The organism is Actinomadura fibrosa, from assembly GCF_900659615.1.
In the GTDB taxonomy this organism is placed as follows: Bacteria; Actinomycetota; Actinomycetes; order Streptosporangiales; family Streptosporangiaceae; genus Spirillospora; species Spirillospora fibrosa.
In genome coordinates this window covers 1-42299 of sequence record NZ_CAACUY010000065.1, presented here as the reverse complement: position 1 = coordinate 42299, position 42299 = coordinate 1, and the positions used below count along the sequence as shown (strand labels likewise).

The 42299-nt window shown below is 74.6% G+C and carries 38 protein-coding genes and 1 pseudogene; 21 read left to right on the top strand and 18 right to left on the bottom strand.

Annotated elements, in window-relative coordinates:
- From E1300_RS22440 to E1300_RS22400, 9 genes are all read right to left on the bottom strand, one after another.
- Window positions 1-1521 (bottom strand): class I adenylate-forming enzyme family protein (locus E1300_RS22440; protein WP_131759005.1); only part of this gene is annotated, 1521 nt, incomplete at its 3' end.
- Between the two features lie 3 nt (window positions 1522-1524).
- Complete coding sequence (locus E1300_RS22435; RefSeq protein WP_165502936.1) at window positions 1525-1776, bottom strand: acyl carrier protein; 252 nt, start codon at window positions 1774-1776, stop codon at window positions 1525-1527.
- Window positions 1777-1795: 19 nt separating this feature from the next.
- Window positions 1796-2455: an isochorismatase family protein gene (locus E1300_RS22430; protein ID WP_131759003.1), complete on the bottom strand. Its 660-nt coding sequence runs from the start codon at window positions 2453-2455 to the stop codon at window positions 1796-1798.
- Window positions 2456-2500: 45 nt separating this feature from the next.
- Window positions 2501-3277, bottom strand: coding sequence for a 2,3-dihydro-2,3-dihydroxybenzoate dehydrogenase (locus E1300_RS22425; protein WP_207399897.1), 777 nt, complete (start codon window positions 3275-3277; stop codon window positions 2501-2503).
- 2 nt (window positions 3278-3279) lie between these two features.
- A complete protein-coding gene (locus E1300_RS22420; protein ID WP_131759001.1) occupies window positions 3280-4563 on the bottom strand; it encodes a 3-deoxy-7-phosphoheptulonate synthase in 1284 nt (427 codons plus the stop codon).
- Entirely contained in the window at window positions 4533-6647 is a 2115-nt protein-coding gene (locus tag E1300_RS22415; RefSeq protein ID WP_131759000.1) for an anthranilate synthase family protein, read from the bottom strand. The genes E1300_RS22420 and E1300_RS22415 overlap by 31 nt, the downstream gene beginning before the upstream one ends.
- Before the next feature lie 183 nt (window positions 6648-6830).
- Window positions 6831-9770 (bottom strand): AfsR/SARP family transcriptional regulator, encoded by a 2940-nt coding sequence (locus E1300_RS22410; RefSeq protein WP_131758999.1) that lies wholly within the window; start codon window positions 9768-9770, stop codon window positions 6831-6833.
- A gap of 191 nt (window positions 9771-9961) precedes the next feature.
- Window positions 9962-10954, bottom strand: coding sequence for an NAD-dependent epimerase/dehydratase family protein (locus E1300_RS22405; protein WP_131758998.1), 993 nt, complete (start codon window positions 10952-10954; stop codon window positions 9962-9964).
- Window positions 10939-12303, bottom strand: a complete 1365-nt coding sequence (locus E1300_RS22400; RefSeq protein ID WP_131758997.1) for a nucleotide sugar dehydrogenase — start codon at window positions 12301-12303, stop codon at window positions 10939-10941. Before E1300_RS22400 ends, E1300_RS22405 begins: the two co-directional genes overlap by 16 nt.
- Window positions 12304-12700: 397 nt before the next feature.
- On the opposite strand from E1300_RS22400, the gene E1300_RS22395 reads away from it, so the two are divergent.
- From E1300_RS22395 to E1300_RS22330, 14 genes are all read left to right on the top strand, one after another.
- The gene (locus tag E1300_RS22395) at window positions 12701-13366 is read left to right on the top strand and encodes an MOSC domain-containing protein (protein ID WP_131758996.1); all 666 of its coding nucleotides are present in this window, start codon (window positions 12701-12703) and stop codon (window positions 13364-13366) included.
- Window positions 13363-14025, top strand: a complete 663-nt coding sequence (locus tag E1300_RS22390; protein ID WP_242619322.1) for a TetR family transcriptional regulator C-terminal domain-containing protein — start codon at window positions 13363-13365, stop codon at window positions 14023-14025. The genes E1300_RS22395 and E1300_RS22390 overlap by 4 nt, the downstream gene beginning before the upstream one ends.
- 22 nt (window positions 14026-14047) lie before the next feature.
- Complete coding sequence (locus E1300_RS22385) at window positions 14048-14740, top strand: SGNH/GDSL hydrolase family protein (protein ID WP_131758995.1); 693 nt, start codon at window positions 14048-14050, stop codon at window positions 14738-14740.
- A 180-nt stretch (window positions 14741-14920) separates the two neighbouring features.
- Window positions 14921-16375 (top strand): MFS transporter, encoded by a 1455-nt coding sequence (locus E1300_RS22380; RefSeq protein WP_165502935.1) that lies wholly within the window; start codon window positions 14921-14923, stop codon window positions 16373-16375.
- 43 nt (window positions 16376-16418) lie between these two features.
- Window positions 16419-17654, top strand: coding sequence for a cytochrome P450 (locus tag E1300_RS22375; protein ID WP_131758993.1), 1236 nt, complete (start codon window positions 16419-16421; stop codon window positions 17652-17654).
- Between the two features lie 283 nt (window positions 17655-17937).
- On the top strand, window positions 17938-20142 hold the full coding sequence (locus tag E1300_RS22370; protein WP_131758992.1) for an AMP-binding protein: 2205 nt from the start codon (window positions 17938-17940) through the stop codon (window positions 20140-20142).
- Window positions 20139-21131 carry a ribonucleotide-diphosphate reductase subunit beta gene (locus E1300_RS22365; RefSeq protein ID WP_131758991.1) on the top strand — a complete coding sequence of 331 codons (993 nt, stop codon included), beginning with the start codon at window positions 20139-20141 and terminating at the stop codon, window positions 21129-21131. The genes E1300_RS22370 and E1300_RS22365 overlap by 4 nt, the downstream gene beginning before the upstream one ends.
- Window positions 21132-21157: 26 nt before the next feature.
- The gene (locus E1300_RS22360; protein WP_165502934.1) at window positions 21158-21421 is read left to right on the top strand and encodes an acyl carrier protein; all 264 of its coding nucleotides are present in this window, start codon (window positions 21158-21160) and stop codon (window positions 21419-21421) included.
- On the top strand, window positions 21418-22401 hold the full coding sequence (locus E1300_RS22355) for a hypothetical protein (protein WP_131758989.1): 984 nt from the start codon (window positions 21418-21420) through the stop codon (window positions 22399-22401). The genes E1300_RS22360 and E1300_RS22355 overlap by 4 nt, the downstream gene beginning before the upstream one ends.
- The gene (locus tag E1300_RS22350) at window positions 22398-23306 is read left to right on the top strand and encodes a diiron oxygenase (RefSeq protein ID WP_131758988.1); all 909 of its coding nucleotides are present in this window, start codon (window positions 22398-22400) and stop codon (window positions 23304-23306) included. The genes E1300_RS22355 and E1300_RS22350 overlap by 4 nt, the downstream gene beginning before the upstream one ends.
- A gap of 7 nt (window positions 23307-23313) precedes the next feature.
- Window positions 23314-23589 carry an acyl carrier protein gene (locus E1300_RS22345; RefSeq protein WP_207399894.1) on the top strand — a complete coding sequence of 92 codons (276 nt, stop codon included), beginning with the start codon at window positions 23314-23316 and terminating at the stop codon, window positions 23587-23589.
- A complete protein-coding gene (locus tag E1300_RS22340) occupies window positions 23586-24497 on the top strand; it encodes an aminoacyl--tRNA ligase-related protein (protein ID WP_242619321.1) in 912 nt (303 codons plus the stop codon). Before E1300_RS22345 ends, E1300_RS22340 begins: the two co-directional genes overlap by 4 nt.
- Window positions 24498-24561: 64 nt before the next feature.
- Window positions 24562-26097: an SAM-dependent methyltransferase gene (locus E1300_RS51665; protein ID WP_207399893.1), complete on the top strand. Its 1536-nt coding sequence runs from the start codon at window positions 24562-24564 to the stop codon at window positions 26095-26097.
- Window positions 26094-27305 carry an aspartate aminotransferase family protein gene (locus tag E1300_RS22330; protein ID WP_131758987.1) on the top strand — a complete coding sequence of 404 codons (1212 nt, stop codon included), beginning with the start codon at window positions 26094-26096 and terminating at the stop codon, window positions 27303-27305. The genes E1300_RS51665 and E1300_RS22330 overlap by 4 nt, the downstream gene beginning before the upstream one ends.
- Before the next feature lie 21 nt (window positions 27306-27326).
- On the opposite strand, the gene E1300_RS22325 is transcribed toward E1300_RS22330, so the two are convergent.
- Window positions 27327-28766, bottom strand: coding sequence for a DUF1996 domain-containing protein (locus tag E1300_RS22325; RefSeq protein WP_131758986.1), 1440 nt, complete (start codon window positions 28764-28766; stop codon window positions 27327-27329).
- Window positions 28767-29211: 445 nt separating this feature from the next.
- Window positions 29212-30042, bottom strand: coding sequence for a dienelactone hydrolase family protein (locus tag E1300_RS22320; RefSeq protein ID WP_131758985.1), 831 nt, complete (start codon window positions 30040-30042; stop codon window positions 29212-29214).
- A 76-nt stretch (window positions 30043-30118) separates the two neighbouring features.
- Between E1300_RS22320 and E1300_RS22315 the strand changes: the two genes are divergently transcribed.
- Window positions 30119-31198: a GlxA family transcriptional regulator gene (locus E1300_RS22315; protein ID WP_242619320.1), complete on the top strand. Its 1080-nt coding sequence runs from the start codon at window positions 30119-30121 to the stop codon at window positions 31196-31198.
- Window positions 31195-31719, top strand: a complete 525-nt coding sequence (locus tag E1300_RS22310; RefSeq protein ID WP_131758984.1) for a cupin domain-containing protein — start codon at window positions 31195-31197, stop codon at window positions 31717-31719. Before E1300_RS22315 ends, E1300_RS22310 begins: the two co-directional genes overlap by 4 nt.
- 3 nt (window positions 31720-31722) lie before the next feature.
- Here the strand turns inward: E1300_RS22310 and E1300_RS22305 are convergent, their stop codons facing one another.
- Complete coding sequence (locus E1300_RS22305; RefSeq protein ID WP_131758983.1) at window positions 31723-32190, bottom strand: cupin domain-containing protein; 468 nt, start codon at window positions 32188-32190, stop codon at window positions 31723-31725.
- A gap of 19 nt (window positions 32191-32209) precedes the next feature.
- Window positions 32210-33232, bottom strand: a complete 1023-nt coding sequence (locus tag E1300_RS22300; protein WP_278045375.1) for a type III polyketide synthase — start codon at window positions 33230-33232, stop codon at window positions 32210-32212.
- Between the two features lie 516 nt (window positions 33233-33748).
- On the opposite strand from E1300_RS22300, the gene E1300_RS22295 reads away from it, so the two are divergent.
- On the top strand, window positions 33749-34960 hold the full coding sequence (locus E1300_RS22295) for an SGNH/GDSL hydrolase family protein (RefSeq protein WP_242619319.1): 1212 nt from the start codon (window positions 33749-33751) through the stop codon (window positions 34958-34960).
- Between the two features lie 90 nt (window positions 34961-35050).
- Here E1300_RS22295 and E1300_RS50210 read toward each other — a convergent pair whose 3' ends face one another.
- Window positions 35051-35218, bottom strand: a complete 168-nt coding sequence (locus tag E1300_RS50210) for a hypothetical protein (RefSeq protein WP_165502933.1) — start codon at window positions 35216-35218, stop codon at window positions 35051-35053.
- 189 nt (window positions 35219-35407) lie between these two features.
- Here E1300_RS50210 and fxsT point away from each other — a divergent pair, with 189 nt between their 5' ends.
- The gene (gene fxsT, locus E1300_RS22290) at window positions 35408-38506 is read left to right on the top strand and encodes an FxSxx-COOH system tetratricopeptide repeat protein (RefSeq protein ID WP_165502932.1); all 3099 of its coding nucleotides are present in this window, start codon (window positions 35408-35410) and stop codon (window positions 38504-38506) included.
- A gap of 31 nt (window positions 38507-38537) precedes the next feature.
- On the opposite strand, the gene E1300_RS22285 is transcribed toward fxsT, so the two are convergent.
- Window positions 38538-38900: an ester cyclase gene (locus tag E1300_RS22285; protein WP_131758979.1), complete on the bottom strand. Its 363-nt coding sequence runs from the start codon at window positions 38898-38900 to the stop codon at window positions 38538-38540.
- A gap of 118 nt (window positions 38901-39018) precedes the next feature.
- On the opposite strand from E1300_RS22285, the gene E1300_RS22280 reads away from it, so the two are divergent.
- Window positions 39019-39639: a TetR/AcrR family transcriptional regulator gene (locus E1300_RS22280; RefSeq protein WP_131758978.1), complete on the top strand. Its 621-nt coding sequence runs from the start codon at window positions 39019-39021 to the stop codon at window positions 39637-39639.
- Here E1300_RS22280 and E1300_RS22275 read toward each other — a convergent pair.
- Window positions 39608-39859, bottom strand: a complete 252-nt coding sequence (locus E1300_RS22275) for a hypothetical protein (RefSeq protein WP_131758977.1) — start codon at window positions 39857-39859, stop codon at window positions 39608-39610. The genes E1300_RS22280 and E1300_RS22275 overlap by 32 nt on opposite strands.
- Before the next feature lie 51 nt (window positions 39860-39910).
- On the bottom strand, window positions 39911-40126 hold the full coding sequence (locus E1300_RS50205) for a TetR family transcriptional regulator (protein WP_165502931.1): 216 nt from the start codon (window positions 40124-40126) through the stop codon (window positions 39911-39913).
- On the opposite strand from E1300_RS50205, the pseudogene E1300_RS54005 reads away from it, so the two are divergent.
- Window positions 40026-40388: pseudogene (locus tag E1300_RS54005) on the top strand (oxygenase MpaB family protein); the annotation flags it as partial. The gene E1300_RS50205 and the pseudogene E1300_RS54005 overlap by 101 nt on opposite strands.
- Window positions 40291-40530: an oxygenase MpaB family protein gene (locus E1300_RS50200; RefSeq protein WP_165502930.1), complete on the top strand. Its 240-nt coding sequence runs from the start codon at window positions 40291-40293 to the stop codon at window positions 40528-40530. The pseudogene E1300_RS54005 and the gene E1300_RS50200, both read left to right, overlap by 98 nt.
- Before the next feature lie 132 nt (window positions 40531-40662).
- Here the strand turns inward: E1300_RS50200 and E1300_RS22260 are convergent.
- The coding region (locus E1300_RS22260; protein WP_131758974.1) for a hydroxysqualene dehydroxylase at window positions 40663-42299 on the bottom strand (1637 nt) is incomplete at its 5' end.

The window sequence follows — 42299 nt, the reverse complement described above, 5'->3', positions numbered from 1 at the left end:
GCGCTGGTCTACCCGGTCACGACGGAGCGCACCGGCGACTACCGGGGCGCGCTGGAGGAGTTCTACGAGCGGTCGGCGGCGCGGCTCGCCGAGCACCTGCGCGGGCCGCTTGTAGGCGGCCAGCCGCTCGCGGATCGCGGCGCGGACGGCGCGCCCGAGCTCGTCCTCCGCGCCCCCGGGGCCGGGCACGACGTAGGCGACGGCGCGGGCGAGCCCGGCCTCGTCGGCGTCGGCGACGACCGCGCAGCGCGCCACGCCCGGCACGCCGCCCACGACCGCCTCGATCTCCGCCGGGGCCACCTTGAACCCGCCGAGGTTCAGCAGGTCGTCGGCCCGGCACAGGTACAGCAGCCGGCCCTCGGGGGTGCGGCTGACGATGTCGCCGGTGTAGACGCCGCCGTCGGCGAAGACCTCGCGCTCCTGGTCGGGCCGGTCCAGGTAGCCGAGCGCGACGCTCGGCCCCTTGACGTGCAGCCGCCCGGGCTCGCCCGCCGGGACGATCCGTCCGGCCTCGTCGCGCACCGTCGCGGTGACGCCCGGGACGGCGACGGCGCCCCGGCCCGGCCCCTCGTCGGCGACCAGCACGATGTGCCCGGCCTCGGTCGCGCCGAGCGCGTCCACGAGCCGCGTGCCGAACCGGGTGGTGAAGCGCGTGCTCAGCTCGTCGGGGAGGTGCTCGCCCGCCGAGAGGCCGAGCCGCAGCGTCGCGAGGTCCGACCGGTCCCGGGCGTGCTCGGCCAGCAGGGCGTACATCCGGGGGACGGTGCACAGCACCGTGGGCCGGTGCCGGCGCAGCGCGGCGATCAGCGTGTGGACGTCGACCGGGCCGGACAGCAGCACGGCGTGCGCGCCGGCGGCCAGCGGGCACAGCAGGGAGCTGCCGAACCCGTACCCGAAGGACAGCTTCGCCGTGGACAGGACCCGGTCGCCGCTCCGAAGCGGGACGCCGCGGCCGAAGCCGTCGATCACCGCGAGCAACCCGCGCAGGCTCTGCCGGACGCCCTTGGGCCGGCCGGTGCTGCCGGAGGTGTACTGGAGCAGCACCTCCTGCTCCCCGGACTCCTCCTCGCCGTACGCGGCGACCTCGCCGTCCCGGGCGGAGGAGGCGTCGAACGCCTCGTTCGCCTGCTCGGCGGTGAAGACGGTCGGGCCGTCGCCGATCAGCGCGCGCAGCGCCCGCCGCCGGCTCTCCGGCACCCCGAAGTGGACGAGGGTGGCCGCCGAGTCGCGGGCGATGAACGCGATTTCCTCGTCGGTGAGCATCGGGCTCACCGGCACCGCGACGCAGCCGTTCGCCCACAGCGCCAGGCACGCCAGCACCGCGCCCGCCGAGTCGTCGGACACGACCAGGCCGCGCGTGCCGAGCACGCAGCCGCCCCGGCGCAGCCGCGTCGCGTACCTGCGCGTGGCGTCGTGCAGGCCGCGGTAGGTGACCGCGCCCACCGTCTCGTCGGTGAGCGCGACGTGGTCGCCCTGCTCCGCGGCGACGCGGTCGCCGACCAGCCTCGCCACCAGTCCCATGCCTCAGCCTTCCCCGCCGGACAGCCGGAGCAGGTCGGCGACGCTGCGCGCGTCGGCGGCCTCCTCGGGCGCCAGCGTCACGCCGAACCGCTGCTCCATCGCCACGACCACGGCGGTCTTCTGCAGCGAGTCCATGCCGAGGTCGCCGAAGAAGGACGCGTCGGGCGCCACCTCCGCGGCGTCGATCTCCAGGATCTCCGCGACCATCGCGCGGAGGTCCCCGGCCGTGGGCCGCTGCCGTGTGTGCTCCTGCATCGCCATCCCTGTCGTCCGGTCAGGACACCGGCTCCGCGCCGACCGGCGCGAGCGCGGCGAGCAGCCGCCCGGTGCTCGTGGCGACCGCGCACCGCTCGGCCGCGTACCGGACGGCGAGCCGGTGGTACTCCTCGGTGAAGTCCGCGACCGCGTCGGACACGAAGAACGTCTCGATGTCGCGGGAGAACGCGTCGCAGGCGGTCATCAGGCAGCCGACGTGCGCGTAGACGCCGCACACGATCAGCTGGTCGCGGTCCAGGGCGTCCAGCCGCCGCTCCAGGTCGGAGCCGACGAACGCGCTGTAGCGCCACTTGGTCAGCACGGTGTCGCCCGGTTCGGGCTCCAGCCCGTCCACGATGGCGGTGTCGGCGGGGTCCCCGCTCATCCCCGGGCCCCAGAAGTCGTGCAGCAGCCCGCGCTCGCGCGGCGTCATCGCGCCCGGCTGCGCCGTGTACAGGACGGGCATGCCGAGGGCGCGCGCCCGTCCGGCCAGCCGGCCGATGTTGGCGACGAGCTCGGCGGCCGGCGACCGGAGCGGCTGGTAGGGCGCGAGGAAGTAGCGCTGCATGTCGTGGACGAGCAGCGCCGCCCGCGCGGGCTCCGGGCGCCAGCCCACCAGCGGTTCGGGCAGCTCCGACTCCGGCGGCACCGGGTAGGGCGGTATCGGGGTGATGGCCATCGGCGGGTGTGCTCCGTCCTGTCGAAGTCCTGTCGGACGCCGGGGTCAGACCCCGAGCGTGGCTCCGCCGTCGACGAAGAGCTCCTGCATGGTGAGGTGGCGGGCGCCGTCCGACGCCATGAACGCGACGACCTCGGCGATGTCCTCCGGTTCGGCCACCCGGCCCAGCGGGATCCCGTTGCGGAAGATCTCCGGTGATCCGGCGATGGCGGCCGCGGCGGCGTCGCCGTCCAGCAGCGCGCCGAGCATCGGGGTGTCGGTGGAGCCCGGGGAGACGACGTTGCAGCGGATCCCGTACGGCGCCAGTTCGAGGCCGAGGCACTTGGTGAACGCGGCCGCCCCGGCCTTGGAGACGCTGTAGGCGCTCAGCCCGGACCGGGCCACCGCCCCGGCGTTCGAGGCGACGGTGACGATGGCGCCCGTCCGGCGTGCCGCCATGCTCCGGGCTACGGCGCGCGAGCAGTGCAGCACGCCGTCCAGGTTCACGCGCAGGACCTGGGCCCAGGTGGCGTCGTCGAGCTCGGTGACCGGGCCGCTGCGGAGCACCCCGGCCACGTTGGCCAGCACGTCGATCGGGCCGAGGTCGCGCTCGATCCGGCCGATCGCCTCGTCCACCGCGGCGCTGTCGGACACGTCCGCGGTGTACGGGCGGGCCGCGGGCCCCTCGGGCGGCAGTCCCTTCACGACCGCGGCGAGCCCCTCCGCGTCGACGTCCAGCGCCGCCACCGCGGCGCCGCCCGCGGCCAGCCGCGCGACGACCGCCGCTCCGATTCCGCCGGCCGCGCCGGTGACCAGCGCGACTTTCCCGCCGAATTCGTTCACTTTCACACCCGCATCCTAGGTAGCCCGCTGATCTTCTTTCCAGACATGGGGAGCGCACCGCACCAGGCGTCGATCAGCGCCAGTGCCTGTGCGTCATTCAGCCGCGGATCGCAAGAACTCCGATAGCAATTCGGGACGTCATTCTCCGTCGCCACGGAACCGCCCACGCATTCGGTGACCGGGTCGGCGGACACTTCCAGGTGCAGCCCGCCGGGGTGCAGCCCGCTCCGCTCCACGGCGGCCCGGAACGCCCGCGCCTCGGCCGCCATCTCGTCCAGGTGCCGGGTCTTGAACCCCGCCGCGGTGAGCCGGGTGTTGCCGTGCATCGGGTCGCACAGCCAGACCACCGGGTGCCCGGCGCGGCGCACCGCGTCCAGCAGCGGCGGCAGCGCCTCGGCGACCGGTCCCGCGCCCATCCGGGCGATGAGCGTGAGCCGGCCGGGGCGCCGGTCGGGGTCCAGCGCCGCGCAGACCCGCACGACGTCCTCGGGCCGCGCCCCCGGGCCGACCTTGCAGGCGACCGGGTTGGCGACGGCCGCGAGCAGCCGCACGTGCGCGCCGCCGGGCCGCCGGGTCCGCTCCCCGATCCACGGCATGTGGGTGGAGCCGAGGAGGAGCGCGCCCGACCGCGGGTCGGCCCGCACGAGCGGGCCCTCGTAGTCGAGGACGAGGGCCTCGTGCGCCGCCCACGGCCCGGCGGCGTCGGCGCGCAGCCCGTCCAGCGCGGCGAGGACGCGGGCGCTCGCCGCGTAGGCGCGCAGCATCCGCTCGGGGTCGTGGCGCCGGGCGGCAGGGTCCGGTTCGGGCGCGTTGACCATGTGCCCGCGGAACACCGGGAGCTCGGCGTCGCCGTGGCGCTCGGTGGGGCGGCTGCGCGGCTTGGCGAACTGCCCGCCCATGCGGCCCACCCGGACGACCGGCAGCCCCGTCCCGCCGCCCAGCCGCGCGGCGAGCCGGCCGAGGAGCGCCGCCTTCGCGCGGGCGTGCCCGCGCGTGGTCTCCGCGAGGCTCTCGGCGCAGTCGCCGGCCTGGAGCAGCAGCGCCTCGCCGGCGGCGACGCGGGCGAGGGACTCCCCCAGGGTCTCCAGTTCGGCGGCCGTGACCAGGGCGGGCACCGCCGCCAGCCGCGCCCGCACCGGCCCGAGCGCGGGGTGGTCCCGCCAGGACGGCTGCTGCTCCGCCGGCGGCCCGTCCCAGGGCGCGCCGCCGGGGAACGCCTCGCCCGGCCCGGCCTCCGTCTGCTCGCGCGGACCGGTCATCGCACCGGCTGCGGGTTGAGCGTCCATGCCAGCAGGTCCCTCAGGATCTCCTCGCCGCGCTCGGTGAGCAGCGACTCGACGTGGAACTGCACCGAGGCCAGGCCGCGGCCGCGGACGGCGTGCACCCGCCCGGTGGCGGCGTCCCGGCAGACCGACAGCGGCCCGCGGCCGTCCGGGCCGGGGACCAGGTCGGTGCCGCTGACGGCGCTGTAGGTGTTGTAGAAGCCGACGCGGCGCGGCTCGCCGAACAGGTCGATGCGCTCCTGGAGGCCCTGGCTGGGCGCCGCCTGCTCGCGCAGCTCCAGCCCGAGCAGCGACGCCACGAGCTGGTGGCCCAGGCACTCGGCCAGCAGCGGCGGGCCGCCCGGCCGCAGCAGCCGCGCGCACAGCGCCCGCAGCCGGGAGATACGCGGGTCGCCGGTGTCGCGGGGGTCGCCGGGGCCGGGTCCGACCACCACGAGGCCGAAGTCCTCGACGTCCACCGGGGCGTCCCACGGCAGGATCGTGACCTCCGGCCCGAGCGCTTCCAGCTGGAGGCCGAGCATGGCGGTGAACGCGTCCTCGGCGTCCACCACCAGGACCCGCAGGCCGGGCAGGACGGGCTCGCCGCGCTCGCGGCTCAGCCAGAAGCCCGACAGCGTGGCGTTGCGCGCCGTCAGCGCCGCCTGCACCCGCGGATCCCCGCCGAGCGAACCCGGCTTGGCACCCGCGGCACCACCGGCGATGGAGTCCGGACCGACGGAGACCGACCCCAACGCACCCGCGCTCACTGGGCGTCGCGCTCCCGCGCCCGCCGGGTTCTGCGCGTCGGCCTCCGTCCGGCCTCCGGCTCCCGCGCCCGCCGGATTCTGCGCACGTGCCGGGTTTCGCGTGTCCGCGTCGGCCGGGTTCTGCTCGTCCGGTTCCGTCGGGTTCTGGGGGTTCGCGCCGAGGGCGTCCAGGACGCCGGCGGCCTTGGTCCAGGTCTCGGCGGCCTCGCCGGCGGCGGCCGACGTCCGGACGAGCGTCGCGCCGACGTCCAGCCGGAGCGTGCCCCGGCGGTCGATGTCGGCGGTGCGGATGACGATCGCCGAGTCCATCGCCGGGCCGCCGTCCGGGCCCCGGCCGAACAGCGCCACGACCCCGCTGTAGTAGCGCCGGCCGGTCGGCTCGTACCGGGCCACCACCCGGCAGGCGTTCTCCAGCGGGCTGCCGGTGACCGTCGGCGCGAACATCGTCTCGCGCAGGACGGCGGGCCCGGTGAGGCGGGTCCGGCCGCGGACGAGGTACTCGGTGTGGGCCAGCCGCGCCATCTCCCTGACGTGGGGGCCCTCGACCTGCCCGCCCCGGTCGCACACCCGCGCCATCATCTTCAGCTCCTCGTCGACCACCATGTAGAGCTCCTCGGTCTCCTTGCGGTCGGCGAGGAACTCCAGCAGCCCGTCCAGGGACGGGCCGGCGGCCGGATAGCGGTAGGTGCCGCTGATCGGGTTCATCGTCGCGACGCCGCCCTCCAGGCTGACGTGCCGCTCGGGGGTGGCGCCGACGAACGTGCGGTCGCCGGTGTGCACGAGGAACGTCCAGTAGGCGGAGGGCTCGCCGACGAGCAGGCGGGCGAAGAGCGCGAGGGCGTGCCGGACCGTGTAGCCCGCGATCGCGGCGGTGTAGGTGCGCTTGATGACGAAGTTCGACCCCGCGCCGCGGCCGATCTCCTCGCGGATCACGCGGTCCACGATCGCCCCGTAGGCGTCGTCGCCGAGGTCGAAGCCGGCGCCGGTCAGCGCGATCGGCTCGCGCGGCAGCAGGTCGAGGGCCCGCCCGAGGTCCAGGGCCGCCCGCTCGCGCACCGGCATCGCCAGCAGCGGCTCGCCGTCGTCCACGCAGGCGAAGCCGCGCTCGGTGATCTGCCGGTACGGGACGAGGGCCAGCACCTCCCGACCGCCGATGCCCACGAGTGTTTCGAGCCGTTCCAGCCGGTCGGTCTCCTGGAATTCACCCAGCAGTATTTCCAGTCCGGCGCCCGCGTCGCGCCGGTACAGCAGCGCGAAGGGGCGGCCGGGAATACGGAGCACCCGGCGAAGCAATTCCTCGGCGAGGAAATGCGAATTCTCACTGTCGTCCGGATCAGGCATGGGGCCGATTATGCGTTCGGCCATCGCCGGTGGCGACGCATCGCCGGGCCGGTGGGACGGGGCCCACCGGAGAAGGCGCCCGCACGGGCGCCCGGCCGCGCGTCTCGCCGGCGGGACGCGCGACCGGGACGCGCGGCCGGGACGCGCGGCCGGGCCGCGCGGCCGGGCCGCCCGGAGGCGTCCCTACCTCATCTTCACCACGCCGCCGTCCACGATGGCCCGCTCGACCAGTGCGGCGTCGTGCTGGAGGCCGAGCGGCCGGAGGATGGACAGGGCCTCCTCCAGGGCGGCGCGCGCCCGGCCGCGGTCGCCGCGCGCCTGGTGGCAGACGGCCAGCCACAGCAGGCTCTTGACCTCCATGCGGGAGGCCCGCTGCGCGGCGAAGCTGGCGCGCGCCCGGTCGAGCTCCTCGATGGCCGGCGGGTAGTCCTCAAGGCCCCAGTGGGCGGTGGCGAGCATGATGAGGAAGTGGGCCTTGCCGAGCGGTGACCCGATGTCGGTGACGAGGTCGAGCCCCTCGCGGCCCGCCTCCAGCGCGCCCCGGAAGCGGCCGAGGATGATGTTCGCCTGGACGAGGTTCTGGAGGGCGAACGTCTCGGTGGCGGGCCGCCGCATGTCGCGCGCCATCTCCAGGGCCTGGTCGCACAGCGCCATGCCGGTGCGCCCGTCGCCCGTCCGCACGTGCACGGCGCTCAGCACCGACAGGCTGAGGTACTCGGAGTTGCGGTCCCCGATGCGGCGCGCCTCGGCCAGCCCGCGCATCGCCATGTGCAGCGCGGAGACGAACTTCTTGCGGCGGAGGCGGCCGTAGGCGACGCAGCTCAGCGACCGGGCGAGGTTCTCGTGGTCGTGCTCACGCTCGAAGATCGCCAGGCCGCGCTCGAACAGCCGCAGCCCGGCGAGGTCCTCGCCGTGCTCGGCGCGCAGGATCCCGATCCGCACGTCCGCCTCGGCGGCCAGCGAGAGGTCGCCGTCGGCCGTCGCCGCCTCGGCGATCTGGTGCCAGCTGCGGGTGATGTCGCCGGTGCCGCCGGTGAAGTACTGGAAGGCGAAGCGGTGCGCGCTGAGCTCCGCGGCGGCGCGGTAGCGGCCGGCCGCGCAGGCCCGCTCGCCGATCGCCTGGAGGTTGGCCTGCTCGGTGGCGAACCAGCGGGCGGGCTCGGCGACGACCCGGTCGATCACGGGGACGGGCACGGTCCGCACCGCGGCCGCCGCGGCGCCGCCGGCCTCGGGCTCCGGGTAGTAGGGGTCGCGCATCATCTCCCGGTCGGCGAGGACGGCCAGCCGGTGCCAGCCGCCGAGCGCCCGCTCCAGGGCGGAGGCGCGCGTGGGCGGGGGCAGGTCGCCGACCCGCTCCCGCGCGTACTCGGCCATCAGCTCGTCCAGGCGGTAGCGCGGCTGGCCCGTCCAGTCGACGCCCTCCGACCGCAGGACGTGCTGGTCGACGAGCCCGTTCAGGACCGTGCGCACCACCGGACCGTCGTGCAGCAGGCCCGCGACCCACTCGGGCAGGTCGGGCGTCCCGACGAGGCTGACCAGGTCGAGCAGCCGCTGCTCCGCCGCGTCCAGCATGGCGTAGGTGGACGCGACGCCCTCGCGGACCGACAGGCGCTCGGCCGACAGCCGGTCGAGCCGGCGGCCCATCGGGAGCAGGTCGGCGAACGCGCTCAGCGGCCAGCGCTCGTGGGTGTGCATGCGGGCGCCCGCGATCCGCAGCGCCAGCGGCAGCCGGCCGCACGCCTCGATGATGCGCCCGGCCATCTCCGGCTCGCGGTCGACCCGCTCCGGGCCGACCATGTGCCGCAGCAGCGCGAACGCCTCGGCGCGCTTCAGCACGTCGAGGCGGACGGTCCGGGCGCCGGGCAGCCACGCCAGCCGGGCGCGGCTCGTCACCAGCACCGCGCTGCCCGCCGTCCCCGGCAGGAAGGGCAGCACCTGCTCGCTCTCCCCGGCGTCGTCGATCACCATCAGGACCCGGCGGCCCGCGAGCCGGGATCGCAGCAGCCCGGCGCGGCCGGCCGCGCCGACCGGGATCGCCGACGGGGGGACGCCGAGGCCGCGCAGCACGTCCTCCAGCGCGGCCGCGACGTCCGGCGGGGCCTTCGCGGCGCCGAGCTCGACGTACAGCAGGCCGTCGGGGAACAGCGGGCGCAGCGAGTGCGCGACGTGCGCGGCCAGCGACGACTTGCCGACGCCGGGACGGCCGCGGATCAGCGCGATCGGCACCCCGGCGCCGGAGCGGGCGGAGGTGAGCGCGTCCTGGAGGGTGGAGGTCTCGGCCTCGCGGCCGACGAAGTCGGTGGGTTCGGGCGGGATCTGGTCGGGCACGATCCGCGCCGGCCCCTGGTCGAGGGCCCCGGAGGCCAGCAGCGGCAGCATGTCCAGCTCGGGGGCCTCGGCGAGCACCATCCGGTGCAGCCGCCGCAGCTCGGTCCCCGGCTCCAGCCCGATCTCCTCGGTGAGGATCGAGTGGGCCTGGCCGTAGGCGGCGAGGGCCTCGGCGCGGCGGCCGCTGCGGCACAGCGCGAGCATGAGCTGCGCCCAGCGGTGCTCGTGCGTGGGGTCGGCGGCCACCAGCTCCCGGATCCGCGGGATGAGCTGCCGGTAGCGGCCGAGGTCGAGTTCGGTCTCGATGAGCAGGTCCTGCGCGGCGCGGCGCTGGGCGTGCAACCGCTCGGTCCGGCCGGCGAGGGCGGGGGTGGCGGGGACGTCCTCCAGCGGCGGTTCGCGCCACATCCGCAGCGCCTCCTCCAGGACGCCGACGGCCTCGGGCGGCCGGCCGGCGGCGAGGCTCGCGCGGGCCTCGCCGCAGCGCCGCGCGAACTCCTCGGCGTCGAGCTCGCCGGGGCGCACCTCGAACAGGTAGCCGCCGTTGCGGCTGCGCAGCCGCCCGTCGAGGCCGGGCAGCCGCCGCAGCGCCCACACGTGCGTGCGCAGCGCGCCGCCGGCCGAGCCGGGCCGGTCCGCGCCCCAGACGGCGTCGATGAGCGCCTCGCCGGACAGCGGCTCGTTGGCGTGCAGCAGGAAGGCCGCCAGGAGCTCGCGCCTGCGGCGCTGCGGGAGCGGGATCGGCTCGCCGTCGTCTCCGCAGACCTCCAGCGGCCCGAGCAGCCGGAATCTCATGGACCCTCCACTGGCCTGTCCGTCGCAGTGTTGATCTCTGATTCCCCCGCCGGCCGTCCCCGCCCCGCCGTCCGCGGCCGTTCCCGCTTTCCGGCATGCGGCGGTCCGGTCCCGGCGTCCGCCCAGACCCTAGAATCTTGCGCGGTTGATCAGCCGTCAACCCGAACAGGCGCATCCATGGGGAGGCGCGCTCAGGACGCCCCGCTGTCCGGCAGCGCCAGCCACCACGGATTCGCCCTGGCCCATTCGATCGTGCTGGCCAGTCCCTCGCGGAAGGAAGTGCGGCACTCCCAGCCGAGCACCTCGGCCGCCTTCGTGGTGTCGGGGATTCGGCGGACCAGATCCTCGTAAGCGGTCCCGAGCGCGGCGCGGGTGTCGACCGGCGCGGGCGGCGCCCGGTGGCCGGTCAACTCGGCGATCGTCCGCACCGCCTCCGCGACGGTGGTCTCGACCGTGCTGCCGAGGTTGAACGCCCCGCCCTCCGCGCCCTCCGACGCCGTCCCGGCCGCCGCCAGGGTCCCCCGGACGGCGTCATCGACGTAGGTGAAGCACCGCGTCTGGGCGCCCCCGTCGTACACCACGGGCGGGACGCCGTTGAGGGCGCGGTGGACCGACCGGCTCACCACGTAGGCGGGCCGCTGGCGCGGCCCGTACACGTTGAAGTAGCGCACGATCGCGGCGCGCAGCCCCCGCTGGCGGGCGTAGGCGAACGTCATGTGCTCGGCCATCGCCTTGCTGGTGGAGTAGGTCCAGCGGTCGGCGGACGTCGGCCCGAGGACGCGGTCGCCGTCCTCGGGCCACGGGACGGCGGGGTTCTTGCCGAAGACCTCGCTGGTGCTGGCCACCAGCACCGCCGTGTCCGCCCGGGCGACCAGGTCGAGGACGTTGCGGGTGCCGCCGCAGTTGATGTCGATGACGTCCAGGGGCCGGGCCAGGTAGAGGTCCACGCCCACCACCGACGCCAGGTGGTAGACCATGTCGACGCCCGGCCTGATCGCCCGGGCGAGCGCGTCCGGGTCGCGCACGTCCGCCTTGACGAACGCGGCGTGCTCGGCGAGCCGCGCCAGGTGGGCGGGCGGCGGGACGCTGTCGACGATCGTCACCTCGTCGCCGCGTCCGAGGAGGGCCTCGGCCAGGTGCGCGCCGACGAAGCCGCACCCGCCGGTGACTACCGCGCGGGACACGCCGGCCGTCCGATCCCCCGGTAGGCGTAGCCGAGGTCGCCGAGTCCGGCGATCTCCTCCGCCGACAGGTAGGCGCGTCCGTCCACCAGCAGGCACGGCGAGGCGACCGGCAGCGCCGCGAAGTCCAGCTCCCGGAAGCAGCGGTGGTAGGCGAGGACGGCGACGCAGTCGGCGTCCCGGACGGCGTCGGCCGCGTCGGGCAGCGGCGGCGCCCCGAACAGCTCCGCCGCCTCGCCGGGGTCCACCAGCGGGTCGTGCAGCCGCACCTCGGCGCCGGCCTTGGCGAGCGCCTCGATGACCCCGCGCGTCGGGGTGGCCCGCAGGTCGCCGGTGTCGTTCTTGAACGCCAGCCCGAGCACGGCCACCCGCGCGCCCGCGATGTCGCGGCCGAGGTCGGCGAGCCCGTCGGCGATGAGCCGCGCGGTGTAGTCGGGCATCCCGTCGTTGACCTCGCGTCCCGCGGCCGCCGTGCGGATCTCCAGCCCGCGCCGGGCCGCCGACTCGCGGACGAGCAGCGGGTCCTTGGTCAGGCAGGAGCCGCCCACCCCGACGCTGGGCAGCAGGATGTTGACCATCGCGCCGCCCTTGGGAATGGTGTTGGCCGCGGCGATCACCTCCAGCGCGTCCACGCCGTACAGCGAGCAGTACTTCGCCAGCTCGTTGGCCATCGCGATGTTGAGGTCGATCCACCAGTTGTCGGCCAGCTTGACGATCTCGGCGGCCTCCGCCGACTCGACCGTGATCGTCTCGACTCCGAGCGCGCGCCGCCAGAAGGCGGCGCCCTCCGCGGTGCCCGCCGCGTCCAGGCCGCCCACCACGATCGGCAGGGTCAGCAGCTCGCGCATCGCGGCGCCCTCGGCGAGCCGCTCGGGGGTGAACACCAGCCGGAAGTCGCGGCCCGCGCGCAGCCCGCCGGCCTCCAGCAGCGGCGCCACCAGCCCGCGGGTGGTGCCGGGCGGGACCGTGCTCTTCACCACGACGAGCTGACCGGGCCGCAGGTGGCCCGACAGCGTCTCGCAGGCCCGCCGCAGCTGCCCGTCGGCGAGCGAGCCGTCGGCGGCGACGGGGGTGCCCACGGCGATCACCACCACGTCCGCGGCCGCCGCCGCGGACGCGTCGGTCGTGGTCCGCAGCCGCCCGGCCGCCAGCCCGTCCCGGAAGGTCTCGGCCAGCCGGTCCTCCCGGTACCGGCACCGGCCCGAGCCGAGCTCCGCGACCAGGTCCGCGTCGACGTCCACGCCGACCACCCGCGTCCCGCGGGCGGCCAGCGTGGCGGCGACGCACGCGCCGACATAGCCCAGGCCGATGATCGCAACCGTCGTCTCGGCGTCATCCTCGGAAACGCTCATTCCACCTCCCTGAAGGCGAGGAAAAGAGGCGCGCGGCGTGTCCGAACCCGGCCGACGCGACTTCGATCACCCTGGATCCTAGGAAGTGCGAATCAATGCGAAGAAGGGCGGGCGCACGGAATGGGAAGGAAAAAGGAACTCGGGCAATTCGATATCGCAGGCGTCTCGCCGGCGAGACGGCCCCGGCCCCGTCAAGGGCCGGCGGCCGGCGGCGGTGCCCGCTCCTTCGGCCGGTGCCCGCGGCGGCGCTGTCAAGGGGCCGGGAGTGGGCGGCGGACCACCGTGACCCCTCCCGGGCTGTGCCCGCGCATAACCGAACGCTCGTGCTTTTCAGGCTTCTCACCTGGGTTGACTGCGTTCGTTGACCGGAACGAACGATCGTGCTAAAACTGCGGCCATGGTGGACACGCTGGCGGTGCGGGGCGTCTACGTCGGCACCCCGCAGGTCGCCGGGAACGACGTGCGGGAGGTCTGGAGCGCCATCCGCAAGGCGCCCGTCACCGAGCCCGAGATCGCGCTCGGCGAGACCGGGCTCGCCGGGGACCGGCAGGCCGACCCGGTCGCGCACGGCGGCCCCGACAAGGCGGTCTACGTGTACCCGTCCGCCAACTACGCCTTCTGGCGCGCGGTGGGCTCCGACCTGGAGCCGGCCAGGGTCGGCGAGAACCTCGCGGTCGCCGGCCCCGACGAGCGCGAGGTGCGGATCGGGGACGTGTGGAGCTGGGGCGAGGCGCTGGTCCAGGTGTCCCAGCCGCGCACCCCGTGCTACAAGCTGGCCGCCCACACCGGCCGCACGGACGTCGCCGCGCACATGATCGGCAGCGGCCGCTGCGGCTGGTACCTGCGGGTCCTGCGCGCCGGGCGGGTGCCGACCGGCGGCGAGCTGCGCCGGGTCGAGACCGACCCGGCGGCGCCGACCGTGCACGCGCTCTTCACCGGCAGCTACGCCCCGCGCGACCGGGTGGACCCGGCGGGGCTGCGCCGCATGATCGGCACACCGGCGCTGGGCGAGCAGTGGCGGCAGGGCGTCCTCGCCCGGCTCGCCCGGATCGAGGCGCCGTGACGGGCGGCCGGGCGGCGGGGCGGGACCGCGACGAGCGGCCGGGGCGCGGCGACCGCACCCGCGCCCGGATCCTGCGGCACGCGATGGACATCGCCTCGCTGGAGGGCCTCGAAGGGCTGACGATCGGGCGGCTCGCCGGCGAGCTGAAGGTGAGCAAGAGCGGCCTGTTCGCGCACTTCGGGTCCAAGGAGGAGCTGCGGCTCGCGGTCGTGTCGGCCGCGGTCGAGCTGTTCGTCGCGCAGGTGGTCAGGCCGTCGATGGCCACGGCGCCGGGCCTGCCGCGGCTGCTGGCGCTCTGCGAGAACTGGCTCGGCTACTCCGAGCGGCGGGTGTTCCCCGGCGGCTGCTTCCTCTACTCGGTCGGCGCCGAGTACGACGCCCGGCCCGGCCGCGTCCGGGACGCCCTCGCCGCGTCCAAGCGCGACTGGATGGCCCTGTACGAGCAGACCATCCGGGACGCGCAGCGCCTCGGCGAGCTCGACCCGGGCGTCGACCCCCGGCAGCTTGCGTTCGAGCTCGACGCGCTCGTCAACGCCGCCAACTCCGCCGCGCTGCTGCTCGACGACGAGCACGCCTACGACAGGGCGCTCAGCGCCATCCGGGCACGGCTGGACGGCGCGGCCGTCCCGGGCGCGCCCGCTCCCCCGGCTCCTGGTTGACCGACCGAAGGGCAGCAGACCGATGACCGACCTCACCTCCCCGTCCTCCAGCCCGTCCTCCAGCCTGACCGAGTCCACCGATCCGTACTGCGTCGGCGAGGCCGAGGCCGACCGGCTGCTGGCGGCGGCGCCGTGGCGGCGGTTCGCGGTCGTCGGCGACAGCCTGGCCCGCGGGATCGGCGAGCCGCTCGCGGGATACGCCGACTCGCCCTGGTGCGAGCGGGTCGCCGGCGCCCTCCGCCGCCGCCACCCGGACCTGGAGTACCGCAACTTCGGGGTGGTCGGCCAGACGGCGGCGCAGGTCCGGGCCGCGCAGCTCGGCCCGGTCCTGGAGTTCGCGCCCGACCTGGTCGGGCTGGTGGCGGGCGGCAACGACGTGGTGAACGGGACGTTCGCCGCCGACGCGGTCGAGGCGGAGCTGGACGCGATGACGGCGGCGCTGCGCGAGGCGGGCGCCGACGTGGTGCTGTTCGCCGTCCAGGACATCAGCGGCGCCTACCCGGAGCTGGCGGCCATCGGCCCGACGCTGCTCGCGCTCGCGGACCTGGTCCGCGCGGTCGCCCGGCGGCACGACGCGATCCTGGTCGACATGGCCGCGCACCCGACGGCGCCGTCCCGCGACATGTACAGCTCCGACCTGCTGCACTCCTCGATGCGCGGCCACGCCGTCATCGCCGCCGCCACCCTGACCGCCCTCGCCGAGCGCACCGCCTAAGAACCCCCCGAGGGCCCGCATCGCCCGGCACCGCCTCCGTCCAGGCGCACGCCGAGGCTCCTTGTCCGACCCGCACGTGTCCATGGGCGGCGCCGCCGGCGCCTTCGGCCGCCGTACCGCGCCGCCCCGGTTCGTCCACGACGGCTGACCGCTCCCCCACGGCAGACAACGGAGGAAACCGTGACCGCCGGACCCGACCCCGCCCCATCCCCGCCGCCCGCTCCGAGGACCCCCAACGTCCTGGTGCTGGCGTGCGGGGCGACGTTCCTGGCCCTGCTCGACGTGACGGTCGTCAACCTCGCCGTCCCCGACCTGCGGCACGACTACCCCGACGCCTCGATGGCCGACGTGTCGTGGGTCATCTCCCTGTACGCCGTGCTGTTCGCGGCGCTGCTGGCCCCCGCCGGGCGGCTCTCCGACGCGCTCGGACGGCGCCGCCTGTTCACGCTCGGCGTCGGCGCGTTCTCCCTTTTCTCGCTCGCCTGCGCGCTGGCGCCGAACGTGCCCGCGCTGTACGTCCTGCGGGCGCTGCAGGGCGCGGCGGCGGGCGCGATGATCCCCGCGTCGCTCGCCGTCGTCCTGGTCGACACCCCGCCCGCCGCACGGGCGCGGGCCATCGGCACCTGGAGCGCCGCGGGCGCGCTGGCCGCGGCGATCGGCCCGAGCGTCGGCGGCGTGCTGGTCGACGCGTTCGGCTGGCGGTCGCTGTTCCTCGTCAACGTCCCGATCGGGTTGCTGCTGGTCGCCGGCGCGCGCGCCATCCCGGCGGACGCGGGCCGGGGCACGCCGCCCGACCCGGTCGGCACGGTGCTGTTCGGCGGCGGCGTCGGGCTTGCGGTGTTCGGCGTGACGGAGGGCGGCGACTGGGGCTGGGACTCGCCCAAGACGCTCGGCCTGCTGGCCGCCGGGGTCGTGCTCGTGCTGCTCGCGCTGTGGCGGTCGGCGCGGCACCCCGTCCCGGCGATCGAGATGGGGCTGTGGCGGATCCGGGCGTTCTCCTTCGCCAACCTCAGCGCGTTCCTGTACGGCGGCGTGCTGTTCACCTGGATGCTCACCGGCGTGCTGTTCCTCACCACCGTGTGGGACTACTCCGAGCTGAAGGCCGGGCTGGCGATGAGCCCCGGCGCGGTGGTCGCGTCGGCCTGCGCCGTCTACGCGGGACGGCTCGTCGCGCGGACCGGCCCCGGGCCGGTGGCCGCCGGATCGCTCGCGGTGATCGTCGCGGGCGGCGTGTGGGCGACGTTCGGGCTGCCCGCCGACCCGAGCTTCCTGACGTTCTGGCTGCCCTGCGGCACCCTGGTCGCCATCGGGATGGGCGGCGTCACGACGGCGCTGTCCAACGCCGCCGCGCTGTCGGCGGGGCTGCCGCGGTTCGCCACGGCGACGGGCCTGAACCAGACGTCCCGGCAGGTGGGCGGCGCGCTCGGCATCGCCGTCCTCACCGCGCTCCTCCAGGACGGCGGCGCCGCCACCGCCGACGACTTCGCCGTGTCCTACGGCTTCTGCACGATCCTCGCCGCCGCGGCGGCGGCCGCCGCGCTCGTCCTCGTCCAGCGGCGCGCTCCCGCGACCGCGTCGGCCCCGTCGGCCTCGGCGGCCCCGTCGGCCTCCGCGGTCGCCGACGAGTCGGCGTGACCGGCACCCGCGCACGGCCCCCCGCATCCCTGGAGACGACACGATGACAGAGACGGCCGACGGCACGGGCACCGCGTCCGGCCCGACCGCGACGCTCGGCTTCGACCCCTACGACCCGGACTTCCTCGCCGACCCGTACCGGCACTACCGGCGGCTCGCCGAAGCCGGGCCCGCCACCCGCGGCGAGGGCGGCCCCCTCGTGGTCACCTCGAACCGGGCGTGCGCCGCCGTCCTGCGCGACCCCCGCTTCGGCCGGGGCGGGGACGCGGCGGTGATGCGGGACGAGGACCGGACGGTGAACCGGTCCCGGCGCTCGTTCCTGGTGATGGACCCGCCGGACCACACCCGCCTGCGGGGGCTCGTCGGCAAGGCGTTCACGCCGCGCATGGTCGAGCGCCTGCGACCGCGGGTGGCCGACCTGGTCGACGAGCTGCTGGACGCGGCCATGGAGAAGGGCGAGGTCGACCTCGTGGAGGCGCTCGCCTACCCGCTGCCGGTGACGGTGATCAGCGAGCTGCTGGGCGTGCCGGCCGGGGACTGGCCGCGGTTCCGCGGCTGGGTCGACGACCTGGCCGCCGGGCTCGACCCCGACTTCCTCCAGCCGCCGGAGCGGATCCGGCGGCGGGAGCGGTCGCGGGCGGAGTTCTGCGCGTACCTGCTCGACCTGTTCGCGCGCCGCCGGGCCGATCCCGGCGACGACCTGATCAGCGCGCTGCTGGCCGTGGAGGAGAGCGGCGACGCGCTGTCGGAGGACGAGCTGCTGTCCACCTGCGTCCTGCTGATCGTCGCGGGCCACGAGACCACGATCAGCCTGATCGGCAACGCCGTGCTCGCGCTGCTGCGCCATCCCGCCGAGCTGGCCGCGCTCCGCGAGGGCGCCGTCACGGTGGGCACGGCGCTCGACGAGCTGCTGCGCTACGACGCGCCCGTTCAGTCGACGGTGCGCGTCGCCCTGGAGCCCGCCGACGTCGGCGGGACCGCCGTCGCCGAGGGCGAGCTCGTCATGCTGATGCTCGGCGCCGCCAACCGCGACCCCGCGGTGTTCGCGGACCCGGACCGGCTGGACCTCGGCCGCGACGCCCGCCGCCACCTGGCGTTCGGGCTCGGCATCCACTTCTGCCTGGGCGCGCCGCTGGCCCGGCTGGAGGCGGAGGCGGCGCTGAAGCGGCTGGCCGGGCGCGCCCCCGCCCTCGCGCTGGCCACCGGCCCGGACGGCCTCCGCTACAAGGACCGGCTGGTGCTCCGCGGACTGGCGGAGCTCCCGGTCCGGCTGCGCTGACCGGGGTTCCGCCGCCCGGCGCGAGGCGGCGGAACCCCGCCGGACGACGTCCATCTCATCACACAAAGCAACATAGTGAATACCCAGAGTCGCCGGGGCGGTCCATTGTGATCGCGTCCCGGCGGCTCTTACTGTCGGCAGAACCGATCTGGACCGACCTGGTCGGAGCCGTGGCGCTCCCCGCCGCCGCAGGACGACTCCGTCCGGACGACTCTCCCTCGCTCTTCTGCTTTTCCGCGTTCCCCCGCACCCGACACTGCCGCCGACCAGTGGAGCTGGAACCGTGGAATCCCTTCTCGCATGGCTGGACGATCCGCGCCCCGACACCGGCCTCCACATCGCCGAGGCCGGCGACGCCTGGTCCTACACCCCGTACCCGGAGCTTGCCGCCGAGGTGCGGCGCTTCGCGGCGGTCCTGCTGGAGACGGGCCCGGAACCGGGCGCCGTCGTCTCCCTCATGCTGACCAGGGGCAGATGCTTCGTGGTCGCGTTCATGGCGGCGCTCGCGGCGGGCCTCACGCCGTCGCCGGTCGCGCCGCTCGCCTCGTTCCGCCGGCGGGACACCTACGCCGCGCACCTGGAAGGTGTCCTCGCGGTGGCCGAGCCTGCGGTCGTCGTCGTCCAGGAGGAGAACGCCGAACTCGCCCGGGACGCGGTGCGCGGCGCGGGCGGCAAGGCCGCGTTCGTCGCCGCGCCCGCTGAAGCGCTCGCCGAGGCGTCCGGGACGGGCCGGTCCGCTCTCGTGCCGCGCCTTCCCGGAGCCCGCGATCCCGAGGACATGGCGCTCCTCCAGTTCACGTCCGGCTCCAGCGGCACTCCCCGGGGCGTGCGGGTGAGCTGGGGCGCCCTGTCGGCGAACGTCCGGGCCATCCGCGACTGGCTGGAGTGGCGGCCGGACGACGTGTTCGCCAGCTGGCTCCCGCTCTTCCACGACATGGGACTCGTCGGCGGGATGGTGTTCCCGGTGAGCACCGGCACCGATCTGTGGATCATGACGCCGGAGCAGTTCGTCCGCTCGCCGCGCCGCTGGCTGGACTGCTTCGGCCGGCACGGCGCCACCATCACCACCGCGCCGACCTTCGGCTACGCCCACTGCGCCCGGCGGGTCCGGCCGGAGGAGCTGGCGGGCAGCGACTTCTCCGGCTGGCGGGTCGCGATCTGCGGCGCCGAGCGCATCGACCCCGCCGCGCTCGCCGCCTTCGCGACGCTCGTCCGCCCCTACGGCTTCGACGGCACCGCGCTGATCGGCGCGTACGGGCTGGCCGAGTCGACGCTGGCCGTCGCCGGGTCGCGGCCCGGCTCCGGAACGCCGGTGGTGCGCTACTCCCCCGGCGACCTGGCCACCGGCCGCCGGGTCGGCGCCGAGCGCGCGGGCACGCTCGGCGAGCCCGTCCCGGCGGCCGGCGGCGACCTCATCGTCGGCTGCGGGGCCCCGGTCGGCGACCTCACCGTCGAGATCGTCGACGCCGGCGGCGCGGCCCTGCCCGACGGGCACCTCGGCGAGATCGCCGTCCGGGGGGCGTCGCTGGCCGACGGCTACGTGCTCCCGGACGGGACGCTGGCGGAGTTCGGCTCCGGCACGCTGCGGACCGGCGACGCCGGGTTCCGCTGGGACGGCCACGTGCACGTCGTCGGCAGGATCGGCGACAGCCTCAAGGTGCGCGGCGCGACGGTCTTCGCCGAGGACCTGGAGGCCCGGCTCGACGCGGTGGCGGGCCTGCGCCCCGGCCGGTTCGTCGTGCTCCTCGGGCAGACCGGCACCGGCGGGCACGCGATCCTCCTGGTGGAGGGCTCCCGGTCCGAGCCCTGGCTGGAGGAGGCGCTCGCCACGCTGCGCGCCGGGCTGGCGCCCGGGATCGGCGTGTCGGTCGTGATCGGACGGCGCGGAACCATCCAGCGCACCTCCAGCGGCAAACCACGCCGCCGGGTTCTCTGGACGGCCCTCACCGGCTCCGCGGCCGGCACCTGGACCACCGTCCACGGCCCCGCCCCCACCGACCTCACGTCCCCCGCCCCGAGAACCCACGCCCAAACACCCCCGCCCAACACAGCCTCGCTAGACACGGCCTCACTGAACAAGCCCCCAACCAACCCGACCCCAACCAACCCGACCCCAACCAACGCAACCTTGACCGGCGCGACCCCAACCAACGCGGACCCGAGCGAAGTGGACCCGAGCGACGCAGACCCGCCTGACGCGACCCCGACCGGCACGACCCCGGCCAACCCAACCCCGGCCAACGCGACCCTGACCGGCGCGCCCCTGACCGGCGCGGGGCCGAGCGAAATGGACCCGAGCGACGCAGACCCGGCCGACACGGGCCCGGCCGACATGGGCCCGGCCGACATGGGCCCGGCCGACACGACCCCGACCAACGCGGGGCCGAATCGTGTGGGGGGCGACGGCGTGGCCGGGAGAGATAGGGGGAGCGACGGTGTGGATCCGGACGGTGCGGGTTCGGGGCGTGTGGATGGAGCGGTGCGGTGAGCGGCGACGGCACCCGGGTGGTGCACATCCTCGATCCCGTCTCGGATGGCCGCGCCAGGCGCCTGCCGACGCCGCGGGCGCTGTACGACCGGTGGGAGCGGCAGCAGTGGAGCATCGCGGAGACCCGTGTCGCCCGGGACCGTCCCGTCTGGGAGGCGCTGCGCCCGTTCGCCCGCGGCGCGCTCATGGAGGCGCTCAGCGAGCTTGAGGTCGGCGAGGTGGCCGTCACCAGGACGCTGAGCACGCTGGTCACCCATGCTCCCGGCGACGCCGACCGGACGTTCCTCAGCACGCAGGTCGCCGACGAGGCCCGGCACGCGCAGTTCTTCCAGGACTACCTCCGCCACGCCGCCGGGCGGGACGACGCGGCGCGGGAGCGGGACGAGGAGGAGTCGGCCTACGGCCGGCTCTTCGAGCCGCGGCTGCGGGCGAGTGTCCGGGCGGTCGAGGACAGCGGCGGCGACCGTGCCGCCTGGCACGTCGCGGTCATCGACTACCACCTGCTCACCGAGGGGGTGCTGGCCGCGGCGGCGCTGCACGGCACCCGGCGGCTGGCGCGCAGGTCCGGCATGGCCGCGCTGGGCGAGGGTCTCGACAACGTCGTCCGCGACGAGTCCCGGCACTTCACCTACGGCCTGGCCGTCACCCGGGACGCCGTGGACCGGGGCCTCGCCGGGCTCGTCGCCGACACGTACGTGCAGGGCTGCCGGCTGATGGCGCGGGTCCTGGTGAACCCCGGCCGGCGCGCGGTCGCGCCGGTCATCGGGTCCGCGCTGCTCCAGCGCGCGCGGCTGACCCGCGCCCAGTGGGACGCCGCGGAGGAGCGCGCCCTCCGCCAGCTCCGCCTGATCGGCCTCCAGGACCGGCGGGCTCAGGTCGCCGCCGCCTGGGGCGAGGGCCGCGCCGCGGCCCTGGCGGAGTACGAGGACATCTGGAAGGCCCCCCATCCGGTGGCGGTGCTCGCCGCCGCGCCGCCGGACCCAGCATGACCGGAATCAGCACGTTAGGAGTTCATATGTCCCGCGAAGACATCGCCAGGCGGGTCCGCGACCTGGTCGGCGACCTGGTTCCGGCCGGCGCCCGCCGGGTGGGCCCGGCCGACCGGCTGGTCGAGGACCTGGGGTTCGACTCGGTCGCCGTCCTGGAGCTCGCGCTCGCGCTGGAGGTCGAGTTCGACCTCCAGGAGATCGACGAGGCGCGGACCGTCGACCTGGCCACGGTCGGCGACATCGAGGCCCTCATCGCCAAGGCGGTGTCGGAACCCGAGTACGGCACGTGAACGCCGGCCCCTGGCTGAGGTCGCTCGGGCTGCTGTACGCCGTCCCGGAGCCCTACCGCGACCCCCGGCTGGACACCGCCGAGGCGCTGGCCGTCCTGCGCTGCGGGCCGGACGTCCTGGCCGAGCTGGTCGCCGCCGGGCTGCCGCGCGCCGAGGGACCGGACGGGCCGCTGTTCGACCGGCACGACCTGATCAACCTCGCGCTCAACGCCGGGACGGGGGCGTCCGCGCCGGAGCGGGCCCTGCGGTTCGCGCTGCGCTGGATGCGCGACGGCCCCGCCGCCTGGACCGCGCCGCTCGCGTGGGACTTCGCCGTCGAGATGCGGGCCGCGGACGCCGCCGCGGACTCGCGGTGGTCGCACACCCGGTTCCTGCCCGAGCTGACCGGCGGGATGGTCGAGACCTGGGAGAGCAGCGCGGCCGTGCGGATCACGCCGGGCCGGTTCGAGTTCGCGGGACCGGGCCCGATCCGGTTCGCCGGGCGGATGCGGACCGCCGGGACGCTCCAGGAGCTGCGCTCCCCGGCGCTCAGGAGGATCGTCTCCGACTTCCTGGGGGCGGGCTACCGGTGGGCGAAGCTGCCCAAGCCGTGCCAGTACGACACCGAGCCGATCCTCGCCGCGGGGTTCGCGCCGTGCGTGACCGCGAGCGTCCATCTGGAGAAGGAGTTCCGCGCGGCCGGGTACGAGGCCGAGTCCCGCGGCGGCTGGATCCTCGGGATGCTCGACCTGTCGCACTCGTGGGTCGAGGTCGTCGACGACGACGGGCTCGTCAAGCAGATCGACCCCGTCTTCGAGCGGCTGTCGCGGTACGCCGGCGACCCGCATCCCGAGCTGGGCCGGGCCTGCCTCGGCTCCCGGCTGAACCGGCTGCTGCCCGCCGCGATCCCGGCGGGCGAGCCGGAGGCCCTGCACGTCCGCGCCGGGGCCGCCGCGCCGGCGGCCGTCAGCACCGTCATCCGAAGGAGCGACGCACGATGACCACGACCGAGGTCGCCGAACGGCTCCGCGGCGACCGCCGCTTCCAGGACGTGCTCGGCCGCCTGGTCGAGATGTCCGAGCGCGACTACTACAACCCGTACCGGCTCTTCGACTGGCCGGACTCGCTGCCGGACGACGCGTACTGGATGACCCCGGAGCTGATGGCCGAGCACGGCACCGACGTCTGGGACGAGCTGCCCGAGCCCCGGCGCCGGGCGCTCAGCAAGTGGCAGAGCATCAACTTCTACAGCCTGAACGTGCACGGCATCCGGGAGCTGCTGCACGAGATCGTCGCCCGCATCCACACCGCGGACTTCGACGTCCCGTCCGAGTACTTCCACCACATCATCGGCGAGGAGAACGAGCACATGTGGTTCTTCGCCGCCTTCTGCCGCAGGTACGGCGGCAAGATCTACCCCCCGCGGTCGCTGCGCCTGGCCGGGCCGGGCATCGCCGGGGCCGACCACTTCCTGGTGTTCGCCCGGCTGCTGGTCTTCGAGGAGCTGGTCGACGTCTTCAACCAGCGGATGGCCGGCGACGACCGGCTGCACCCGACGATCCGCAAGGTCAACGAGGTGCACCACCAGGACGAGTCGCGGCACATCGCGTTCGGCCGGCAGATCGTCGCCATGCTGCACGCCGACCTGCGCGAGCGCCTCGGCGACGGAGAGCTGGCGGCGCTGGAGGACTACCTGAAGGGCTACATGCGCGGTTCCGTCGCCTCCCTGTGCGAGCCGGGCGCCTACCGGGACGCCGGGATCCCCGAGCCCTACGCGGTGCGCCGGCGGGTGCTCGCCTCGCCCGCGCACGCCGGCTACGCGCGGCGGGTGCTGCGCCGCACGGAGTCGTTCATGGTGAACGCCGGGATCTTCCGCACCGGCCTGCCCGAGTCCGCGAAGGAGTGAGGCGAGCATGCCCGCATCGGATCCCGTCGCCGCCCCCGACGGCGCCGAGCCCGTCCCGGACGGGCTGGAGTTCGTCCTGCGCCACCTGAGGTCGCGCAAGCCCGAGTACGGCGACCTCGACCCCGACTTCGACCTGATCGAGAACCGGGTGCTCGACTCCCTCGGCTTCGTGGAGTTCCTGTACCTGCTGGAGGAGCACACCGGCCAGGAGATCTCCATCGACGCCGTCTCCCGCGAGGACTTCCGCACGATCAGGCGGATCAGGGAACGGTTCTTCCGGTGACCGGCACACCGGCGGGCACACCGGCGGACGTCCGCGCCGCGGCTCCGCGCACCTGGTTCGACGCGCGGGCCGGCGCCGACGGCCGCGCCACGTTCGGCCCGGACTCCACCCGGCTCATCGCCCGCCTCGACCGGGAGTTCGCGTCGTGGGGCGAGGCGGCGGGCGCCGTCCCGGCGACGTACCCGCCGCTGGTGCCGGTGGCGGACCTGGCGGAGCTGGACTACTTCGACAACTTCCCGCACCTGGTCTCCCTGGCGGCGCCGCTGGACCCGGCCCGGCTGGACGGGGGCGCGGCCGGGCCCGCGGCCTCCGCCGGGGCGGTCCCGCCCGATCTCCTCGCCCCGGCCGCGCTGGCGCTGCCGTCCGCCACCTGCTACGGCGTCTACCTGGACCTGCGCGACCGGGTCCTGGACGAGCCGCCGCTGCGGATCACCGCGGTCGCGACCTGCTTCCGCCGCGAGGAGCGGTACGAGGGGCTGCGCCGGCTGCTCGGGTTCCGGATGCGGGAGGTCGTCTGCGCCGGCACCCGCGACGACGTCCTGGACCACCTCGCCGCGTTCCGGGCGCGGATCCTGGGCTTCACCGCGCGGCTCGGCCTGCCGGTGGAGGTCGCCGACGCCACCGACCCCTTCTTCGCCCCGGACGGTGCGCGCGGCCTCATGCAGAGGCTCTTCCCGGTCAAGAAGGAGTTCCTGTTCGGCGGCGAGCTGGCGATCGCGTCGGTGAACTTCCACCGCAACTTCTTCGGCGAGCGGTGCCGGATCGTGCTCGCCGACGGCACGCCCGCGTTCACCGGCTGCGCCGCCTTCGGCCTCGAACGCTGGCTGGCCGCGCTGAGCGAGCGGTTCGGCGGCGACGCGGCCGCCGCGGCGGCGGCCCTGGAGGCGGCCTGTGCCGATCCCCGATGAGGCCCCGCCGCGCGGTCCCCGCCCCCGGCCGCGCGGCGACCGTCACCCTAGCGAAAGGCGACACATGAGCCAGCTCGTCGAACGGGCCGCCGAACGCGCCGACCCGCACGTCCTGCCGGACGAGGAGGCGGCGGCGCTCCTCGGTGACACGACCTGGCGGCGGTTCGCCGTCCTCGGCGACTCCCTCGCCGCGGGGGTCCTGGAGGCGACGCCGGGATACGCGCCCGTGAGCTGGGCGGACCGGCTGCACGGGGTGCTGCGGCGGATCGATCCCGGCGTCGCGTACCTCAACCTCGGACGCCGCGGCCTGACGGCCCGGCAGGTCCGCGCCACGCAGCTCGACCGGGCGCTGGACTTCCGGCCCGACCTCGCCGCCCTCGTCTGCGGCGGCAACGACGTCCTCGCCCCCTCCTTCGATCCCGGTTCGGTCCACGACGACGTCGACGCGCAGGTGAAGGCGCTCACCGGCGCCGGTGCGACGGTGTTCCTGTACGGGTTGATGGACATCGCCAAGGGCGTCCCGGAGCTGGCTCGGATCCGGCCCCGGCTGGCCGACCTGAACGCGCTCGTCCTGGAGGTGGCGCGCCGGCACGGCGCGCTCTACGTCGACCTGTGGGACCACGCCGCCGCCGGCGACCGCGACCTCTACAGCTCCGACCTGCTGCACATGTCGGCGCGCGGGCACGCGCACATCGCGGCGCTGACGGTCCGCGCCCTGGCGGACCGGACGCCCCCGGCGGCCCGTGACGCCGTCGCCGTCGCCGTCCCGCGTCCGGGATGGGCGCCGGACGAGGCCGACGTGGAGCGCCCCAGCATCGCGCGGATGTACGACTACCTGCTCGGCGGCACCCGCCACACCGCCGCCGACCGGGCGGTCGCGCACGCGGCGGTGGCCGCGGCGCCCGGCATCAGGCTCACCCTCTGGGAGAACCGCAAGTTCATCAAGCGGGCCGTGCGGTACGCCGTCGGGCGCGGCGTCGACCAGATCCTCGACATCGGCTCCGGCATCCCCGCCCGCGGCGCGGTGCACGAGGTGGCCCGGCGGACCGACCCGTCCGTGCGGGTCGTCTACGCCGACACCGACCCGGTGGCGGTCGAGCGCGGCGCCGAGCTGCTGGCGGGCACGCCCGGCTGCGCGTCGGTGCGCGGCGACCTCACCGAGCCCGGGAAGGTCCTCGCGCTGCCGGAGGTCGCGTCGCTGCTGGACCTCGACCGGCCGGTCGCGCTCCTGCTCGTCAACGTGCTGCACTTCGTCGACCCGGACCTGGTCGGGGCGGCGCTCGCGGAGTACCGGGACCGGCTCGCGCCCGGCAGCCTGCTGGCGATCACGCACGGCACCGCCGACGGGACCGGCGCCACCGACGGTGCCGCCGACGGTGCCGCCTCGCTCAGCGACGTCTACGCCGGCGCCTACGGCCACATGACGATGCGGACGAGAGACGAGGTCACCGCGCTGTTCGGCGACTTCACGCTGGTTCCGCCGGGCGTGGTGGACCTGCCGGACTGGCGTCCCGCGCCGTCCCCGCTCAGCGCGCGCCTGGGCGGCCGGGCCGGTTCCCTGAGCTGCTACGCGGCCGTCGGCGTGAAGGGCCCGGCATGAGCGGCGGGCGGGACGAGGTCGTCAAGCTCTACGAACGGCACGTCAGCGCCATGGCGGCCCGGTCGGGCCTGCCGGTGGAGACCCGTTCGGAGGGCGCCTGGGTGCACGACGACCGGGGCCGCGCCCTGCTCGACTGCGGCGGGTACGGGGTGTTCCTGCTCGGCCACCGGCACCCGGCGGTGGTGGCGGCCGTGCACGCGCAGCTCGACCGCCATCCCCTGGCCACCCGGACGCTGCTGTCGGCGGAGCTGGCCGCGGCGTCCGCCCGGCTGGCCGGCATCGCCCCGCCCGGCCTGGACCACGTGTACTTCGCCTGCTCCGGCGCCGAGGCGGTCGAGACGGCGCTCAAGCTGGCGCGCGCCGCCGGGCGGCGCCGGGTCGTCGCGATGTCGGGCGGCTTCCACGGCAAGACGCTCGGGGCGCTGAGCGTCACCGACCGCCCGGCCTTCCAGCGCCCGTTCCGTCCGCTGCTGCCCGACGTGAGCACCGTCCCCTACGGCGACGCGGCCGCGCTCGGCGCCGAGCTCGCCGGGACGCCGGGCCGGGCGTGCGTGATCGTGGAGCCGGTGCAGGGCGAGGGCGGCGTCCGCGTCCCCCCGGACGGCTACCTCGCCGCGGTCGCCGAGGAGTGCCGCCGCCACGACGCCTTCCTCGTCGTGGACGAGATCCAGACGGGCCTGGGACGCCTCGGCGGCACCTGGTGGGGCTGCGACCGGGAGGGCGTCGTCCCCGACGTCCTCCTCGCGGGCAAGTCGCTGGGCGGCGGCTGCGTGCCGGTCAGCGCGGTCATCGGCACGGACCGCGCGTTCCGGCCGATCGACCGCAGCCACCGGCTGCACAGCTCGACATTCGGCGGCGCGCCGCTCGCCATGGCCGCGGTGACCGCGACCATCGGCGCGATCGAGCGGGACGGCCTGCTCGCCCGCGCCGAGGCCACCGGCGCGCGGCTGCTGGCCGGGCTGCGCGCCGCAGCGCCGCCGGGCGGCCCCGTCCGCGAGGTCCGCGGACGGGGCCTGCTCATCGGCGTCGAGCTGGCGGCGCCCGACCGGGCCGCCGCGCTCACCGCCGCCCTGCTCGACCGGAACGTGATCACCTCGCCGCCGCTCGGCGCGGACACCGTCGTCCGGCTCTGCCCGCCCGCCGTGTGGGACGAACCGGAGATCGGCTTCCTGCTCGGCGCCTTCCGGGACGCCGTCGCCGCCCTCTGAACGGGCGCGCCGCCCGCGGGTTCAGCAGCGGCGGCCCCGGTTGATGCACTGGACGGCGCGCCGCATCAGCCCGCCCGGCATGACGTTCTCGAAGTCGGCGTGGTCGGTGACCGGGTTGTGCAGCTGCTCGGGGAAGCTGTCCAGGGCGTAGACGCGTCCCTGCGCGATCTGGGTCCTGCCGACGTTGAGCGCGTAGGTCAGCGTCATGCGGAGCTGCGGGACCGGCCGCGTCCCGGACGGGCAGGCCCCCGACGCGGCGGGGAACACGACGTGGGTGCGGTGGTTGGCGCTGTCGGTGTTGCGCCCGTCCCAGCAGCTCGGGAAGTCCAGGACCCGGGCGACGCGGCTGCCGCGCGGGCAGATCGGGTACTTGGCCGCGGTCACGCGGTCGGTGAACCCGGTGCAGGTCCACGCGGCCCGCGCGTTGGCGGCGCCGTTGGTCGCGGACTTGGCGTCGCCGGTGATGATCCGCAGGAACCGGGGCATCGCCGTCACCTTGCCGGCCGCGTTCCCGCGGAACTGGAGCGACACCGTCGTGGGCGTCACGATGCGGCCGATGTTGAGGTCGGCGGCGCTCTGGTCGTTCTGCGCGGCGTCCTTCGCGCTCCGCAGCCGCAGCACGGGCCAGAAGTAGGCGGACTTGTCGCCGCGCCGGCAGGTCGTCCCGCCGCGCGCGAGGCTCTCGTCGTCGGAGAACCCGTCGGTGGTGAGGTTGCCGACGTAGTCGTGGGTGTGGTGGGCGCCGTTCTGGACGCCGGGCGCGACGATGAAGTTGTCGGGGTTGCGGTGCCCGTTCTGGTTGCGGCCGCACTGGGAGGTGAACGTTCCCCGGGACGCGCCGCGGGCGGGCCGCGCGGCCTTCGGGGCCCGCGGCACCTTGCGGATGTCGATGAAGTCCTCCGGTGCGGGGTGCCGCCGCGCGTCCCCGCCCGCCTGCCCGTTGCCCGGCTGCCCGGTGCCGGGCTGGGCCGTTCCGGGCTGGGCCGTTCCGGTCGGGGACGGGGTTCCGCTGGCCGAGCCGGGCGTCCCGGAGACGGTGCAGGCGGCGAGGGCGTCCAGGCCCTCCGGGCGGGTGCCCTGCCGTCCGATGGCCGTCGCGATGCGGTTGAGGGTGGCGACGCGCTTGTCCCGCAGCGGCCCGAGGATCGCGTTCTGGACGAAGTTCGGCCCGCCCTCCCCCGCCGACGAGACGAGCCGCGCGTTCGCCTCCTTGATCTGGGTGTCGAGGAGGGCCAGGTTCCGGTCCACCTCCGCCTGCGCGCGCGCCGGGACGGCGGGCAGCCGGTCCGCCACGGACGGGCAGGTGACCGTCTGCGCGGCCGACGCCGAGGCCGATGCCGAGGCCGCCGTCCCGGACACGGGCAGGGCGGCCAGGACCAGGCCGCTTCCGGCGGCCAGGGCGGCGGTGCGCAGGGTGGGACGGGTGCGCAGGGCAGATCGCGTTCGCCGTGCGTCTCGCATGCGGCGCTCCCCCTTTTTTTGGTGGGTGTGAGGAAGGATCACCCGGCTTCAGTCCAGTGGTACGGGAGCGACCGCCGTGGCGGTTCAACGCGATCGGACGGAATCTGTGGCTTAGCTCCCGCTCAGTCGAGGTCTAACGGAAGGTTAAGGACCCCCGTCAGCGCACCGCACGGTCTAGCGTCAGCGGCGTCACGGGCAGCGTGCCCGCGGCGCGACGCGACGGACCGTGCGGCACCCTTCACCCGGCTTCGAGCCGCACGGACCGTCGCCTCCTCACCCACGAGACCGGCGCCGCCCGCACCTGTCCGACGCCGCCGATCCCACCCACAGGTACGCGCGTGCGGGCGCGACTGTTCAATGCTCCCGCCCCCACGCCCCCACGCCCCCACAGCAGGTCAAGCCCGCAGCGCCCCGACACCCGTTCAGGTCATGAGGCAGGCCGGGATCACGGCCTGGACGCGGTCGCCAGCCGGTCCGCCAGGAAGGCGAGGATCTCGTCGCGGGCCCGCAGGGTCGGATGGCCTTCCTCGTTCACCAGGTGGGCGGTGACGACGCTGTGCGGCGTCCCGACCATGTCGCGGAAGAACGGGGGCGGCTCGGGGTTGGCGGTGGCGCCGTCGAGGACGCGGCCGTCGAAGGCGTCGCCGAGGAGCCGGCGGTAGGCGGCGAAGCGCCGCCCGGTGCACCAGCGGTCGTTGTCGAAGCGGTAGGCGAGCACGCGCAGGCCGTCCCGGACGACGCGGTCGCGGACGGCGCGGGCGTCCTCACCGCCGAGTTCGAGCCCGGCCGGGTCGTCCAGCGGAAGGGACGGGTGGTTGAGGACCGGCGCGATCACGGACGGCTCCAGCGTCATCGTCAGGGCGAAGTTGCCGGTGAAGCACAGCCCGACGGCGCCGACGCCCGGCCCGCCGCACTCGGCGTGCGCCCGGCGGGCCAGGCCGCGCAGCCAGGCGGTCACGGGGCTGGTGCCGCCTCCGGCGAACGCGCGGAACTCGGCGCTGACGCAGGCCCGGCGGATCACCTCCCGGCCCGCCTCGGTCGCGGGGTAGGCACCGTCCGCGCCGAAGAGGGAGGGAACGTGGACGGTGAAGCCCGCGTCCCGGATCCACCGGGCCAGGCGCAGGACGTCGGGGCTGATGCCCGGCATCTCCGGCATCAGGACGACGGCCGGGCCGGACCCGGCGACGTAGACCGGCTTCACCGTTCCGTCCACGTCCACCAGCCGGCGGGTGAAGTCGCCGAGGTCGTCGTCACCGGGGTGCTCCGCAGGGTTCATGACCGTCAGGGTGGACGATCGGCCCGGCGGAGCACGATGGGCGAGATCGCCATATACGGGGGTAATCTCGCCAATCGTGAGCGCGTTGCGGATCGGGGTGCTGGCCTATCCGGGCTGCTTCGCGTCCGAGGTGTTCGGGGTCCCCGACCTGCTGACGATGGCCGCGCACATCGCCGGGCCCGAGCACGCCGGATACCGGGTCTCGGTCGTCTCGCCCCGGCGCAGGGTCGTCGCGTCCGGCGGGCAGGAACTGGCCGTCGCACCGTTGCGCGAGGTGGACGTCCTGGTGGTGCCCGGGTTCGAGCTGGTGTCCGGGCCGGACGTGGAGGCCAGGCTCGCGGCGCTCGCCCTGGAGACCGCGGCGATCCGGGCGCACGCGGACACGGGCAACGCCGTCGTGTCGATCTGCGTCGGCGCGTTCCTCCTCGCCGAAGCGGGGCTGCTCGACGGCCGCCGCGCCACGACGGCCTGGCTCATGGCGGACGAGCTCGCCCGGCGCTGCCCCGGCGCCGACGTCCGGCCCGAGCACCTCGTCGTCACCGACCGGGGGGTCACGACGACGGCGGCCTTCAGCGCCATGTACGACCTGGCGCTGGAGATGATCCGCCGGCACAGCGGCGCGGGCGTCGCGCGCACCACGGCGCGGATCGCCCTCCTCGACGACGCGCGGTCCTCCCAGTCCCCCTACGTGGACGCCCGGCTGCTGCCGCGGCCCGGGAACGCGTTCTCCCACCGGGTCATGCGCCGCCTCGACCAGGACCTCACCGCCCGCTACGACCTCACCGCCCTGGCGGCGGCCTCCAACGTCAGCGCCAGGACGCTGCTCCGGCGCTTCTCCGCCGAAACCGGGCAGAGCCCGCTCGGCTACCTCCAGTCCGCGCGCGTCCGCCGCGCCCGCCATCTCCTGGAGACCACGGACCTGACCATCGCCGCCGTCGCCGCCACCGTCGGCTACCGGGACCCCGGCACCTTCGCCGCGCTCTTCGCCAAACACACCGGCCGGCGCCCCGGCGACTACCGCGCGGCCTTCCGCCGCAAGGCCGACCGAACCCCGGGCAGGCGCGGCGGACGGCGCAGCACCCGGGTTTCGCCGTCCCCACCGACTGGTAGGTACGAACGTATGCCGGAGGACGACGCGGGCGAGGACGCGCGATGAGCACCGGACGGATCATCCTGCCCGGGGAAGGACGGAGCGTCAGCACGCCCACCTTCCAGGCGACGTTCCTGGTCACCGGACCCGAGGCCCATCACGCCTCGATCGTGGAGAACCTGATCGCCCCCGGCCTGGACGTCGGCGCCCACCTGCACAACGGCACCGACGAGTGCTTCTACGTGCTCGACGGAGAACTGGAGCTGTTCGCCTTCGAGCCGACCCGGCGCACCGCCGACGGCTGGGACGAGTGGGAGAGCGCCGACGGCCGACGGCCGGTCCGGGCCGAGGCCGGGACCTGCGCGATCATCCCGCGCGGCTGCCCGCACGCCTTCCGCAACACGACCCGCGCGCCCGCGAGGCTCCTGACGATCGCCTCACCCGTGGGCGCCCTGGAGTCCTACCTGGAGGCGATGGCGGAGATCCTGACCACCCGCCCTCCGTCCGAGCACCGGGAGGCCATCGCGCGGATGCGCGCCGCCTACGACACCCACCAGATCACCCTCTTCAAGACACCGCCGCCCTAACGCTTAGCGCGGCGGGCCGAGAATGGTGTTGCCCCGCTCGGCGGCGGCCTCGGCCAACCGGTCCAGGTCGACCCGCCACCCCGGCGGACGCGGCGCGGACACATCCCGGCCGACCTCGCGGAACATGCCCTCGATGCCGCTCGGCGTGCAGATCATCAGCAGGTCCGCGGTCGGCGAGGTGATGCGGTAACCGTGCGGGACGCCGCGCGGCAGGAACGCGACACCGCCGGCCGACAGCTCACTCCGCCGCCCGTCGGACCACAGCAGCGCCGTCCCCTCGATCAGCAGGAAGACCTCGTCCTCCCGGGTGTGCACGTGGTACGGCGGCGCCTCACCCCGCCGCACCGCGAAGCGCCCCACCATGAGCTGCCCGTCGGTGGCGGCACCGTCCAGCAGCAGGGACAGCACCCCGCCGTCCAGCCACTCCAGCCGCTCCTGCTGATCGCGCTGGGCGAGGAACGTCATGCTCATCCGCCGCCGCACCCCCTCGTCACGGCCCCTCCCCGGCCGGTGCGGTCCACGTGCCCAAGGTGATCTCGGCCGTGATGCCGGGACCGAACCCGGCGATCATCGTGCGGGCCCCGGACCGGGCGCCGCCGTCGGCGAACACCCTGCGCAGCCCGTCCAGGACGACGGCGCTGGCGATGTTGCCGTAGTCGGTCAGGGTGGCCCGGCTGTGCCGGAAGGTGCCGGGGTCGATGGCCAGGAACCGGGCCAAATCGTTCAGGATGCGCGGACCGCCCGCGTGGATGATGTAGACGTCCAGGTCGGCGGCGTCCCATCCGTGCCCGCCGGCGACCCGGTCCAGCACCGGCGCCAGCGGCTCCATGGTGCCGGGCACGCGCCGGTCGAGCCGGAAGTGGAAACCGGTCGACTTCACCGCGTAGGAGATCCACTCCTCGGTGCCGGGGATCAGGTAGGCCGCGTCCTCCTCCAGCTCGACGCCGGTACCGCCCTCGCCGCGGACGACGGCGGCGGCGACCGCGTCGCCGAACAGCCCGTCCGACAGCAGCGAGCCCACGTCGTGGTCGTCCGGCTGGTAGCACAGCGAGCAGAACTCGCACGCCACGATCAGCGCGCTGCTCCCCGGATGCGCCCGGCAGAAGTCGTGCGCCCGGTTGATCGCCGCCGCGCCGGCCGCGCAGCCCAGCTGCGCGATCGGCAGCTGGCGGGTGTCGAACCGGAACCCCATCGTGTTGATCAGCCAGGCCGTCGGCGACGGCATCGTGAAGCCGGTGCACGACACCCACACGATGGCGTCGATGTCGGCCGGCCGCAGACCGGCCTTGCGCAGGGCCCCCTCGACCACCGACGGCACCCGCCGCCTCGCCTCCCGGCCGTAGATGGCGTTGCGCTGCTCGAAACCGGGCTGCCGCAGCGTCTCCTCCAGCGGCAGGACGATGTGCCTGGTCCGCACCCCGGTGTTGCGGATCAGCCGCAGGACCAGCTCCCGCTGCGGATGCGCGCCGTGCAGGCGCTCCGCCAGCGCCAGCGTGTCCTCAAGCGTCACCACGTGTTCGGGCACCTCAACGGCGGGCTCACACAGAACCGGCATCGTCGCCCCCTGTCCGTCGACGCGTCACGGTGCACGCCCGCGCCCGACCCTGCGCCGGTGCGGGAACGCGCCGCAAGCCGCACTGCGAAGGGCGCACAATGCTCCCGTTTGCGACCTCTGCCCCTTTCCTGCTTGCTTCCTAACCGTGACGGGGACGGCGATGCCCATCAGCATGCCAAGCTCTGGTCATCAGCCGTACCAGCCCGACAGCCGCCGTCGCGGGCGTTCGGAGCGGCCTGGACGCCGGCGAGGGCTTCCCCACGCACCAGACGTTGAGACCCATCGACGATCGCCGGCCATGGTGTCAGCCTGGCGGACATGACCTCACCGACACCGGTTCCCTCCCGATCCCCCGCCCTGCACACGCGACGCGCGTCACGTCCTCCGAAGCACCCGTTTCCCCGGCTCAGGAAACGGCGCTCCACGTCCAGGACGTACGCGTTCGCGTTAGCTGGCGCCACGACGTTGGCGCTCGTGTTCGCACCACCCAGCCCCGCGTCCATCGCCTCGACGACCGGGCACGGCTGGACGGGAGCGTGGGCGACGGCCCCCCAGCACCCCACCGCGGGCCCTTTCGGACCCAACTGGTCCGTCGCCGGATTCACCGGCCAGTCCGTCCGCCAGATCGTCCGCGCCGGAATCGGCGGTTCCCACCTGCGCATCAGGCTGTCCAACGCCTACGGAACCGGACCGCTGCGCCTGACCGGCGCGACGATCGCCAGGACCGGCGACCGCGCCTCCGTACGCCCCGGCAGCATCCGGACGCTCACCTTCCACGGCTCTCCGTCCGGCGTCATCCCCGCGGGCCGGCAGACCGCCAGCGACGAACTGCGATTCCCCGTCTCCCCGCTGGAACGGCTGACGGTGACGCTGTACTTCGCCGAACCGACCGGCCCGGCCACCTTCCACATGTTCGCGACCGCGACCGCCTACCGCGCCTCCGGCGACCAGCGGTACGACACCGGCGGCGCGTTCGACCCGTCCGACACGAGCACATCGTCGTACTTCCTCACGGGGATCGACGTGCACGGCGAACCGGGACGCGGCACCGTCGTGGCCTTCGGTGACTCGATCACCGACGGCGTGGGCTCGTCCACGGACGCCGACGACCGCTACCCCGACGAGCTCACCGAACGGCTCGCCGCCGCGCGCCGCCCGGCGAGCGTGCTCAACACCGGCATCGGCGGCAACCGCCTCCTGAACGGCTCACCCTGCTTCGGCGACGCGGCCGTCACCCGGTTCCGGCGGGACGTCCTGCAACAACCCAGGCCCCGGACCGCGATCGTCCTCCTCGGCATCAACGACATCCTCTCCAACGACTACGACGGCTCCGGCTGCTACAACCCGCGGCCGACGGTCACCGCGCGGCAGATCATCGACGGCCACCGGAGACTGATCCGAGACGGCCACGCCCGGGGCATCAGGATGATCGGCGCGACCCTCACCCCGTACGAGGGCTTCCCGCACTACACCGCCGCGGGCGAGCGGCTCCGCGCGCAGGTCAACCGCTGGATCCGCACGAGCGGCGAATACGACGCGGTGGTCGACTTCGACCGGGCCGTCGCCGACCCCGCGGACCCCGGCCGCAACCGCATCCGCGCCGCGTACGACAGCGGCGACCACCTGCACCCCAACGACGCCGGCTACCGGGCCATGGCCGCCGCCGTCGACCCGAGGACCCTCTGATCGCGTCTTTCATGGACGGTGCCTTTACTTTGTAGATCAAACTTGGGCTCCCGGGGGACGTCCGGGAGCCCAAGCGGTCCGGTGACGGGATCAGTGGTGTGTGAGCCACCAGGCGACGAAGGGGCCCGCGGCGGCGCCCAGGGCGCCGGCCAGTCCGCGGACGGCGGCGAACAGCGCGGCCTGCGCCAGCCGCCGCCGGGTCGTGCGGATGGCCGCGCGCCGCCGCGGACGCCGGTCGTTCGGCTCGGTCGTGCTCATCGGATTCCCTTCCTCCTTCGCCGGACGGGGCGTCCGGCGGGTGAGGCCACGATCGCGCCGCGCCCCGTTCGGATTCGAGACGGTTCGGTGTTCTGGTTCTGCTGCGCTGATGGGCGGCGGTGCGGTGTGCTGGAAACCGAACAGGCCGGGGCGAAACCGAACAGGCCGGGGGAAGCGAACGGGGGCGGAGTGGCACGACGCAGCGACCCTGAGGACATTCAAGACCGCGAGGAGTTGCTCAAAGCCCTGCGGCAGCTCTACGACGACCGTGGCTTGTCGCGGCATGACTTCGCCGAAGCGAGCAGCCTGGGCACGGCCACCGTGCAGGCCATTCTGAACGGGTCCACCGGCATCCCGCAGCCGGGGACGCTCAAGGCGTTCGCGAAGGCGTGCGGGGAAGACCCGGACGCCTGGCTCGCGGCCCGCCGCCGTGCCGTCAAGGCCCAGAAGAACGCCGAGGCGTTACGGGGCCCGGTCTATCTGCCCGTCCAGGCCGGGCGGTCGTTCGTCGGCCGGGAACGCGAGCTGGAAGCCCTGGACGACGCGCTCACCGGCCCGTCTTCGGCGGGCGGGACGGGGACGCTGGTCGTTCAGCAGCGGGTCGGGACCGTGCACGGGCTCGGCGGCATCGGCAAGTCGGCCCTCGCCGCCCACTGGGCCGCCGCCCGCCTGGACGAGCACGCGGCGACCTGGTGGATCACGGCCGACACCCCGGCGCACGTGACCCAGGGCCTCGCCGCGCTCGGTGCCGCACTCGACGAGTCACTCGCCGACCGGTCCCTGGAGGTGCTCGCCGAGCACGCCCTCGGCTGGCTGGCCGCTCACCGCGGCTGGCTGCTGGTCCTGGACAACGTGGTCGATCCGGCGGACGTGGAGCAGCTGCTCGCCCGGGTGCGCACCGGCCGGATCGTGGTGACCACCCGGACCGCGACCGGCTGGGACCGCCTCACCGGCCACGTACTGCGGCTGGACGTCCTCACCCAGGCCCAGGCCGTCGATCTGCTGACGCGGATCGTCACCGGCGTCCGGCCGAACGCCGCGCTCGACGGTGCCGCGGAGCTGGCCGAGGAGCTGGGGCAGCTGCCGCTCGCCCTCCGCCAGGCCGCCGGGTTCATCGCGGAGACGGGCATGACCCCGGCCGCCTACCTCGACCTCCTCGCGCGCTATCCGGCCTCCACGTACGGCCAGGCCCCGGCGGACACGCCCGTCGACCGGACCATCGCGCGCGTCTGGCACGCCACCCTCGACCACCTGCGGGTCAGCACGCCCTTGGCCGGGCACCTGCTGCGCGTGCTGGCGTGGTACGCGCCGGACCGGATCCCGCGCTCCCTGCTGGATCCAGGACTGAGCCCGGACGGTGCGCGCGCGCCGGCCGACCCCGTCATGGTGCACGCCGCCGTGGCCCGCCTCGCCGCCTACAACATGATCACTCAGGACGAGGACGGCCGGACGCTGAGCGTGCACCGCCTGGTCCAGGCACTGGCGCGGACGCCCGACGAGGCCGACCCGCACCGGAAGCCCGGCGACGTCGCCCGCGCCCGCGCCGAGGCCGCCGGACTCCTGTGCACGGCCGTCCTGCCGGACGTCGAGGACCCGGCCGTCTGGGCGGCGCTGCGGTCGCTCGTCCCGCACGCCGACGCGCTCACCGACCGCGTCGACGCCGGCGGCGACCTGTCGATCTACGTGATCTGCTCGCGGGTCGGGAACTTCCTGCGCGGGCAGGGCCTGCTCAACCGGGCCATCACCTATCTGCAACGGTCGTTGGACGTCGCCGAGCACCTGACCGACTCGGACCACTTCCTCACGATGCACGCTCGGACCGACCTCGGTCTCGCCTACCGGGACACCAGCGAGCCCGAACGCGCCGTGCCTCTCCTCTTGCAGAACGTCCTCGACTGCGAGCGCCTGCTGGGCGACGACCATCCCGACACGTTGTCGTCACGCCACAACCTCGCCTACGCCTACCAGAAGCTCGGGGATCTGGAGCAGGCCGTCCCGCTGCATGAGCAGACGCTCGCCGCTCGGGAACGCGTCCTGGGCGAGGACCATTTCCAGACGCTCATCTCCCGCAACAACCTCGCGTTGGCCTATGCCGAGGCCGGGCAACCGGAGCGGGCTCTGCCCCTGCATGAACGCAACCTCGCCGACCGCCGGCGCATCCTCGGCGAGGACCACTCCCACACGCTGTCCTCCGGCAACAACCTGGCGAGCGTGTACGAGAAGATCGGCGATCTGGAGCGCGCGGTCGCCCTCTATGAGGAGACCCTCGCGGGTTACGTCCGCACCCTCGGCGAAGACCACCCGGACGCGCTGGCGGCCAAGGGCAACTTGGCGTACGCCTACGAGAACGCAGGTAATCCGGAGCAGGCCGTCGCCTTGGGCGAGGAGGCCTTGGCCGGCTGCGAGCGCGCCCTGGACGTCGACCATCCGCTGACTCTGCGCATCCGCGTGAGCCTGGCCCATGCCTACGAGGCGGTAGGTGATCTCAAGCGGGCGATCCAACTCCAGGAGCACGTCGTCGACGAGCACGCCCGGCGCTCAGGCGACGATCACATCGACACGCTCGTCGCCCGAAGCAACCTCGGTCACTTCTACAAGTCGAGCGGCGACGCCCAGCGCGCCGTGTCCGTGTACGAGGCCGCTGTCGCCGGACTGTCCCGGACCTGCGGGGACGACGATCCGAACACTGTGGGCGCGCGCAGCAACCTAGCCCAGGCCCACCACCTCGCAGGGGATCCGCGAGGCGCCATCGCCCTGTTCGAGCGGGCCTTCGAGGACTGCGTCCGGGTGTTGGGCGAGGACGATCCCCTGACCCTCTCCTGCGGGAACAACATGGCCCACGCCTACAAGGACGCAGGAGACGCGCAACGGGCAGTGGTCCTGTTCGAGCGGACGCTCGCCGGCCGCGAACGGCTTCTCGGCCAAGACCACCTCGACACCTTGGAATCGCGCCACGACCTCGCGGGCGCCTGCCAGGAGGCCGGGGACCTCAAGCGCGCGATCAAGCTCCATGTCGACACGCTCAACGGTCGGCGCCGCGTGCTCGGCGCCGACCATCCCGACACCCTGCTCTCGCACAACAACCTCGCGGGCGCCTACCAGACGGCCGGCGACCTCAAGCGGGCCGTCGCCCAGCATCGCGCCGCGCTGGCGGGCTACCAGCGGCTCCTGCCCGCGGGCCACCCGCTCCTCGCGACGATGCGCAGGAACCTCGAAGTCGCCCTGACGCTGCGGAAACAGCGCGACCGCGCCCCAGCGAAGTCCCGCAGGAAGCCGCCGAGGACCTGAGCCGAGAGGCGGCGTCGAGCCGCTCGGACGCTCACTGCCGCGGGTCCGGGCCCTCGGTGACCCCCCAGGCCTCCGCGAGCCGGCCGTCCTCGACGCGGAAGATCTCGATCAGCGTCGGCCCGGCTCCGCCGTCCGGAGCCGGGACGCCCGTGAAGGACGAGCGGACGGCGACCTTGTCCCCGTCGACCAGGATGTCGTCGGCGACGACGCGCATATCCGGGAACCGGGCGACGATCTCGCGCCAGGCCTCCTTGCCCGCCTCGCCGCCGGTGGCGCCGAGCGGATGGTTGGCGAAGTCCGGGGTGAACAGCTCGTCGGCCAGGTCGAACCGCCGGGTGTTGAAGCACTCCTGGAGCCGCAGCACCAGAGCGGTCGCCTGCTCGCGCGTGGTCATCGTGATGGTCCCCTCGCCTGCTCGCCGGTCCGGTGAGCGCCGCCCGGCCATAAGCGGTGCGTCGCCCCGGTTATTTCCGGCAGCATACGGGGCGCTGCCCCGGTTATGCTAGGGCGGGATGTCCAGCCGACCGCCTGAGCGTGCACCAGCGAAGCCGCCCGCAGTTCCCGGGAGCGAGCGGGAACTGCGGGCCGACGCGCGCCGCAACCGCGAACGGGTGCTGCGGACGGCGCAGCGGCTGTTCGCCACCGAGGGCCTCGGTGTCGCGCTCGACGAGATCGCCCGCCGCGCGGGCGTCGGTCCCGGCACGGTGCACCGGCACTTCCCCACCAAGGAGGCGCTCTACCTCGCCGTCGCGATCGACCGGCTGGAGCTGCTCATCGCGGAGGGCGAGGCGCTCGCCGGCACCGGCGACCCGGCCGCGCTGTTCGCGCTGCTGTCGTCGATGATGGCGTCCGGCGCGGAGGACGCGGCGGTGAAGAGCGCGCTGGCGGCCGCCGAGTTCGACCTGCGCAGCGCCGCCCCGGACGTCGCCGCCGGCCTCACCCAGCAGGTCGCGCGCCTGCTCGAACGCGCCCGCGCCGCCGGTGCCGTGCGTCCCGACGTCACCGTCGAGGAGGTGATGGCGCTCGTCGCGGGCGCCTTCGCCGCGATCCGCCACGCCGACGCGGAGACGAGCCGCGAACGCTCAGCGCACATCGCCCAAATCATCCTGGACGGCCTACGCCCCCGCCCCTAGCCGTCCTTCCGCGGGCGCGCCGCTTCGATCCGGTCAGGGGGAGGACGGGGAGCAGCATCGCGTCCAGGAGTTCGTCCAGGTCGGTGGGGGGCGGCGCCAGGGTCAGCATCATGAAGACCCGCAGGAGCCAGTGCGCGAGGGCGGCGGGGCCCTGCTCGAACATGGTGTCGAGGTGCGCGGCGAGGGCGCGGCCGACGAAGTCGGGCTCGTCGCGCAGCACCTTCGTCAGGACGGTGCCGTAGAAGGCGTGCAGGTCCCGGGACAGCAGCAGTCAGGCGGCGTTCTCCACCGATCCGAGCTGCCGGTAGACGGTGCTGCGCGACACCCCCATCTCGCGGGCGATGTCGGCCATCGAGCAGCGGGACAGGCCGCGCCGCGCCCGCCGGATCCGCGACCTGCACCTGGGCATCAAGGGCGTCGACACCGAGGGCCGCCGGTTCCACGCCCTCGATCCGGAGACGTTCTGGTGGGCCCACGCGACGTTCACCTGGCACATGTTCCGCACCGCCGAGCTGTTCCTCCCCGCCGGGACGCTGGCGGCAGGCGACCACGAGCGCCTCTATCCGGAGACCGTCGCCTGCTACGGGCGGTACGGGGTGACGGTGCGCCCCGTCCCGCCGGACTTCGCCGCCTTCCGCGTCCGGTTCGCCGGTGCTGCGGCCCCTGGGCACTCTCGTCGCGATCGGCTGCCTCCCGCCGCCGATGCGGGAGCGGTTCGGCATCGCGTGGTCGCCGGTCGAGCAGCGGCGCTTCGAGCGCCTGGCGGTCCTGGTCCGCGCCGCGGTCCGCCCGCTGCCGCGGCGGGTCGACCGGTGGGCGCCGCCGACCGCGATGCGCGTCATCGGCGCCAGGACCCGCCGCGAGCGTTACCGGCCCCCTCCCGCGCGGTGACCGGGCGGGAAGGCGCGCCGCGCGTCCGGTGCGCGTCCGTGCCGCCTGCGGACCGGCGCTCGGGCGCGCGGACGCCGGTCCGCAGGCGGCGGCTTGAGGGGGTGAGCGATGGTCGGGGGCGGGACGGCGCCGTCAGGGCTTGGCGGGGTCGTACAGGTCGAAGAAGGCGGCCTCGCCGCGGTCGAAGCGGCGGTCGTCGTCCTCGAAGAAGCCGTTGAACTCGGTGGGCTGGTAGAGCTTGAACAGCTTGGCGGGGGTGCCGCCGGCGCCGGAGGCGTCCAGGATGGCGTTGGCGGCCTTGCGGCCGGCCTCATTGGCGCCCTCCATGGTGGCCAGGTTGACGTCGGCGCGGACGTAGTCGGAGGCCAGGAACAGGTTCGGCAGCGCGGTGGCGGCCTCGGGCCGGTGGTTCCAGGAGCTGGGCCGGTTGATCAGCAGCGGCTCGTCGTTGGCGACCTGGGGGGTGCCGTTGCCGGTGATGGCGGGGTCGATGAAGTAGGAGTGGATGTTGGCGTCCTGGAGGACGATCCCGTTCCAGGGCAGGGCCTTGCGGATCTGCGCGACGATCTCCTTGAAGATCTGCTCGGCGGTGCAGTCGCGGGCGGGCTTGCCGTAGAGGATGCCGGGCCTGTCCCAGGCCGACAGGTCGATGGACAGGCAGTCGTTGACCTCGCCGTTGCCGTAGGTGGTGCCGAACCTCTTCTTCCAGAACTGGGCCTGGCTGATGGAGGTCAGCGCCCACGGCTGGCCGGCGTAGGCGACGTGGCCCTTGGCCAGGTCGATCGGCTGCCGCAGGTAGATCATGATGCCGTTCATCCAGTCGGTGGTCAGCTCGCGCAGCGATTTGAGGCTGGGGTCGACGGCCAGGATCTGGTCGTTGAGCAGCGGGACGGCGCGCTCGACCGGCACGGCCAGGACGTAGTGGTCGGCGGTGACGGTGCCGGTCCCGGTGGGGCCGGTGATCTGCGCGCCGCTGATCCGCTTGTCGGCGACGTCCAGGCGGGTGAGGGTGGCGTCGGACTGGAAGGTCACGCCGAGCGACTTGAGGTGGGCGATCCACGGGTCGATGAGCGCCTCGTTGGTGGGGGCGTTCAGCAGCCGGTCGGGGGCCTTGTAGCCGCCCAGGCCGAGGGTGCTGTAGACCCACGCCTCGGCCATCAGGCCCATGGTGTGGGCGTTGGCCTTGTCGGGCTTGGCCGCCACCAGGGTGCCGGTGAACATCTCCACCAGCAGCTCGTTGTATGCCTTGGACATCTTCTCGGCGTGCACGAACTGGGAGAAGCTCATGTTCTCCCACTGCCGGTAGCGGCGCTTGGGCCCGCTGGTGACGAACGCGATCATCTTCTGCAGGAAGTAGCCGACCTCCACCGCCGGGACGGCGCCGACCACGTTGACCGCGGTCTGGAGGAAGGCCAGCAGCGAGTCGGGGCTGAGCGTGCCGATGATGCTGCCGCGCGCGGGAAGGGTGAACTTGGTGCCGTTGAAGAACGCGGCGACCTGGTCGCCGGCGACCAGGTTGTCGAACGCCTTGCCGCCGCCGGGCAGCGGGATGCGCGACATGGTGTCGGGCAGGTTCTGGTAGAAGCCGGGGAAGAACCGGAACCCGTGCTCGGCGGGCAGGTCCTGGCGGCCTCCGCTTCCGGTGCCGGGGACGGGCATGCTGCGGCACTTGCCGCCCCACGCCTTGCGCTCGTAGACCGTCACCTGGAAGCCGCGCTCGGCCAGCTCGTGGGCGGTGCTCAGCCCGCCCATCCCGCCACCGAAGATCG

Bases quoted from the DNA above. Each gene is read 5' to 3' on its own strand.
- E1300_RS50210 (WP_165502933.1), bottom strand. From the start codon at position 35,218: ATGAGCACGACCGAGCCGAACGACCGGCGTCCGCGGCGGCGCGCGGCC.
- E1300_RS22360 (WP_165502934.1), top strand. From the start codon at position 21,158: ATGTCCCGCGAAGACATCGCCAGGCGGGTCCGCGACCTGGTCGGCGAC.
- E1300_RS22345 (WP_207399894.1), top strand. From the start codon at position 23,314: ATGCCCGCATCGGATCCCGTCGCCGCCCCCGACGGCGCCGAGCCCGTC.
- E1300_RS22320 (WP_131758985.1), bottom strand. From the start codon at position 30,042: ATGAACCCTGCGGAGCACCCCGGTGACGACGACCTCGGCGACTTCACC.
- E1300_RS22325 (WP_131758986.1), bottom strand. From the start codon at position 28,766: ATGCGAGACGCACGGCGAACGCGATCTGCCCTGCGCACCCGTCCCACC.
- E1300_RS22410 (WP_131758999.1), bottom strand. From the start codon at position 9,770: ATGAGATTCCGGCTGCTCGGGCCGCTGGAGGTCTGCGGAGACGACGGC.
- E1300_RS22400 (WP_131758997.1), bottom strand. From the start codon at position 12,303: ATGAGCGTTTCCGAGGATGACGCCGAGACGACGGTTGCGATCATCGGC.
- E1300_RS22305 (WP_131758983.1), bottom strand. From the start codon at position 32,190: ATGAGCATGACGTTCCTCGCCCAGCGCGATCAGCAGGAGCGGCTGGAG.
- E1300_RS22330 (WP_131758987.1), top strand. From the start codon at position 26,094: ATGAGCGGCGGGCGGGACGAGGTCGTCAAGCTCTACGAACGGCACGTC.
- E1300_RS22375 (WP_131758993.1), top strand. From the start codon at position 16,419: ATGACAGAGACGGCCGACGGCACGGGCACCGCGTCCGGCCCGACCGCG.
- E1300_RS22285 (WP_131758979.1), bottom strand. From the start codon at position 38,900: ATGACCACGCGCGAGCAGGCGACCGCTCTGGTGCTGCGGCTCCAGGAG.
- E1300_RS22280 (WP_131758978.1), top strand. From the start codon at position 39,019: ATGTCCAGCCGACCGCCTGAGCGTGCACCAGCGAAGCCGCCCGCAGTT.
- E1300_RS22415 (WP_131759000.1), bottom strand. From the start codon at position 6,647: ATGCCTGATCCGGACGACAGTGAGAATTCGCATTTCCTCGCCGAGGAA.
- E1300_RS22385 (WP_131758995.1), top strand. From the start codon at position 14,048: ATGACCGACCTCACCTCCCCGTCCTCCAGCCCGTCCTCCAGCCTGACC.
- E1300_RS22420 (WP_131759001.1), bottom strand. From the start codon at position 4,563: ATGGACGCTCAACCCGCAGCCGGTGCGATGACCGGTCCGCGCGAGCAG.
- E1300_RS22435 (WP_165502936.1), bottom strand. From the start codon at position 1,776: ATGCAGGAGCACACACGGCAGCGGCCCACGGCCGGGGACCTCCGCGCG.
- E1300_RS51665 (WP_207399893.1), top strand. From the start codon at position 24,562: ATGAGCCAGCTCGTCGAACGGGCCGCCGAACGCGCCGACCCGCACGTC.
- E1300_RS22310 (WP_131758984.1), top strand. From the start codon at position 31,195: ATGAGCACCGGACGGATCATCCTGCCCGGGGAAGGACGGAGCGTCAGC.
- E1300_RS22430 (WP_131759003.1), bottom strand. From the start codon at position 2,455: ATGGCCATCACCCCGATACCGCCCTACCCGGTGCCGCCGGAGTCGGAG.
- E1300_RS22350 (WP_131758988.1), top strand. From the start codon at position 22,398: ATGACCACGACCGAGGTCGCCGAACGGCTCCGCGGCGACCGCCGCTTC.
- E1300_RS22395 (WP_131758996.1), top strand. From the start codon at position 12,701: ATGGTGGACACGCTGGCGGTGCGGGGCGTCTACGTCGGCACCCCGCAG.